The organism is Plantactinospora siamensis, from assembly GCF_042434095.1.
GTDB lineage: Bacteria > Actinomycetota > Actinomycetes > Mycobacteriales > Micromonosporaceae > KBS50.
This window is the reverse complement of the sequence record NZ_JBHLUE010000026.1, coordinates 564313-621983: the sequence shown is the minus strand read 5'-3', so window position 1 is coordinate 621983 and position 57671 is coordinate 564313. Positions and strand designations below refer to the sequence as shown.

45 protein-coding genes (2 of these 45 only partly in view) are annotated in these 57671 nt (G+C 73.8%); 19 read left to right on the top strand and 26 right to left on the bottom strand.

The genetic code is table 11. The annotated features are described in order from the left end of the window. Both ACFFHU_RS28090 and ACFFHU_RS28085 read left to right on the top strand, forming a co-directional pair. A protein-coding gene (locus tag ACFFHU_RS28090) for an NHL repeat-containing protein (RefSeq protein ID WP_377343386.1) crosses the window boundary here: on the top strand, positions 1-553 show its end. Its footprint begins 596 nt before the window's first position; 553 of the gene's 1149 nt are visible here — the last part of the coding sequence; its start codon lies off the left edge, out of view; the stop codon is at positions 551-553. A 356-nt stretch (positions 554-909) separates the two neighbouring features. Beyond that, positions 910-1869, top strand: a complete 960-nt coding sequence (locus ACFFHU_RS28085; protein WP_377343385.1) for a helix-turn-helix transcriptional regulator — start codon at positions 910-912, stop codon at positions 1867-1869. Here the strand turns inward: ACFFHU_RS28085 and ACFFHU_RS28080 are convergent. Beyond that, the gene (locus tag ACFFHU_RS28080; protein WP_377343384.1) at positions 1793-2827 is read right to left on the bottom strand and encodes a fatty acid desaturase; all 1035 of its coding nucleotides are present in this window, start codon (positions 2825-2827) and stop codon (positions 1793-1795) included. The genes ACFFHU_RS28085 and ACFFHU_RS28080 overlap by 77 nt on opposite strands. Positions 2828-3048: 221 nt before the next feature. Between ACFFHU_RS28080 and ACFFHU_RS28075 the strand changes: the two genes are divergently transcribed. After that, complete coding sequence (locus ACFFHU_RS28075) at positions 3049-3384, top strand: hypothetical protein (RefSeq protein WP_377343383.1); 336 nt, start codon at positions 3049-3051, stop codon at positions 3382-3384. A gap of 4 nt (positions 3385-3388) precedes the next feature. On the opposite strand, the gene ACFFHU_RS28070 is transcribed toward ACFFHU_RS28075, so the two are convergent. Together ACFFHU_RS28070 and ACFFHU_RS28065 are read right to left on the bottom strand one after the other, a co-directional pair. Beyond that, positions 3389-4159: a nucleotidyltransferase domain-containing protein gene (locus ACFFHU_RS28070; protein WP_377343382.1), complete on the bottom strand. Its 771-nt coding sequence runs from the start codon at positions 4157-4159 to the stop codon at positions 3389-3391. A 60-nt stretch (positions 4160-4219) separates the two neighbouring features. Then, on the bottom strand, positions 4220-5053 hold the full coding sequence (locus ACFFHU_RS28065; protein ID WP_377343381.1) for a M55 family metallopeptidase: 834 nt from the start codon (positions 5051-5053) through the stop codon (positions 4220-4222). Positions 5054-5215: 162 nt separating this feature from the next. Here ACFFHU_RS28065 and ACFFHU_RS28060 point away from each other — a divergent pair, with 162 nt between their 5' ends. After that, a complete protein-coding gene (locus tag ACFFHU_RS28060; protein WP_377343380.1) occupies positions 5216-5437 on the top strand; it encodes a hypothetical protein in 222 nt (73 codons plus the stop codon). A gap of 38 nt (positions 5438-5475) precedes the next feature. Here the strand turns inward: ACFFHU_RS28060 and ACFFHU_RS28055 are convergent, their stop codons facing one another. Further along, the gene (locus ACFFHU_RS28055; RefSeq protein WP_377343379.1) at positions 5476-6786 is read right to left on the bottom strand and encodes a low temperature requirement protein A; all 1311 of its coding nucleotides are present in this window, start codon (positions 6784-6786) and stop codon (positions 5476-5478) included. Positions 6787-6960: 174 nt separating this feature from the next. After that, a complete protein-coding gene (locus ACFFHU_RS28050) occupies positions 6961-11214 on the bottom strand; it encodes a HEAT repeat domain-containing protein (protein WP_377343378.1) in 4254 nt (1417 codons plus the stop codon). Between the two features lie 187 nt (positions 11215-11401). On the opposite strand from ACFFHU_RS28050, the gene ACFFHU_RS28045 reads away from it, so the two are divergent. After that, positions 11402-12358 carry an SCO2521 family protein gene (locus ACFFHU_RS28045; RefSeq protein ID WP_377343377.1) on the top strand — a complete coding sequence of 319 codons (957 nt, stop codon included), beginning with the start codon at positions 11402-11404 and terminating at the stop codon, positions 12356-12358. A 6-nt stretch (positions 12359-12364) separates the two neighbouring features. On the opposite strand, the gene ACFFHU_RS28040 is transcribed toward ACFFHU_RS28045, so the two are convergent. The 5 genes from ACFFHU_RS28040 to ACFFHU_RS28020 form a co-directional block, all read right to left on the bottom strand. After that, positions 12365-13333 (bottom strand): SCO2522 family protein, encoded by a 969-nt coding sequence (locus ACFFHU_RS28040; protein ID WP_377343376.1) that lies wholly within the window; start codon positions 13331-13333, stop codon positions 12365-12367. Next, positions 13333-14262 carry an SCO2523 family variant P-loop protein gene (locus ACFFHU_RS28035; protein WP_377343375.1) on the bottom strand — a complete coding sequence of 310 codons (930 nt, stop codon included), beginning with the start codon at positions 14260-14262 and terminating at the stop codon, positions 13333-13335. The genes ACFFHU_RS28040 and ACFFHU_RS28035 overlap by 1 nt, the downstream gene beginning before the upstream one ends. Then, positions 14263-16104 (bottom strand): SCO2524 family protein, encoded by a 1842-nt coding sequence (locus ACFFHU_RS28030; RefSeq protein ID WP_377343374.1) that lies wholly within the window; start codon positions 16102-16104, stop codon positions 14263-14265. Between the two features lie 254 nt (positions 16105-16358). Next, entirely contained in the window at positions 16359-17141 is a 783-nt protein-coding gene (locus tag ACFFHU_RS28025) for an SCO2525 family SAM-dependent methyltransferase (RefSeq protein ID WP_377343507.1), read from the bottom strand. A gap of 139 nt (positions 17142-17280) precedes the next feature. Next, on the bottom strand, positions 17281-17790 hold the full coding sequence (locus ACFFHU_RS28020; protein WP_377343373.1) for a hypothetical protein: 510 nt from the start codon (positions 17788-17790) through the stop codon (positions 17281-17283). 260 nt (positions 17791-18050) lie between these two features. Here ACFFHU_RS28020 and ACFFHU_RS28015 point away from each other — a divergent pair, with 260 nt between their 5' ends. Beyond that, the gene (locus ACFFHU_RS28015) at positions 18051-19574 is read left to right on the top strand and encodes an arabinofuranosidase catalytic domain-containing protein (protein ID WP_377343370.1); all 1524 of its coding nucleotides are present in this window, start codon (positions 18051-18053) and stop codon (positions 19572-19574) included. Between the two features lie 88 nt (positions 19575-19662). On the opposite strand, the gene ACFFHU_RS28010 is transcribed toward ACFFHU_RS28015, so the two are convergent. Then, entirely contained in the window at positions 19663-20859 is a 1197-nt protein-coding gene (locus tag ACFFHU_RS28010; RefSeq protein WP_377343368.1) for an ROK family transcriptional regulator, read from the bottom strand. Positions 20860-20999: 140 nt separating this feature from the next. On the opposite strand from ACFFHU_RS28010, the gene ACFFHU_RS28005 reads away from it, so the two are divergent. The 7 genes from ACFFHU_RS28005 (at position 21000) to ACFFHU_RS27975 (ending at position 31752) form a co-directional block, all read left to right on the top strand. Further along, positions 21000-23198, top strand: coding sequence for a pectate lyase-like domain-containing protein (locus ACFFHU_RS28005; protein WP_377343366.1), 2199 nt, complete (start codon positions 21000-21002; stop codon positions 23196-23198). Then, entirely contained in the window at positions 23195-24022 is an 828-nt protein-coding gene (locus ACFFHU_RS28000) for an RNA polymerase sigma factor (RefSeq protein ID WP_377343365.1), read from the top strand. Before ACFFHU_RS28005 ends, ACFFHU_RS28000 begins: the two co-directional genes overlap by 4 nt. Before the next feature lie 65 nt (positions 24023-24087). Next, complete coding sequence (gene kynU / locus ACFFHU_RS27995; protein ID WP_377343363.1) at positions 24088-25347, top strand: kynureninase; 1260 nt, start codon at positions 24088-24090, stop codon at positions 25345-25347. Positions 25348-25485: 138 nt separating this feature from the next. Further along, positions 25486-26241 carry an SGNH/GDSL hydrolase family protein gene (locus ACFFHU_RS27990; protein WP_377343362.1) on the top strand — a complete coding sequence of 252 codons (756 nt, stop codon included), beginning with the start codon at positions 25486-25488 and terminating at the stop codon, positions 26239-26241. A gap of 416 nt (positions 26242-26657) precedes the next feature. After that, a complete protein-coding gene (locus ACFFHU_RS27985; protein WP_377343359.1) occupies positions 26658-27761 on the top strand; it encodes a glycoside hydrolase family 11 protein in 1104 nt (367 codons plus the stop codon). Positions 27762-27982: 221 nt separating this feature from the next. Further along, positions 27983-29356: a glycosyl hydrolase family 18 protein gene (locus tag ACFFHU_RS27980; RefSeq protein ID WP_377343358.1), complete on the top strand. Its 1374-nt coding sequence runs from the start codon at positions 27983-27985 to the stop codon at positions 29354-29356. Positions 29357-29490: 134 nt separating this feature from the next. Further along, positions 29491-31752, top strand: coding sequence for a catalase (locus ACFFHU_RS27975; RefSeq protein ID WP_377343356.1), 2262 nt, complete (start codon positions 29491-29493; stop codon positions 31750-31752). A gap of 174 nt (positions 31753-31926) precedes the next feature. Here ACFFHU_RS27975 and ACFFHU_RS27970 read toward each other — a convergent pair whose 3' ends face one another. The 9 genes from ACFFHU_RS27970 to ACFFHU_RS27930 form a co-directional block, all read right to left on the bottom strand. Beyond that, positions 31927-32619 carry a putative glycoside hydrolase gene (locus ACFFHU_RS27970; protein WP_377343355.1) on the bottom strand — a complete coding sequence of 231 codons (693 nt, stop codon included), beginning with the start codon at positions 32617-32619 and terminating at the stop codon, positions 31927-31929. Beyond that, positions 32616-33584 carry an NAD-dependent epimerase/dehydratase family protein gene (locus ACFFHU_RS27965; RefSeq protein WP_377343354.1) on the bottom strand — a complete coding sequence of 323 codons (969 nt, stop codon included), beginning with the start codon at positions 33582-33584 and terminating at the stop codon, positions 32616-32618. The genes ACFFHU_RS27970 and ACFFHU_RS27965 overlap by 4 nt, the downstream gene beginning before the upstream one ends. Continuing rightward, on the bottom strand, positions 33581-34990 hold the full coding sequence (locus ACFFHU_RS27960; RefSeq protein ID WP_377343351.1) for a nucleotide sugar dehydrogenase: 1410 nt from the start codon (positions 34988-34990) through the stop codon (positions 33581-33583). Before ACFFHU_RS27960 ends, ACFFHU_RS27965 begins: the two co-directional genes overlap by 4 nt. A 135-nt stretch (positions 34991-35125) precedes the next feature. Then, positions 35126-36229 carry a glycoside hydrolase family 191 protein gene (locus tag ACFFHU_RS27955; protein ID WP_377343350.1) on the bottom strand — a complete coding sequence of 368 codons (1104 nt, stop codon included), beginning with the start codon at positions 36227-36229 and terminating at the stop codon, positions 35126-35128. Continuing rightward, entirely contained in the window at positions 36205-37101 is an 897-nt protein-coding gene (locus tag ACFFHU_RS27950) for an NAD-dependent epimerase/dehydratase family protein (RefSeq protein WP_377343348.1), read from the bottom strand. Before ACFFHU_RS27950 ends, ACFFHU_RS27955 begins: the two co-directional genes overlap by 25 nt. Next, positions 37098-38006, bottom strand: coding sequence for a sugar phosphate nucleotidyltransferase (locus ACFFHU_RS27945; protein WP_377343506.1), 909 nt, complete (start codon positions 38004-38006; stop codon positions 37098-37100). The genes ACFFHU_RS27950 and ACFFHU_RS27945 overlap by 4 nt, the downstream gene beginning before the upstream one ends. A 33-nt stretch (positions 38007-38039) precedes the next feature. After that, positions 38040-39626: a hypothetical protein gene (locus tag ACFFHU_RS27940; RefSeq protein ID WP_377343347.1), complete on the bottom strand. Its 1587-nt coding sequence runs from the start codon at positions 39624-39626 to the stop codon at positions 38040-38042. Next, positions 39623-41305, bottom strand: coding sequence for a GT4 family glycosyltransferase PelF (gene pelF / locus ACFFHU_RS27935; RefSeq protein ID WP_377343346.1), 1683 nt, complete (start codon positions 41303-41305; stop codon positions 39623-39625). The genes ACFFHU_RS27940 and pelF overlap by 4 nt, the downstream gene beginning before the upstream one ends. 51 nt (positions 41306-41356) lie before the next feature. Further along, entirely contained in the window at positions 41357-43507 is a 2151-nt protein-coding gene (locus tag ACFFHU_RS27930; RefSeq protein WP_377343344.1) for an Agd3-related carbohydrate-binding protein, read from the bottom strand. 688 nt (positions 43508-44195) lie between these two features. Between ACFFHU_RS27930 and ACFFHU_RS27925 the strand changes: the two genes are divergently transcribed. Further along, entirely contained in the window at positions 44196-44666 is a 471-nt protein-coding gene (locus tag ACFFHU_RS27925; protein WP_377343343.1) for an aminoacyl-tRNA deacylase, read from the top strand. A gap of 231 nt (positions 44667-44897) precedes the next feature. Then, positions 44898-46124, top strand: coding sequence for an MFS transporter (locus ACFFHU_RS27920; RefSeq protein WP_377343342.1), 1227 nt, complete (start codon positions 44898-44900; stop codon positions 46122-46124). A 956-nt stretch (positions 46125-47080) separates the two neighbouring features. Here the strand turns inward: ACFFHU_RS27920 and ACFFHU_RS27915 are convergent. Then, positions 47081-48784: a hypothetical protein gene (locus tag ACFFHU_RS27915; RefSeq protein ID WP_377343341.1), complete on the bottom strand. Its 1704-nt coding sequence runs from the start codon at positions 48782-48784 to the stop codon at positions 47081-47083. 201 nt (positions 48785-48985) lie between these two features. Here ACFFHU_RS27915 and ACFFHU_RS27910 point away from each other — a divergent pair, with 201 nt between their 5' ends. Continuing rightward, on the top strand, positions 48986-49837 hold the full coding sequence (locus ACFFHU_RS27910; protein WP_377343340.1) for an endonuclease/exonuclease/phosphatase family protein: 852 nt from the start codon (positions 48986-48988) through the stop codon (positions 49835-49837). Here ACFFHU_RS27910 and ACFFHU_RS27905 read toward each other — a convergent pair. Genes ACFFHU_RS27905 through ACFFHU_RS27895 form a run of 3 tightly spaced genes read right to left on the bottom strand, consistent with a single transcriptional unit; the run spans position 49800 to position 52971 of the window. Further along, positions 49800-51341 carry a long-chain-fatty-acid--CoA ligase gene (locus ACFFHU_RS27905; RefSeq protein WP_377343339.1) on the bottom strand — a complete coding sequence of 514 codons (1542 nt, stop codon included), beginning with the start codon at positions 51339-51341 and terminating at the stop codon, positions 49800-49802. The genes ACFFHU_RS27910 and ACFFHU_RS27905 overlap by 38 nt on opposite strands. Further along, positions 51338-51802, bottom strand: coding sequence for a MaoC family dehydratase (locus tag ACFFHU_RS27900; protein ID WP_377343338.1), 465 nt, complete (start codon positions 51800-51802; stop codon positions 51338-51340). The genes ACFFHU_RS27905 and ACFFHU_RS27900 overlap by 4 nt, the downstream gene beginning before the upstream one ends. Beyond that, on the bottom strand, positions 51799-52971 hold the full coding sequence (locus ACFFHU_RS27895) for an acyl-CoA dehydrogenase family protein (protein WP_377343337.1): 1173 nt from the start codon (positions 52969-52971) through the stop codon (positions 51799-51801). The genes ACFFHU_RS27900 and ACFFHU_RS27895 overlap by 4 nt, the downstream gene beginning before the upstream one ends. Positions 52972-53158: 187 nt before the next feature. Here ACFFHU_RS27895 and ACFFHU_RS27890 point away from each other — a divergent pair, with 187 nt between their 5' ends. The 3 genes from ACFFHU_RS27890 to ACFFHU_RS27880 all read left to right on the top strand — a co-directional run bounded on the left by ACFFHU_RS27890 (position 53159) and on the right by ACFFHU_RS27880 (position 56376). Beyond that, the gene (locus ACFFHU_RS27890; RefSeq protein ID WP_377343335.1) at positions 53159-53821 is read left to right on the top strand and encodes a TetR/AcrR family transcriptional regulator; all 663 of its coding nucleotides are present in this window, start codon (positions 53159-53161) and stop codon (positions 53819-53821) included. Between the two features lie 69 nt (positions 53822-53890). Continuing rightward, complete coding sequence (locus ACFFHU_RS27885; protein ID WP_377343333.1) at positions 53891-55309, top strand: aldehyde dehydrogenase family protein; 1419 nt, start codon at positions 53891-53893, stop codon at positions 55307-55309. Next, positions 55306-56376, top strand: coding sequence for an alcohol dehydrogenase catalytic domain-containing protein (locus ACFFHU_RS27880; RefSeq protein ID WP_377343332.1), 1071 nt, complete (start codon positions 55306-55308; stop codon positions 56374-56376). Before ACFFHU_RS27885 ends, ACFFHU_RS27880 begins: the two co-directional genes overlap by 4 nt. A 114-nt stretch (positions 56377-56490) precedes the next feature. On the opposite strand, the gene ACFFHU_RS27875 is transcribed toward ACFFHU_RS27880, so the two are convergent. Both ACFFHU_RS27875 and ACFFHU_RS27870 read right to left on the bottom strand, forming a co-directional pair. After that, positions 56491-57360 (bottom strand): DUF350 domain-containing protein, encoded by an 870-nt coding sequence (locus ACFFHU_RS27875; protein WP_377343331.1) that lies wholly within the window; start codon positions 57358-57360, stop codon positions 56491-56493. Positions 57361-57364: 4 nt separating this feature from the next. Next, on the bottom strand, positions 57365-57671 hold the final stretch of the coding sequence (locus tag ACFFHU_RS27870; protein ID WP_377343330.1) for a glutathionylspermidine synthase family protein. Its footprint extends 1016 nt past the window's final position; only the last 307 of its 1323 coding nucleotides appear in the window; its start codon lies beyond the right edge, outside the window; the stop codon is at positions 57365-57367.

Sequence of the window (57671 nt, the reverse complement as noted above, 5' to 3'; positions counted from 1 at the left end):
GCCGCGGGCCGGCGCCACCGCGCCGCTGACCCAACTGGGCCGGGTGGACCTGCCGGCCACCACCACCAGCAACCCGTTCTCCATCTTCGGCCGCGCCCTGATCACCGGCGGGGCCACCGCCCCGGACGGCCGGCGGGTGGTGCTGCGCACGTACTCCGACGCGTTCGAGTTCGACGTTCCGGACGGCGACGTGGTGGCGGCGCTGACCCGCGGCACGCCGCGGATCGTCCCGCTGCCGGACGAGCCGCAGGGCGAGTCGGTCACCTACAGCCGGGACGGGCGGTCGCTGCTGACCGTCTCGGAGACCGCCGACCAGCCGCCGGGGACCCGGCCGGAGATCCTGCGCTATCCGCTGCCGACGCCGGCCGCCGGTCGTACCGGTGCCGCCGCACCGGCCGGTCGGGACGGCGCCGGCGCGCGGACCCCCGCGGCGCGCCCGGGCGCCGCCGGCGCCCACCGGGCCCGGCCGGTGCTGCTGGCCGCGGGCGCGATCGGGCTGGTCGGGATCGGTCTGCTGATCGCGGGCCTGGCCCGGGCCCGTCGGAACCGCTAGCCAGCCGGAACCGCCAGCCAGCCGGCGAGGGCCGGCGCCCGAGCGGGTGAGCATCGGGTACGCCTCGAGGCCCGCGCATGCGGCGCCGGTCAGCTTGAACCACTGGCACTGGGAGTCGCCCGCGTCGGCCGTCCCGAAGATCGCCGCCAGGTCCGACCGGGACGCCTGGTTGGCCGGCACGATCCGGACCGTGTCCGCGGCCGGCCGGGAATCGGCCGGCCCGGGGTCGGTCGCCCCGGAATCGGCCTGCCGGGAACCGGCCCGCCGGGGGTCGGCCGGCGGCGCGGCGTCCTGCGCCATGCCGCAGCGGCTAGGGTGGGTTCCGGACATTCCGCTTCCGCATCGGTGAGGACGTGATGAGGCCCGACGCGAGCCCCACGGCCCGGGCGCTGCTGGCCCTCGAGCTGATCCAGGGCGCGCCGGGGATCAGCGCCGAGCGACTCGGCGACAAGCTCGGCGTCTCGGAACGGGCCGCCCGACGGTACGTCGGCATCCTGCGCGAGGCCGGCATCCCCATCGAGTCCGCGCGGGGGCCGTTCGGCGGCTACCGCGTCGGCCGCGGTCTGCGGCTGCCGCCGCTGGTGTTCAGCGCCACCGAGGCCCTCGGCCTGGTCATGGCCGTGCTGGACGGTCACCATGACGCGAGCGACCCGACCGATCCGGTGGGCAGCGCGCTCGGCAAGCTGATCCGGGCCCTGCCGGCGCCGGTGGCCGCGGAGGCCGAGACGGTCCGCCGCGCCACCGCGCCGGCGCCGGACCGCTCCGCCGCCCGGCCCGACCGGGAGACCACCACGGCCCTCGTCCGGGCCTGCACCGAGCACCGGCCGGTACGCCTCGACTACCGCTCGGAGGCCGGCTCGGAATGGCTGGTCGAGGTCGATCCGTGGGCGGTGGTCGTCCGGCACGGCCGCTGGTACCTGCTGTGCCGGACGCACCGCAACGACGCCCGGCGGGCCTACCGGATCGACCGGGTGCGCGGGGTGGAGCCGCTGGACGGCGCCTTCGAGCCGCCGGCCGAGCTGGACCCGGTCGCCATGCTGGAGGAGCACCTGGCGGTGGGCTGGGAGTACGAGACCGAGCTGGTCATCGAGGCGCCCGCCGAGGCGGTCAGCCGATGCCTCCCCCGGGCCCTCGGCCGGGTCGAGCCGCTGACCGCCGGGACGAGCCGGCTGGTGGGCAGCACCAGCAACCCCCGGTGGTACGCCGCGCAGCTGGCAGCCGTTGCGGCGCCGTACCGGATCATCCGTTGCGCCGAGCTGCGGGCGGCCGTGCGCGACCTCGGCCGGCGGACGCTGGCCGCGGCCGGCGAGGACTGACCCACCGGCGGTCCGTACCGCGAGGGCCGGCGCCGAGCAGGGCATCGGCCGGGAGCGGCCCGCGCAGCTGGCGGGCCGTGGCCCGGAACCAGCCCAGGTGGAAGCGGTCGCCGTCGGCCCGGAACGCCGAGCGCAGGGCGTGCCAGGGCAGGCCGGGATGCCGGTGGTGCACGGCGTGCAGGTTGAAGGCGAGCACGAACCCCTCGAGCGCCCGCGGCAGGCGCAGGTTCAGCGCCTCGAGGGGCGCGTCGAGCCGGGTGCCGTAGTGGTAGGCGTTGTCGGCCACCGAGATCAGCACGGCCCGCGCGGCCAGGGCGGCCGCCAGCAACCACCAACGGCTTCCATAGGCGACGAACGCCGCCGCGTACGCCAGCAGCACGGCGGCGGCGTCCACCCGGAACTCGCGCAACTGCCGCCGCCGTACGCCCTCCAGCAGCAGCCCGGCCACGCTGTCCGGCCGGTCCAACCGGGCCGCGAGCAGCCGCCAGAGCCGGACCGGAACGGCCAGCAGCAGCACGGTCGACACCTCGGCCAGATACAGCCCGCCGAGCAGCCGCAGGTAGTAGCCGGGCGCCGTGCGCAGCCGAGTGGTGGTGGCCGGATCGTAAACCTCGGTGCGTTCCAACGGCGTGCGGCTGTACCGGTGGTGCAGCAGATGTCCTCGCTTCAGCAGCACGAAGGGCGCACCGTAGCCGACCGCCAGCAGCCGGCCGCACCGGTCGTTCCAGCGCCGGCCGGGCAGGAGCGACCCGTGGATCGCCTCATGCAGCAGGGACCAGTACGGGGTGGCCAGCAGCGCCAACGGCAGCAGCGCCCAGGCCCACCGGCCGTCCGCCGGCAGCAGCCACAACGGGAGCAGCAGCAGCTGGACGGCGAGCACGCCTACCGCACCGCCGAGCAGGAGGAGGGAGACAAGGGTCGGGTGGCCGGACCCACCGGTCCGCACGCTGGCGCGCACCCACACATCCTCTCCGGACCGGGTGACGGCCCCGCCGCGCCGGGGCGGCCGCCGGGTGAACTTCCCGGCCCGTCCGGCGGGCGGGTCCCGATCTGTCGGTGAGGCGTCACGGTGCGCATTCCGGCCGTGCGATCTGGGACACTGAGGTCACCCCCGCAGCACGCCCTCGCCGACATTCCGGTCGCGGCCGCCGCGCCGCCTGCTGACGGGAGGTTCCCCGAATGCACGGTTCAGGAGCCGCCACCGGATTGCGCCCACCCGGGACGGCGGGCTACACGATCCGGTTGCAGTGGCGCCGCGAGCACCAGCACATCCACGAGTTCCACGGCTTCTTCCCCGGCGCGGACCGGGCGTGGCGGGCCCGGGACAGGTTGGCGCGGTTCCTGCGGGCGGGCCCCAACCGCCCCTCCGAGGCGCTCGTGGTGGCCATCTCCCGGGCTGAGTTCGACCGGCATCACCAACTGACCGCGTGCCGCCGGACCGACTGCCCGGCGATCGGCGTGGCCCGGGCCGGGGGCCGGCGCGCCGGGACCTTGACGCGGTGGAGCCGCGGCTGACCGCTCAGCCCCGCTCCCCGGCCAGCAGGTCGGCGCTGAGCCGGGTGACGAAGTCGCGAACCTCCGCGGGCCGGCCGGCATCGGTGTCCCGGCCCCGGTCATACCACCAGTCGCGCGCCCAGACGACCAGTCCGGCCCATTCGGGACGCCCGGCGATGGTCTCGGCCGCGGCCTGCCGCTTCGACAACTGCCGGCCATGCCGCAGGCGTTGCAGGGCACGGCAGAGGGTCAGCACCGAGTACGCCTGGGCGCCGGGCGTACTCGTCATGTCGGTGAGCCAGGCCGGCCAGTCGCGGACATGATCGAGCAGCGCCGCCCGGGTGAGTTCCGGATCGACCGCCGGCAGCAACTCGGGAGGCGGCGGGCCGGACAGGGCGCGCCCGAGATCATGGACGGTCGACCAGGTCACCAGCCGGTGGCTGGTGGCCGGAAGCAGGTGCAGCCGTTCGCCGGGGCTGATCCGGGCGATCAGGTGGTCCCGGGCACGGCGGGCGGCCGCGTCCCGGACGGCGTCCAGCGACACGTACTCCACCTCGACCCGGCCGGCCCAGTCCGGGTGCCGCCGGTCCAGGTCGGCGTGCAGAACGCCGAGCTCCGCCAGCAACCCCGGGTCCGGTTCGACGGCCAGCACCGCGAGCACGTCGAGGTCGCTGCGGTCCGCCGCGAAGTCGCCCGTCACCAGCGAGCCGTGCACGTACAGGCCGAGCAGCCGGTCGGGAAGCGCGGCGGTCCAGGCTGTCCGCAGGTCGACCAGCACCTCGTCGGGTGATCTCACCGCGCCATCCTCGTCGGCGCCGACGCCGCCCGCCAACCGGGGAGGACCGGCGCCTCGGGGTCAGCGTCCGCCCGCCTGCCGGGTGATGTAGTTGACCGCCACGAACGAGGTGAAGATCCCGAGCAGGTCCTCACCCTCGATCCGTACGGTCCGCTCGCCGGCCCGCACCGCCCCGCGGGCCCAGGTGGCCACCTCGGCCATGTCGGTGGTGGCCAGGTCCAGCTCCAGCGCGGCCGGCCGGGCGATGCCCGGCAGCGACACCCGCCCGGACGCCACGGCCGCCATCGCCGCCCGGGCGCCGGCGGCGATCCGCCGGCACGACTCGTCGGGGTGCAGGCTCAGCGCGCTTCCCCGGGTGATCGACTCCTTCGTGATCACCGGTACGGCGCCCGGCGCGAACGGCTCGGTCTCCTCCCAGGTCACCCGGTCGCCGGAGACCAGCGCGATCGGCACCCGGTAGTGCTCGGCCACCAGCGCGTTGATGCCGCTCTCCCCCACCTCCCGGCCGTTGACCCGGGCCGCGGTGAACACCTCCGGGTTGTACGTGTGGGACAGCGTCGACGGGCGGCCGGAGATCGAGCCGTGGTAACCAATGAAGAACGCGGCGTCGAACGTGTCGTCCAGCCCCTGCATCATGTAGAGCGGCTTGTGCCGGCCGGACAGGTACTGCGCGGCGCCGGCGATCCGCCGGGGGTCCAGGTTGGCCATCCGCCCGTGCGAGTCGTTGAGGACGATCTCCGTGGCCCCGCCGGCCATGGCGCCCTCGATCGCCGCGTTCACCTCCGCCTGGAGCAGCTCGCAGCCCAGCGCGTACGCCGGGTTGCCCGGCCGGCACTGGTCCCAGTCGACCACTCCGGCCACGCCCTCCATGTCCAGGGATAGCCACACCCTCATGCCGTACCCGCTCCTCCGTGCTCGGCCACCGGTCCCGGCCCGACGGTACGGCCCGCCCCGGCCGCGCGCACCGGCCGGTCGGCACCGGTGGGCGGCCGTCCGGCAGCGGCCGGCGGGTCGCGCACCGCCACAGGACCGCAACGAGCGGTAACATCGAGCACCGTGGTTAGACCCCGCCGCAGCACCCACGAGCAGCGCGTGCGCGTCGCCGAGGCGCTCGCCCGCTGGGAGGTGCCGCCCGTCCTGGTGCAGAAGTGGAACGATCCGCGGCGGCTGGTGCGGGACCCGTGCGACGACCAGACCTGCGGGCTGTGCTGGGGCACGGTGGAGCAGGCCGAGGAGATCCGCCGGACCGGCCTGCCGGCGGAGCGCCGCGAGCACTGAACCGGCCATTCCGGGACCGCGGACGCCGGTCCGGGCAGCTACCGGTATGGCTCGCGCCGCCACTCGGTCTCCCGGGCCTCGTGCGCGGACCGTTCCCGCCGGACGGCCGCGCGCAGCGCCCGCCGGGATTCCCGCAGCACCACCAGCTCGGTGACCACCAGCGCCAGGCAGATCGCCGTGAGGATGAGCAGCGCCACCAGCGCCGGCAGCCGCACGGCCAGCGGCGCCGCCGCGGCCAGCAGGGCGATGGTGGCAGCCCGGCTCCACAGCAGGGTGCCCAGCGCCCGGGCCTGAAATCCGACGAGTCCGGCCAGGTAGATGGCCACGCCGGCATACGCGAGCGGGACCCCCGGGCCGGGCAGCGGAACGGCGAGGGCCACCCGCACGGTGCCGAGGTGCCGGAGCAGGATCTCGCCGCTCAGGGCCACCGTGATCAGGCCGGCGATCATGGGCAGGTGCAGGTAGATGTACGCGTCCCGGGCCAGCGCCACCCGCGCCCTGCCGTGGGTGCCGTGCATCGTGTTCAGCGCGGCCGGTCCGATGAGGTCGAAGTATGCCCACCACAGGATGGCCACGATCGTGATGCCGAGGGTCGAGGTGAGCACCGTGACCCAGGTGATCGACCGGCCGGTCAGCTCGCTGCCCAGCCCGATGGCGATGATCGTCTCACCGAACGCGACGATCAGGATGAGCTCGAACCGCTCGACCCAGTGTCCGGCCGACTGGACCGCCCAGCCCCACAGCCCGACGGCCAGGCCGGCGCCGTACTCGACGAGCACGGCGAGGGTCCACAGGCCGAACCGGGCGGCCGTCCGGTACGGCCCGGCGCACCATTCGGGCAGGTATGCGGCGAGCACCAGCAGCGTGGTGGCCGCGCACGTCGACGCGGTCAGCCGGCGCAGCTGCCGGCGCAGCGGCGGATCGTCCCGGGCGGCGTACCGGTGCAGGGCCAGGTGCGTGCCCCGCACCACGAAATAGCCGCCGGCGAAGACGATCGGCTCGTGCAGCCCGCCGGGCCGGTTCTCGAAGGCCTGCGGGATGGCCAGGGCGATGACGAAGACAGCGGCCATCGCCGCGAACATCACCGGCGGGGTGATGCCCTCGCCGAGCCGGATCCGGTTGGCCACCATGGTGTGTGCGCACCAGGCCCACCACAGCAGCGCCAGGACCAGGACGCCCTGCGCGAGACCGGCGGCGGTGAGCCGGCTGGTCTCGACCCGGGTGATGGTGATGAAGGCGAAGACGAAGACCAGGTCGAAGAACAGCTCCAACCGGTCCGCCCGGGCGCCCGGGGCCACCTCGTGCACGAGGGGATCGCGGCGGGCCCGCGGGGATGCTCGACGCCACACCCAGCATGTGTAGCAGCGGGGGCCGTCCGCCCGCGCCGGATCGCTCGATTACCCGGTACGCCGCCGCGCCGCGGCACTGCACGCCGCCGCGCCGCGGCACTGCGCGCCGCCGCGCCGGGGTCGGCGCCGCGCGACAGCGGCGCCCGTCGGGCCGGCCGTCGGGGCCGGCCGCGCCTACGGGAAGTCCTCGGGGTCGGTGTCGGGCAGCGCGGCCAGCAGCTGGGCGGCCAACCGCCGGACCGGGCCGTCGTCCTCCTGCCGGACGAGCCGCCCCAGCAGGTCCCGCGTCTGGGCGTCGGAGCCGTAGTGCCGGGCCAGCGCGAGCAGCGCGGTGCGGCGGATCTCCCAGTCGTCGTCGCCGGCCAGCCTGGTCAGCAGCTCGATCCCCGCCCGGCCGGGCAGCGTGGCGGCCGCCCGCCGGCGTACCTCCAGGTCAGGGTCGTCCCGGACCAGGCCCACCAGCAGCACCCGTACCTCCGGGTCGGCGCCGAAGTGCTCGCCCAGCGCGGCCGCGATCCGGGCGCGGATCGCCGCGTCCCGGTCGGCCAGCCGCCGCATCAGCCGCAGGGTCACCGCCATGGATGCCGAGCCACGCTCGGTCAGGCAGTGCACCGCCGCGTCGAACACGCTCGGGTCGGTGTCCGACTCGACGCATTCCAGCAGCACGTCCGTGACGAACTCCGGATCGCCGTACGCGCACAGGGTCCGCACGGCGGACAGCCGGATGCCCGGGTAGGTGTCCCGGCGGGCCCGCCGGGCGAGGGTCTCCGCCAGGTCGGTGGCGCCGGTGTCGCCACCGCCCTCGTCGGCGGCCAGCGCCTCGGCTGCCGCGCGCAGCACGTTGGGATCGGGATCCCGGCTCACCTGCTCGGCCAGGCACTCCCGCACCCCATCGTCCAGCGGCACGCCGGTGCGGGTCAGGCTGCGGGTGATCCGGAGCCGGACGATCGGGTCCCGTTCCTGCTCGGCCCGGTCGATCAGCAGGTCCCGGACCGCCCGCCCGAACGGCGCCCGCGCGGTGAGCAGTTCCACCGCGGCGAGCCGGACGCCCGCCGTCGGGTCGTGGCGGGCCCGTTCCAGCAGCAGCTCCGCGCTGCGCTGGTCCGGGTACGCCTCGGCCAGCGCGCGCACCGCGGCGAGCCGCACGGTCGCGTCGTCGTCCGAGCGGGCGGCGCGGGCCGCCACGGCCCAGCTGGCGTCGTCGGACCGATAGCGGTCGACCAGCGCGGTCACCGCGGCGCCGCGCACGGCCGCATCCTCGTCCTGCTCGATCCGGTCCACCAGCCGGTCCCGGCAGCGCCCGTCCGCGTCGGGCGACATGGCCAGCCGTTGCACGACCACCGCGCGCACCCGGGCGGAGGAGTCCGAACCGGACAGCTTCAGCAGCACCTCGACGCCCTCCGGATCGGCCCGGCCGGACAGCAGGTCGGTCACCAGGCAGCGCCGCACCTCGTCCGGGGCGTCGTCGTCGACCAGCCGGGCCATCGCCCGGGACCGCGCCGCGTCCGCGTGGTCGGGCCGGGCCAGCAGGCCGTGCAGCGCGGCCCGGACCACCTGCGCATCGGTGTCGGCGGCCAGCAGCCGACCCAGCGCGGCGGCCACGTCGGGCAGCTCGGCGCAGTCGGCGAGCAGCTGCGCGGCGGAGCGCCGTACGCTGGTGTCGCGGTCCTCACCCGCGCGGGCCAGCAGCAGCGCGCGGACCTGGTCGGACGACGCGGCCCGGCCGCCCAGCGACCGCACGGCGAGGCCGCGGACGGCCGAATCGGCCGAGCCGGCCAGCTCCCGCATCAGCTCGACGAACTCCGGGTCGCCGGCGAAGTGCGCGGCCAGCGCCCGCACGGCGGCCTGGCGCACCAGCGTCGAACCCTCGGCCCGGGCCTGCTCGGCGAGCAGGTCACGGCAGTACCGCCGGCCGCGGCCGGTGACGTCCAGCCGGCCGGCCGTCTCGGCCAGCCCGGCCACCAGGGCGAGCCGGGCCTGCCGCTCGCGGACCTCCGCCAGCTCCCGCAGCAGCAGCTCCGGCAACCGCTCCTGGGCGGTGGACAGCGCCGCGGCCACCTGGGTGGCGAAGGTCGAGCCGGACCGCCAGCTGGTGTGCACGCCGCGGCGGCGGTACCAGTGCAGGAAGGTCGACCGGCCCGGCCACTGCGGGCCGAGCGCCCGGATCGAGGACAGCAGCTCCTGCTCGGTGAGTTCCACCAGGTTCGGATCGTCCGTCGAGATGCCGTGCTCGACCAGCAGCACGACCTGACGCAGCACCGCGTCGCCGGCGCCGTCCAGGTCGGCCGGTCGTGGCGCCTCGGCCACGCACTGCGCGGCCAGCACCAGGTTCCACGGCGGGCCGGCCAGGTTCAGCGGCGGCCAGGGCCGGTTGACCTCGGTGGCCAGCAGGGTGACCAGGTCGTCGGCCGCCCCCGCCGGGAGCGCGCCGGCCACCAGCCGGAGCACCTCCCGCCAGGACGGATCGGCCCAGTGCTCGCGGAACAGCGCGCGCAGCTGGTCCAGTCCCCAGGCGTCCCGGTCGTGCTTGAACCTGTCCACGATCTCCTCGGCGCAGAAGAACTCCAGGAACGTGCGGTGCACGAAGCCGAACAGGCGCCGGCCGTACCGCTCCAGGATGAAGCTGCGCTGGCGCAGCTTGTCCATCATCGAGTGGGCCATGGCGAGCGCCCGGTCGTTCTCGAAACCGTAGAGCCGCACCAGGTGATCCCGGAAGATGCGGGCCAGCTCCTCCGATTCGATGTAGTTGCCGGCCGGTCCGGACTCCCGGCACTGCATCCGGAATGCCAGGTGGCGCAGCAGCGCGCGCCGCTCCGGCGATTCCAGCGGCGGCGCGTCGGCGTGGTTCTCCCGCAGCTGCTTGGTCACGTCCCATTCGGAGATCAGCACCTCGGTGACGTGCGCATACAACCGGCGCCGGTTGCGCGGCAGCGGGTGGTCCCGGCCGACGATCGCCATCAGCATCAGCAACAGCGGGTTGCCGGCGATCTCGCGCATGGCCCGGGAACCGCGCACCACGTCCAGGATCTGTCGGCGCTGGCGGTCCGCCTCGGCGTCCGGGGTGGGCATCACGTGCCGGTACCAGTTGCCGAGGAACCGCTCGATCCGCTCGTCGTCGAGGTCCTCCAGTGTGAAATGGTCGAACCCGGCGTTCGCGAAGGTGTGCCGCAGGTAGCCGGCCGCCCGGGAGGTGACCACCGACCGCACCCCCGGGTACTCGTTGGCGAAGGTCGCGATCTGGGCCGTCACCTCCTCCCGCTGCACCGGGTCGAACACCTCGTCCAGGCCGTCGAACAGGAACAGCGCCTGCCCGCCCTCCCGCAGGTACGCCTCGAGCACGTCCCGGTCGATGCCCGCGAGCCCCTGCTGGCGACGGTGGCCGAGGTAGTCGAGCAGGCCGTCGCACCGGCCGTCGCCGCAGTGCGCGGCGTACGAGCGCAGCTCGATGAGGACCGGCAGGTATCCCTCCAGGGCCGCCAGCCGCGGCTCGGTCAGCACCCCGGCGAGCGCCAGGGCGAGGTACCGAGCGGCCGCCGACTTGCCGGAGCCGGGGTCGCCGAGCAGCACGATCGCCCGCCGGCCGGGATCGCAGACCACGTCGAACAGCGGCGCCGTGGTCTTGGCCGCGTACTCCTCGCGGAGCCGCTCGAGGTCCTCGGCGTCCACCACGCCCGGCAGGCCGCCGCCGTCGCCCTCCGGCGCCTTGCCGGCCTCCGGCGTCGAACCGCCCTCCGGCGCCGAGCCGGCCCAGCGCCACCAGGCCAGCGGCATCTCCGGCCGGGCGTCCTCGTGCACCCGCGGCTCGACGAACACGGTGGACAGGCCGACCGTGAGGAACCCGATGGTGGGTCGCGGCGCCACCGCGTCCAGCGGCACGGACTGATAGCGCAGGCGCAGCTGCCGATAGTACTGGCCGCGGACGGCCTCCGGAAGGTGGGTGTCCGGGTCGCCGAGCACCCGGCCCGGCGAGCGCCCGCTGCGGACGTCGGCCAGCGCCACCGTCACCTTGGCGGCCAGGTCGTCCACGCTGGTGAAGAAGGCGCACAGGTGGCGCTCCTTCAGCTCGTTGCGCAGCTCGACCATCCGCTGCCAGTCCCGGTCGCGGTCGATCATGTCCACCGGCCACGGCACGTCCTCGGCCAGCAGGAAGATCAGGCAGGGCTTCCCGTTCGCGAGCGCCTCGCGGTATTCCAGCTCGGTGATCGAGGACTCCTGATCGGCCGGGCGGTACCCGTACCGCCAGGCGAACAGCCCGACGTACAGATCGCACCGGCGCACGTCGGCCAGGCACCGCTCCAGGGGCGGCCGCGCGTCGGCGCCGTACGCCTCCATGGCCACGTCTTCGATCTCCAGGCGGCGCGCCGCCGCGTGCACGGCCGCCCGGTATTCCAGCAGGTCCTTCTGGGTGGCCGAAATGTAGACCTTCATCGTCGGCAAGCTCCAGGGGTCGCTGGCAACCGCAACCCTCAAGTTAGCAGCCGCCCGCACCCCCACCCCGTCCCACGAACGTCCCGGCACGGCCGGCGCATCTCCGGTTCGCCATCACCGGTTGGCCTATGATGACCGCGGGACGGACGCGGGTCCGCCGGTGACCGGCCGACGTGCGGAGGAAGCCATGCTCACGGTGGGTGAGGTGCACACCAGCCTGCTGCAGCACAGCACCGCCCTGGCGCAGTCCCAGAGCACCGAGGTGCTCGGTCTGGTGGCGGGCGAGGCCGTGCTCACCTCCCGCCGCCCGTCGCTGTACGCCGTGTCCCCCGACATCCGCACCGGCGTGGACTGCTGGCTGCCCAGCGGGCGCAACCGCCAGCTCCGCGGGGTCGGCGCGGTGGTCACCCGGGCGCTCATCACCGGCGGCCGGATCGTGCAGACCTCGTCGGTCGTCCAGGTGGTCGCCGGCGACCGGCGCCGGCCCTGGTCGCACTACCTGGCCAGTCCGGGCGTGTTGGAGACGGTGGGCAAGCTGGACGCCGCGGACCTGGCCGCGGGCTTCCTGCGCGGCAACGCGGCCGACGTGCTCAACCTGGGGGCGATCACCGGTCGGGTGCTGGATGGTGTGCAGATGTCCGACCTGCTGGACCGGCGCCCGCCGCTGCGCGCGGCCCGGACCCGGCTGCGCTGGACCGCCCGGGTCGACGACCGGCCGGAGCCGGCGGGCTCCGCCGTCGTCACCGTCGAGTCGCCCACCCTGCGTACGGTCGAACTCGTGGTCGGCCCGCAGGACGTGCCGGCCCTGGTGGCGGGGCTCTGTGAGGATCTCGCCCTGCACGACTGGCTGCTGACGACGCTGTCCGCGCTGATGGAGCTGGCGGTGGCCCGCGGGGCGCCCGCGTACGAGCGTGTCGAGCGGCTGCGGCCGGTGCTGGAGCACCTGTTGCACCTGTGGCTGCCGGGCGCCCGGGTGGATCCGCGGCTGCGGCCGGTCTGGGACCGGTTGGAGCAGGTCCCCGGGTTCAGCCGGCAGTGGAACTCGGCGGTCAGCTGGATCCGGGATCAGACCGCGGCCGCCAACCTGGCGCTGCTGCGCGACGTGGCCGACCGCGTGCCGCTCGGCGAGCCCTGCCAGCGCTGAGGGTCGTCACCCGCCGATGAACACGTAGCTCAGGCGGTCGACCAGCTCGGCCGGCAGCTCCACGCCCTCGCCCCGGGCCCGCTCGGCCACCTGGCGCGCCACCGCGGGTGGGACGGCCACCTGACCGAGGATGGTCCGTACCGCCTGCTCCACGGGCAGGTAGTGGGTGTCCATCAGGGTGGCCGTGCGGTACGCGCAGAACGGCGCGGCGGCCGGGTTCAGCTGGACGATGGCCGGCAACTCGTCCCAGCCGGCCGGCAGCGGCTCCGCCGGGGACAGCCGGTAGGGCTGGGCGATGGTTTCCCCCCGGTGCCGCAGGACGCCCAGCCGCGCCATCTGCCACACCGCGGCGAGCAGCGCGCAGGACCACGTCCGGCCGTTCGGCGCGTCGGACCACAGTTCCAGATCCACGAAGATGGAGTGCCGCAGGTCGCCGGACTGCAGGGGCGGGGACCAGGGCGCCGGCAGGGTCATGGCCGGCGCGTCGACGTGTCCCGGCGAGCGCTGGCCGTTGGAGAGCCAGCCCGACTCGCCCAATGGTGGCCGGCTGCCGGTGGTGTGCCGCGGCGGCTCGACGACCAGCGTGTCGACCACCAGCTGGGCCAGCTCGACGTCCTCGTGGCGGGCGAAGCTCGACTCGCGCGCCACGTAGTCGAGCACCAGCCCGTACTCCGCCGCGGCCTCCTGGACCCGCGGGATCGTCTCGGCCGGGGTGCCGAAGCGGTGGAAGTAGTCGTCCACCAGGAAGCAGGTGCTGATCCGGGGCCGCCGCCCCGCCGGCAGCCCGCGACGGGCCAGCGCCGGCATCACCGACGCCAATTCGGCGATCCGTTCGAACTTCTGGCGCAGCTCCCGGCAGCCGTCGCCGAAATCCTCCGCGTAGATGTGGCCGAGTTCCACGGACAGGTGCGCGAAGGCGACGCCCTCGGTGCGCGGCACCGCCGCCGCCTCGCGGAAGCTGACATCCACGATCATCACACGGCCTCCCATGCGGTCGGGTCGAAGAGCTTCTCGGTCAGCTCGACGAACGCGTCGACGGTCCGGCCATTCGCAATCTTGATCTGAACGTCGTTGTCCGAGATGAGCTGCTCCCGCCACTGCAACAGCGGGTCCAGCGGCACCGCTCCGAGCAGCGTGGTCCGGCCGGTACCGCGCCGGCGGGCCATCTCCGCCAGCTCCGTGTCGCACTTGCGCAGGAACGCCTGCTGAGCGAGGTCGAGATGACCGACCTCGGCGCCGCGGGGATTGATCACCGCCGTACGCACGAAGCGCAGCGACTCGCGCAGCTGTTCCGGCTCGTGGCCGTACTCCTTGGCCATCGCCAGGATCCCGCCGGCCTCGAAAGCGAGGTCGGCCGCCGCCATCACGTGCTGCGGCGTCCACCGGTGGAAGACCAGCCACCGGGCGGTCACCTTGCGCAGGCTCGGATGCGCGGTGGCCGCCAGCGCGATCTGGCTGGCGTACGACCGGCCGGCGCTCAGGTCCACCAGGGTCAGGTCGAACTCCTCCTCCAGCCGGAGGAACAGCTCGGCGGAGCGACTGCCGATCTCGTTCGTGAACCTGAACTCGCTGCCGCTGCGCTGGCCCGGGAGCAGCAGCAGCGGACCGGAGCCGGTGGGTCGCTGCCGCAGGCTGGCCCGCTCGGATTCGGCCCACACGTCCAACCGCTCCGGCGACGGGATCTCGCCGCGGAGATAGCGGTGCAGGCCGCCGCCGCTGGGGCCGGCGCCCTCCACCCCGTTGGTCGCCTGCGGGATCTGGAAGACCGTGCCGGCCGTGGGCGAGCCGAAGTCGTAGTCCAGATAGCAGGTGGCCCGGCCGGCCAGGGCGCTGCGGTAGGCGAGGTTGGCCGCGGTGACCGATCGCCCGGTGCCACCCTTGTGGGACGTGACGAAGACCAGCATTCAGATCCCCTCGGTGGCCTTCTGCTGCCCGGTCGTGATGTCGTTGAGCAACAGCAGCATGGTGTTCGCCAGCGCTGCCGCGGTGCCTGGGCGTTCGTCCACCAGCGACTGGGCGCGGCGCAGGCTCGCCCGGATGCTGCGCATGCTGCGTCGCATGGCGTCGCCGGCGAACGTGCCCCGCATCAGCTCCCGATCGAAAACATACTCGGCCTCATCGATGAGGTCCTGCGCGTGGGCGGCGAGCCGAGCGGCTCGCGGATAGGGCCGCTCCCAGAGTAACTGACCGCCGGTGACCAGCGCCTGCACCACGCGCGCGGTCAGATACCACGAGGGTTCCTCGGGCTTCGGCGCCAACCCCGGGAAGGCGCCGCCGACGTGGTCCCACAGCCCCCGGTGGCGACCGTCCGGCAACCGGCGGAGCAGAAGGTGGTCCCACACCTCGTCGGCCAGGTCGAGCAGTTGGCTGCGCTGCCGGGCGTCGGTGAGCAGACCGGCCACCGTGATGGCCCGCTGGAGCAGCACCGCCGAGAACTCGTTCACGTTCCACGTCATCAGCGCCGTGCGCTTTTCGTCGTTGAGGGTGACCCGCTTGCCGGGCGAGTGGACGACCAGGGCCGGCTCGCCCGGCGAGGCGCGCCGGGTGATCCGCGCCCGCTGCGCCAGCTCCACCAGGACGTTGGCGATCCGGCCCAGCTCCGCCTGGCCGCCGCGCCCGCCGGCGATGAGGCCCTTCACCGCCAGCGAGGTGGCCTGCAGGGTGTAGTAGTCGGTCCGGTCGCCGTCGGTGGTCCGCCACGGCACGTCCTCGATGGGCCACCGCCGCCGGTTGTCGAAGGTCGCCACCGTGGCCCAGTAGGTGCGGGTCAGCTCCCAGCGCAGTTGCAGCGCCCGGGCCAGCCGTTGCTGTTCCTCGTTGAGCAGGCCGAGCAGCCGGGTCCGTTCGGAGTTCAGGTCCTCGATCGCGTCCATCGCGATCACCGTGAAGTAGAGGTAGGGCGCGTTCTCGGCCAGGCCCGCGGGCTGCCGGCCGATGGGCTCCGAGGTCGGCACCTCGTCGGCCCCCGCGATGACCCCCCAGGACCAGCCGCACTCGAACAGCATGTCGCTGTTGTCCAGGTCCTCGGTCATCCGACCGGAACCGATCACCACGCTGCGCAGGCTGGCGATGGTGTCCCGCAACTGATCGCGCAACGCGGCCACCAGTTCCCGGCGCGGCAACCCGTCCTGGTTCACCATGTCGCACAGCCGGACGCCGTAATCCTCGGCGGAGGTGAAGATGTTCGTGCTGAAGCTGCGCAGCAGGCCGACCATGGCCGCGCTGAGCCGGACGCTCGCCATCTCCTCGATGGCGTCCAACCGGGCCAGCAGGTCGCGCCGCTGGGTCGAGGCGCGGTAGACCTTCACGAAGCCGATCGTCGCCAGGGTCAGCGTGGTCGAGACGGCGAACGAGTCGACGATGTGCTGCGCGCGCTGCTCGTCGGTGAGATCCGGACCGCCGTCCACCGGGCTGAGATAACCGGCGCCGCCGAAGATGGGCGTGCCGGACTCGTCGGTGTACCGGCTGTAGTAGTCGAACATCACCTCGACCAGCCGGCGGGGAATCTCGATCGCCCCGCCGATGGGGTTCAGCGCGTCGATCACCTCGTCGTCGGTCCGGTCCGGGTCGTCCAGCGACATCACCGGGAGCTTGGCGGCCGGGAGCAGCAGGGTGAGCAGTTGTTCCGCGTCGCTGACGGAGTTGCTGCCGCGGCGGCCGCCCCACCGCCATTCGCCGTCCTGCCAGCAACTGCGCACGGTGGCCCGCCAGATCTCGAGGATCTCCTGGCGTGGTTGAATCCGCATTGTCCACCGCCGTCTGTGTAGTCGTCGACACCCGAACCGAGGCCGCTGCACGCCGGAAAGCCCGCGATGGGGCTGGGCCACGATGGTATCCATCGCCTTCAAGCGAGGGCACGGCTCCGTGGCCCAGTGTCGGTGCCGAAACGGTCACCCGTCCAGATCCGGCGCGCACACCCGACCCGTTCGACACCCGCGCCGGGCCGACGGTGCGGGATCGGCGGCCCCTGGCGAGCCATTGCCCGTGCCGCACCTGCCGGCTAGCCGCGGCTGCGCCCGGTGACCAGCAGCATGGTCAGGTGCTCGTCCCGCAGCGGCGGAACCGGGCGCAGTTCCCGGAACGCCAACTCGTACCCGCCGGCCGCGATGCTCGCCGCCACATCGGCCCGTTCCAGCCGGCCGGCCGGAAACCAGCGCTGGCCGACGCGGTAGCCGCCGGAGCCGAGCATGAACGCCGCCCCGAACGGGGAGCCGGGGCGCAGCGCGCCGAGGAACCGGGAGGTGGCCCGCTCGGCCTCCACCGGATCGTCCGAGATCGAGCAGGCCACGAAGAACATGGTGCCCGCGTCCCACATCCGCCGGGGCAGGTCGAAGACGCTGATCTCCAGCGCCCGACCCGCCTGCGCGAGCCGGGCCCGCGGGTCGGTCACCGCCGCGTAGGCCGGAAGCTCCGCGCAGACCCGCCAATACGGATCCCAGATCGGGTCGTAGCCGGTGATCTGGCGTCGCAGCCAGGCGAGGTTGGAGCGCGAGAGGTCGCACAGGTCGATGCTGCGCGCGAACGGCAGGAGCGAGAGCACCGGATACAGGTTCGCTCCCGAGCCGACATCGACGCACCGCGCCTCGTCGAGGCCCGCGGCGGCGAAGAAGTCTCGGATCCCACAAAGGAGTTGCCGGTCGTCCGGGCGCAACGCCGCGTAATTCTTACGCACGTACGACTGCGGATCGAATCCGTCCCATTCGACTTCGGAATTCGCCCGACCGGCCGCGCCGAATGGCACGGGAGTGGATGGCGGATCGCAACCCGTTCCGGTTACCGGCATCGGTGCCACAGGTGCGCCTCCGTCGAGGGAATTGGATGACGTTGCCCGCTGGTGCGGCGCGCTCGACCCGCTGACCACTTTGTATCGGAACCGGCTGCGCCCCGCAAGCGTCCGGACGCCCCGCCTTCGCCGCGGCAGATCAACTCACCCGTACCTCGTCGGCGGTTTTCCCGGTGGCCGCCACGGCCGACCGGTCGGCGACCGGAGCGACCCGGCGGAAGATCCGGATCAGGTCCGGGAAGTGGTGCGGCTGCTCGTTGACGACCCGCTGGAACAGCGGCTGCGCCGCCATGTCCTCGGCCACCTCCGTCCAGCCCGACTGCGCGTCCTCTGGGAAACGGGCGCCGACCCGGACGGCGTAGTCGACCGCGCCCGCCATCAGATCGGCGATGACCAGCGCCCGGGCCAGATCCTCCTCGCCCAGATCCAGCGGCCGCCGGCCGAATATGTACGGCCGGAGTTGGGGCCGCTGAAAGACCAGGGCAAGGGCCGCGTCGTAACGCTCGCTCGAGTGATTCAGGACCTCGTACCTGCTGAACAGGTTGGTGAGGTCGAGTTGCTGCTGCAACTTCCGGGTCTGCACCCCGGCGAAGTACAGGGTGACGACGACCGCGAGCAGACCGAAGATCTGAATGGCATTGGCTAACACTGGCGCTCCCCGGTCGAGCGGACTCCCAACTAAGACCATCTTCGATGGGCGCGATCCGGTCAACTCCCGTCCCACCGGCTCGGGCCGTACGGACGCCGCGTCGGCGGCCCACCGCCCCCGCCATTGATTGACATAAGTCGTTGTGAACGCTAACTTTTTTGAGCGCGAGAGGTTCCGCCGCCTCGGCCAGACCTCGCCGCCCGCCGGTCCGGGCCCGAGCGGCGACGAGCGACGACCGGGGGCCGCACCCGGCCCCCGTCATGTCCCGCACCACCCCCACAGACCGGAGACCCTTCGTGCGATATTCCACCCTGTCCCGGCGGCGGTGGGCGCTGATCGCCGGCGCCGGCGCGCTGACCCTGCTCGGCGCCGGCCTCACCGCGCCACAGTTCGCCTCGGCCGCCGCGGCCGGCTGCTCGGTCAGCTACACCGTCTCGTCCTCCTGGCCCGGCGGCTTCAACGCCAACGTCAGCGTCACCAACCTCGGCGACCCCGTCGGCAGCTGGCGGCTGACCTGGAACTTCACCGCCGGTCAGACCGTCACCCAGGCCTGGAACGCCACCGTCACCCAGTCCGGCAGCGCGGTCACCGCCGCCAACGTCTCGTACAACGGCAGCATCGGCACCGGCGGCAGCCAGCAGTTCGGCTTCAACGGCTCGCAGACCGGCGCCAACCCCGTACCCACCAGCTTCGCCCTCAACGGCGTCACCTGCACCGGCGGCGTGAGCACCCCACCGAGCACCCCGCCGCCGAGCACGACCCCACCGACGACCACGCCGCCCACCACCACCCCGCCGACGACTCCCCCGCCGAGCACCCCGCCGCCGAGCGGCAACCAACCGTGTGACATCTACGCGGCCGGCGGCACCCCGTGCGTCGCGGCGCACAGCACCACCCGAGCGCTCTACGCCGGCTACAACGGCCGGCTCTACCAGGTACGCCGTTCCTCGGACAACACCACCCGGGACATCAACACGCTGAGCGCCGGCGGGCCGGCGAACGCCGCAACCCAGGATTCGTTCTGCGCGGGCGCCAGCTGCGTGATCACCTGGATCTACGACCAGTCCGGGCACGGCAACAACCTCGGCTACCAGGGATCCGGCGGGATCGGCGGTGCGGTCCAACCCGCCTCCGCCACCCGGGAGTCGGTCACGGTCGGCGGCGCCAAGGCGTACTCGCTGTTCATTCCGGGCAACAGCAGCTATTGGCGCGACGGGCACACGACCGGCATCCCCACCGGCAGCGCGCCCGAGGGCATGTACATGGTGACCAGCGGTACGCACGTCAACAGCGGCTGCTGCTTCGACTACGGCAACAGCGAGACCACCCGTCGGGCCGACGGCGCGGGCGCGATGGACGCCATCAACTTCAGCACCAGCTGCTGGTTCGGCGGCTGCTCGGGCAGCGGGCCGTGGGTGCAGGCCGACCTCGAGTACGGCCTCTACCCCGGCGGCAGCAGCTCGTGGAACCCGAACCAGCGGGCGTTCACCAGCAAGTTCGTCACGGCCACCCTGAAGAACAACGGCACGTCGCGGTTCGCCATCAAGGGCAGCAACGCGCAGTCCGGCAGCCTCTACACGCTGTACGACGGTTCGCTGCCGCCGGGCTACAGCCCGATGAAGAAGCAGGGCGCCATCATCCTGGGCAGCGGCGGCGACTGCTGCATCAGCAACTCGAACCAGAGCGTCGGCACCTTCTACGAGGGCGCCATGGTGGCCGGCTACCCGTCCGACGCCACCGAGAACGCGGTGCAGGCCAACGTCACGGCCGCCGGCTACCGCTGACACCGGACGAAGGAACCCGGATCTCCGCGGCGCCGGCCGGCCGCCTGGGCCGGCCGGCGCTGGTCGGGAGGCCCTGCCGGTGGCGCAGTCAGGCGCGGCCACCGGCCGCGAGCAGCCGGGCGATCGGCAGGGTGGCCGCGCCGAGCGCCACCGCGTCGACGCCGAGCCGGCCCAGCTCGATGGACGCCCGTTCGTACGGCTGGCGCAGTGCCTGCCGCCCGGCCGCGGCCCGGATCGCGGGCAACAGGTCGGCCAGCGCCACCGCGGCCCAGCCACCCAGCACGACCCGCTCCGGGTTGAACACGTTGATCAGGTTGGCCACCCCGGCGCCCAGCTGGTCGGCGGTCTCCGTCAGGATCCGGCGGGCCACCGGGGACCGGGCGGCGTCCTCGACCAGCGCGCCCAGTTGGGACTCCTCGTCGGGGCCGGGCACCGGACGGCCGCGCCGGGCCGTCCGGTAGCGGTCGATGATCGCGGCGGCCCCCACGTACGCCTCGAGGCAGCCGCGGGCGCCGCACCGGCAGGACCGGCCGCCGTACACCAGGGTGGTGTGGCCCCACTCGCCGGCGCTGCTCGACGCGCCGCGGTAGGTGACCCCGTCGGTGACCACGGCCGCGCCCACGCCGGTGCCGAGCAGCGCGAACACGGCATCGCGGGCGCCCCGGCCGGCGCCGAACCACATCTCCGCCTGGCCGAGCGTCCGGGCCCCGTTGTCGAGGTGCACCGGCAGGTCCGTTCCCTCGGCGATGAGCCGCTGCAGCGGAATCCGGTCCCAGCCGAGCGCCTGGGCGTGCACCACCGCCTCGGCGCCCTGCTCCACCACGCCGGACACCCCGACCCCGACCCCGAGCACGCGATCCGGCGGCACGCCCGCCCGGGTGGTGACCGCGGCGATGCCGGCCAGCACGGACGCGACCACCGGCGCGGGCTCCGTGCGCGCCGGATCGAGCGGGTACGCGACGGCGGCGAGCTGGGCCATGGCGAAGTCGAACAGCTCGACCCGGACCCGGGTCTCGCCGACGTCCACGCCGATCACCGCCGCGAAGTCCGGCGCCACCCGCAGCCGCATGCTCGGCCGCCCGCCGTCCGGCGCGGCCGCGCCGGCCTCGACCACCAGCCCCTCGTCGATCAGGTCGGCCACCACGTTGCTGACCGCCGGCTGGCTGAGCCCGGTGCTGCGGGCCAGGTCGGGCCGGGTCAGCGGACCGTCCAGGTAGAGCCGGGACAGCAGCAACGACCGGTTCCGCAGCCGCACCCCCCGGTTGGTCGCCCGGACCAGCTCCATCCGTCACCCCGCTCCCCCGGCTCCGACTGTACGGCTCCGGTCTTGACGGCCTCATCGGAAACAAACTTTAATAAATACATTGATTAAGGCGTAATGGAAGTGCCGTCACCGTCATGCTCCACCCACCCCAGGAGAACCCCATGACACCGATCCCCCGCACCCCCACCCCGGGCCGCCGGCCCCGGCGGGCGCTCGTGCTGGTCGCCGCGGCCCTGCTCGGCGCGACCCCACTGGCCGCCGCCCCGGTCGGCCCGGCCGAGCCGGCCGCCGCCGCGACCGGTTGCGACACCGGCGCCAACGTGGCGCTGAACCGGCCGGTGACCGTCTCCTCGACCGAGAACGGCGGGTTGACCGGGGCGAACGCGGTCGACGGCAACACCGGCACCCGCTGGTCCAGCGCGTTCAGCGACCCCCAGTGGATCACCATCGACCTCGGCAGCTCGATGCCCATCTGCCAGGTGACGCTGAACTGGGAGGCGGCGTACGCCCGGGCGTACCAGATCCAGACCTCGACCGACGGGAGCGGCTGGACCACCGTCTGGTCGACCACCGCGGGCGGCGGCGGCACCCAGACCATCGACCTCGCCGGCACCGGCCGGTACGTGCGGATGTACGGCACCCAGCGGGCCACCCCGTACGGCTACTCGCTCTGGGAGTTCGCGGTGCGGACGACCGGCGGCGCCATCCCGGGCGGCGGATCGCTGGGGCCGAACGTCATCACCTTCGACCCGTCGATGTCCAGCGCGGCGATCCAGGGCCAGCTCGACACCGTGTTCCGGTCGCAGGAGGCCAACCAGTTCGGCAGCCAGCGGTACGCGCTGCTGTTCAAGCCCGGCGACTACTCCGGGATCAACGCGCAGATCGGCTTCTACACCTCCATCATGGGCCTCGGCCGGAACCCCGACGACGTCCGGATCCACGGCGACATCACCGTCGACGCCGGCTGGTTCAACGGCAACGCCACCCAGAACTTCTGGCGCTCGGCGTCCAACATGGAGGTCTTCCCGTCCGCCGGGTTCACCCGCTGGGCGGTGGCGCAGGCCGCGCCGTTCCGGCGGATGGACATCCAGGGCAACCTCAACCTCGCCCCGGCCTCGTACGGCTGGGCCAGCGGCGGGTACATCGCCGACAGTCGGGTCACCGGCACCGTCCAGCCCTACTCCCAGCAGCAGTGGTACACCCGGGACAGCACCGTGGGCGGCTACTCCAACGCCGTGTGGAACGTCGTGAACTCCGGGGTGCCCGGCGCCCCGGCCACCAGCTTCCCGAACCCGCCGTACACCACCCTGGCGCAGACCCCGGTGAGCCGGGACGTGCCGTACCTCTACCTGGACTCCGCCGGCGCGTACCAGGTGTTCGTGCCGGCGCTGCGGACGAACGCGGCCGGGCCGTCCTGGCAGAACGGCCCCACCCCCGGCACGTCGATCCCGCTCAGCCGGTTCTACGTGGCGCACCCCGGCGACTCCGCGGCCACCATCAACGCGGCCCTGGCGCAGGGGCTCAACCTGCTGTTCACCCCCGGGGTCTACCCGGTCGAGGGCACCATCACGGTGAACCGGGCCGACACCGTGGTGCTCGGCATCGGCTACCCGACGCTGATCCCGCAGAACGGCGTCGTACCGATGTCCGTGGCCGACGTCGACGGCGTACGGCTGGCCGGGCTGCTCTTCGACGCCGGCCCGGTGAACTCTCCGGTGCTGCTGCAGGTCGGCCCGGCCGGCGCCGCCGCCGGGCACGCGGCCGACCCGACCAGCGTGCAGGACGTGTTCTTCCGGATCGGCGGCGCCGGCGTCGGCAAGGCCACCACGAGCCTGGTGGTCAACCAGCGCGACGCGCTGATCGACCACATCTGGGCCTGGCGGGCCGACCACGGCAGCGGCGTCGGCTGGACGAGCAACACGGCCGACACCGGCCTGATCGTCAACGGCGACAACGTCACCGCCGAGGGGCTGTTCGTCGAGCACTACCAGAAGGCCGAGGTGATCTGGAACGGCAACAACGGCCGGGAGATCTTCTTCCAGAACGAGTTGCCGTACGACCCGCCCAGCGCCGCGGCCTGGAGCAGCGGCGGCCACACCGGCTACCCGGCGTTCTCCGTGGCGGGCTCGGTGACCTCGTTCGAGGGCTGGGGCATGGGCAGCTACTGCAACTTCACCGCCGACCCGTCCATCGCCGCCTACCACGCGTTCGAGGCGCCGGCCCGATCCGGCGTGCGCTTCCACGACCTGCTCACCGTGTCGCTGGGCGGCGTCGGCTCGATCGTGCACGTCATCAACGACACCGGAGCGACCGCGCAGGGCACCGCGACCGTCCCGGTCTACCTGGTCAGCTATCCGTGACCGGTCCGGCGGCCGGCGGCAGCGCGCCGCCGGCCGGCCCGGACGCGTCCGAGCGGGCCCTGGTCCTGGCGGCGCGCAACGGTGACCGGGCGGCGCTCGACACCCTCGGGGCCCGGTCCCTGCCGCTGGTCTACGCCATCGTCGGGCCTGCGCTGCACCGGCACGCCGACGTGGACGACGTGGCGCAGGAGGCGCTGCTGCGGGTCATCGGGCAGCTCGGCGAGTTGCCCGCGCCCGACGGCTTCCGGACCTGGCTGGCGGCCATCACCCTGCGCCAGATCCGGGAGCACGAGAGCCGGCGCCGGCTCGCGGCGGCCCGGACCACCGAGCTGGACCGCGCGCGGGAGGTGGCCGATCCGGGCGCGGACTTCGTGGCCGCGGTCATCCTCCGGCTCGGGCTGACCGATCAGCGCCGCGAGCTGGCGGCGGCCACCCGGTGGCTCGATCCGGACGACCGTACGGTGCTGGCGCTGTGGTGGCTGGCCGAGACCGGGGCGCTGACCCGGTCCGAGCTGGCCGCGGCGCTGGAGATCTCGCCCGCCACCGCCGCCGTGCGGGTGCGCCGGATGAAGGACCAGCTGCGGATCGGCCGGGGCGTGGCCCGGGCGCTGGGCAGCCGGCCCGGCTGCCCGCGGCTGACCGGGGTCGGCCTGCGGTGGGACGGCCGCCCGAGCCCGCTGTGGCGCAAGCGGTTCGGCCGGCACGTACGGGACTGCGCCGGCTGCGCCGGCGCGGGCGCCGACCTGCTCCCGGTCGACCGCCTGGTCGCGGTGCGGCTCACCGGGGCCGGCCCGGGGGGCGGGCCCGGCGCACGGCCCGGTTAGGGTTCGCAGCGAGCGGACACCCGGACGTCGCCCCCGGCGCGGGTGTCGTCCGAAGGGAGCACCACATGCCAGATCGGTTGTCCCGGTCGCGGGCCGAGGAGCTGGACGCGGCCGACCCGCTGGCGGGGCTGCGGGAGCGGTTCGTGATCGCCGACGAGAAGGTCGTCTACCTGGACGGCAACTCGCTGGGCCGGCTGCCGGCGGCCACCCCGCGGTTCCTGTCCCGGCTGATCGAGGACGGTTGGGGCGGTGACCTGGTCAGCTCCTGGCCGGTGTGGATCGACTGGGGGCGGCGGCTGGGCGACCGGCTGGCCGCCTCGGCCCTCGGCGCCCGGCCGGGCGAGGTGGTGGTGTCCGACTCGACGTCGGTCAACCTCTACAAGCTGGCATCCGCGGCTCTGGACGCCACCCCCGGCCGGCACACCGTGTTGATGGACGCCGAGGACTTCCCGACGGACCGCTACGTCCTGCAGGGCCTGGCCCGGCAGCGCGGCCTCACCCTGCGGGCGCTCCCCTCCGACCTGGACCAGGGCCTGGCGCTCGACACCCTGACGGCCGCGCTGGACGAGGACGTCGCGCTGGTCGTGCTGTCGGCCGTGTCGTACCGCTGCGGCGCCCTGCTGGACCTGGCCGCGGTCACCGCGGCGGCCCGCCGGGTGGGCGCGCTGGTGCTGTGGGACCTGTCGCACGCGGCCGGCGCCGTGCCGGTGCGGCTGACCGACTCCGGCGCCGACCTGGCGGTCGGCTGCACCTACAAGTACCTCAACGGCGGCCCGGGCGCCCCGGCCTATCTGTACGTGCGCCGGGAGCTGCAGCAGTCGCTACGGCAGCCGATCTGGGGCTGGTTCGGCCAACGGGACCAGTTCCGGATGCCGGCCGACTACGAGCCCGCGCCCGACCTCGACCGGTTCCTGGTCGGCACCCCGCCGATCCTGTCGCTGGCCGCGCTGGAGCCGGCCGTCGACGTGCTGGCCGAGGCGGGCATCGAGCGGGTCCGGGAGAAGGGGCTGCGGCTGGGCGAGCTGCTGGTGGATCTGGCCGACGCCTGGCTCGCGCCGTACGGCTTCGACCTGGCCTCACCGCGCGAGCCGGAGCGGCGCGGCGGGCACGTGTCGCTGCGGCACCCGGAGGCGCTGCGGATCTGCCGGGCGCTGGCCGAGGCCGGCGTGATCGCCGACTACCGGGTGCCGGACCGGCTCCGGCTCGGCCCGGCGCCGTTGTACACCCGGTTCGTCGACGTGTGGGACGCGATGGACCGGCTGCGGGACATCGTGGACCGTCGGGTCCACGAGCAGATGCCGGCCGAGCCGTCCCGGGTCACCTGACCGGCGCGTCCCGCGGGCGACCGGCCAGGACGGGTGGCGACCCGCCGCGACGCGCCGGTGGCGCCGGGCGACCGGATGCGGCCCGCCGCGGGCCGGGCGTACCCTCGCGGAGTTCGCGGAGGTGACGGATTGGCTCTGATGGCGGCGGCGCGCGGAGTGGCGCTCGGGCTGGCGGTGCTGCTCGGCTGCACCTCGTGGGGGCCGGACGTGCTGCCGGCGCACGGGCGCCCGGCCGCCGTGCCCGGCCGGCCGGCCGGGCCGGTGGTGGTCGCCCTCGGCGACTCGGTGCCGGCCGGAACCGCCTGCGGCTGCCTCCCCTTCCCGGACCTGTACGCCCGGCGGATCTCCGCCGAGGCGCGGTCGGTCAACCTCGCGCATCCCGGCTACACCTCGGCGGACGTCCGCGACCAGGTGCGGGCGCCCGCGGTCGAGGACAGCGTCCGCTCGGCCACAGTGATCATGGTGATGGTCGGCGCGAACGACCTGGCCGGCGTCTTCGACCGGGGCGGCGACCCGGACTACCGGGCGGCCGCGGACGGGGTCGAGGTCAACGTGGCGGCCGCGCTGGACCGGCTGCGGTTCCTGGCCGGCCCGTCGGTGCCCATCCTGGTGCTGGGCTACTGGAACGTGGTCGAGGACGGCGCCGTGGCCCGCGCCGACTACGGCGACCGGACCGCCGAGGCGGATCTGATCACCGGGTACGCCAACGACGCGCTGCGGGTCGCCGCCGACGCCCACGCGGCGCGGTACGTACCCACCCGCTCGGCGTTCCGGGGCCACGACGGCAACGCCGACCCGACCGAGTTGCTCGCCGACGACGGCGACCACCCGAACGCCCGCGGTCATCGGGCGATCGCCGAGGCCGTGTACTCGGCCGAGCCCGGTCCGCGGTGAGCCGCCGCCGGCCGGCCCCGATCGGTTGACCCGTCGGCTCGACCGGGAGGGAGCTCCAGGTATCAGGCCGGGGTCCCGGTCCCGCTGACGGGGAGAATCCATCCGGTACCGCGGTCCTCGAAAGTGTCCGCAACGTTTCCGAAAGTCGTTGACAGTCGCGCTCCGTCGGACCAATACTGGCGCCATCGACATCAACTAGCGTCGATTCCGGGTCCCTGCCGCGACCCGGTGCCCGGCCGCCGAGCAGACGACGACCGGCCGGCCCCGCCGGGCAACGGGGCATGCCGGAGCGGGCGGACCGTGGCGGGCCGGCGCGTCCTGCACGGCGCGACGGCCGACACCCGGGCATCCACACCGGCCGGGTCGAGCCACGCCGCGCGGCGGGCCGGCCCGCCTCACGAGGAAGAAGCACGCGGATGAACGACGCCCCCGCTCAGCCGGTACGCCGCGGACGCGGCCGGATCCGGCTGCTGCTCGGCGGTGCCTGTGCCGTGGCACTGGCCGCGGCCACCATGGCGCTGCCCGGCACCGCCAGCGCCGACACGACCGTCACGACAAACCAGACCGGCACCAACAACGGCTACTTCTTCTCCTTCTGGAAGGACAGCGGCAACGTCACCATGACGATGGGCGCCGGGGGGCAATACAGCACCTCCTGGAACAGCGTCAACAACTTCGTCGCCGGCAAGGGCTGGAAGCCCGGCGCGCGCCGGAACGTCACCTACTCGGGCAGCTTCAACACCTCCGGCAACAGCTACCTGTCGCTGTACGGCTGGACCACCAACCCGCTGGTCGAGTACTACATCGTCGACAACTGGGGCACCTACCGGCCCACCGGCACCTACAAGGGCACGGTGACCAGCGACGGCGGCACGTACGACATCTACGAGACCACCCGGTACAACGCGCCCTCGATCATCGGCACCGCGACCTTCAACCAGTACTGGAGCGTCCGGCAGTCGAAGCGGACCGGCGGCACCATCAGCACCGGAAACCACTTCGACGCCTGGTCCCGGTACGGCATGAACCTCGGCAGCTTCGACTACCAGATCCTGGCCACCGAGGGCTACCAGAGCAGCGGCAGCTCCAACATCACGGTGGACAGCGGCACCCCGCCGCCCACCTCGGCGCCGCCCACGAACCCGCCGCCCACCAGCGCGCCGCCCACCAACCCGCCGCCGAGCAGCCCGCCGCCGAGCAGCCCGCCGCCGGGCGGGGGCGGCTGCCGGGCCACGTACTCGCTGACCAACAGCTGGCAGGGCGGCTTCCAGGCCACGGTGACGGTTACCAACGCCGGCTCGTCCACGCTCAACGGCTGGACCGTCCGGATGACCCTGCCGGGCGGGCAGAACATCAGCAGCCTGTGGAACGGCGTCAACAGCGGCACCAGCGGGGCGGTCACGGTGAAGAACGCCGCCTACAACGGCACGATCGCGCCGGGCGCCTCGACGACGTTCGGGTACACCGGCACCGGGGACGGTTCCCAGCAGCCGAGCAACGTCGGCTGCACCAGTCCCTGATCCTCCCGGGGAAGGTGGCCGGCGGGTCGGTTCGGGTTGTCCCGGACCGGCCCGCCGGTCGTTGGCGGGGCATCGAAAGCTATCGTTGACATCTTTTGTTAACTGTCCTTATTATTTTGCTGCCTCGAGGAGACCCCGCTCGTCCGCCCCACCCGGCCACGGGTCCGACCCGGGCCGGGCGGGACGTACGGCGCCGCGCCCCGCCACCGGGAAGGTCCTCGATGCCCTCACCACGCCCCCGCCGCTCGACGGTTGCGGCCGGCCTGCTCGCCCTGGTCACCGCCGGCGCCACCGTCGCCCTCGCGCCGGCCGCCGCCGAGGCCGCCGTGCTGCCCAACAACTTCAAGAGCGTCGGCTACCTGCCGTCCTGGAGCGGCGATGTCAACGCCGTCCAGTACGGCAAGCTCACCCACATCAACTACGCGTTCGCGCTGCCGAACGCCGACGGCACGCTGCGGGCGGTGGACAATCCCGGCAAACTCTCCTCGCTGGTCTCGCTCGGGCACGCCAACAACGTGAAGGTGTCGATCGCAATCGGCGGCTGGAACGACGGCGACGACTCCGCGTTCGAGGCCCTCGCCGGCAACTCGGGCGCCCGGGGCGCGTTCGTGAACAACGTGATCGGATTCGTCAACCAGTACAACCTCGACGGCGTCGACATCGACTGGGAATATCCCGACCCCGGCACGTCGGCCAACAACTACGCGTCGCTGATGCAGCAGCTGAGCACCGCCCTGCACGCCCGCGGCAAGCTGCTCACCTCGGCCGTGGTCTCCGAGGGCTACTACCTGCAGGGGGTCCCGACCACCGTCTTCGGCTACGTCGACTGGCTGAACATCATGGCGTACGACGGCGGCAGCCCGCACGCCAACTACGACTGGTCGATCGCCAGCGTCAACGGCTGGAAGGCGCGCGGCCTGCCCGCCGCCAAGGCCGTGCTCGGGGTGCCGTTCTACAGCCGGCCGGGCTACTACACCTACGCGGCGCTGGTCGGCATGGACCCGGCCAACGCGAACCGCGACTGCGCCACGGTCGGTGGCTCCCAGGAGTGCTACAACGGCATCCCGACGATCACGCGCAAGACCCAGTGGGCGCTGGCCAACGCCGGCGGGATGATGAACTGGGAACTGTCCCAGGACAGCACCGGCTCCACCTCGCTGGTCAGCGCGATCTACCAGACCGTCACGGGTGGCACGCCGCCGCCGACCGGCCGGACCGGCCCGATCACCGGCATCGCCGGCAAGTGCGTGGACGTCGCCGCGGCCGGCACCGCCAACGGCACCGCCATCCAGCTCTACACCTGCAACGGCACGGCCGCACAGTCCTGGACGGTGGGCGGCGACGGCACGCTGCGCGCCCTGGCCAAGTGCGCCGACGTGACCAGCGGCTCCACCGCCAACGGCGCCAAGGTCCAGCTCTGGGACTGCAACGGCACCGGCGCCCAGGTCTGGCAGGCCCAGTCCAACGGCACGCTGCGCAACCCGCAGTCGAACAAGTGCCTGGACGCCACCGACAACGGCTCGGCCGACGGCACCCGGCTGCAGATCTGGGACTGCTTCGGCGGCGCCAACCAGGTGTGGCGGCTGCCGGCCTGACATCCACCGCCGTCCGCGCCGGGCCGGTCCGGGTGACCCCGGGCCGGCCCGGTCCCGGACCGGCGGGTGTTTTTACGCATTTTGCCGGGGTAGGGGCACAGCGAGCCAGCTATGCCCACGGAAAGGTACCCCCGATGGAATCCAACAAGCCCGCCCAGGCCGCCAAGGCCGTCGTGGAGGCCGCAGCCGAGAAGATCTCGGACGTGGTGACTCCGGACGTTCCCGGCGCGCCCGGCAGCGCCCCGCCACCGCTCGAGGAGCCGACGAAGCCGCACGATCCGCTGCCACCGAAGAAGGAGCAGGGCGCGCCGGAGACCCGTACCCCGACGGGCGCCGAGACCGGCGCGCCGACCACCGCCAACGGGCAGCAGGGCGCGTACCTCACCACCTCGCAGGGGGCGCGGCTGCGCGACACCGACCACTCCCTGAAGGCCGGGCCGCGTGGCCCGATCCTGCTGCAGGACCACCATTTCCGCGAGAAGATCACCCACTTCGACCACGAACGCATTCCGGAGCGCGTGGTGCACGCCCGCGGCGCCGGCGCGCACGGGGTCTTCACCGGGTACGGCACGGCCGAGGACGTCACCCGGGCCGGCTTCCTGGCGAAGGGGAAGGAGACTCCGGTCTTCGTCCGGTTCTCCACCGTCCTCGGTTCCCGCGGCTCGGCCGACACGGTCCGGGACACCCGCGGCTTCGCCACCAAGTTCTATACCGACGAGGGGACGTTCGACCTGGTCGGCAACAACATGCCGGTGTTCTTCATCCAGGACGCCATCAAGTTCCCGGACATCATCCACGCCGCTAAGCCGCACCCGGACCGGGAGATCCCGCAGGCGCAGAGCGCGCACGACACCTTCTGGGACTTCGTCTCGCTGCACACCGAGGCGCAGCACCACACCATCTGGAACATGTCCGACCGGGGCATCCCGCGGTCGTACCGGACCATGGAGGGCTTCGGCGTCCACACCTTCCGGCTGGTGAACGCGGCCGGCGGCACCGTGCTGGTGAAGTTCCACTGGAAGCCGAAGCTCGGGGTGCACTCCCTGACCTGGGAGGAGGCGCAGCTGCTCGGCGGCCTCGACCCGGACTTCCACCGCCGCGACCTCTACGACGCCATCGAGGCCGGCGCCCACCCGGAGTGGGAGCTGGGCATCCAGGTCTTCCCGGACACCCCGGAGGAGACCTTCGCCGGCATCGACCTGCTGGACCCCACGAAGATCGTCCCGGAGGAGCTGGCCCCGGTGCAGCCGATCGGCAAGATGGTGCTCAACCGGACGCCCACGAACTTCTTCGCCGAGACCGAGCAGGTGGCCTTCCACCTCGGCCACCTGGTGCCGGGCATCGACGTCACGAACGACCCGCTGTTCCAGGGCCGGCTCTTCTCGTACGTCGACACCCAGCTCACCCGGCTGGGCGGGCCCAATTTCTCGCAGCTCCCGATCAACCGCCCGCACGCCCCGGTCAACGACATGCTGCGGGACGGCTTCCACCAGGACGCCGTGCACGGGGGCGTGGCGCCGTACCGGCCCAACTCGCTGGACGGCGGCAACCCGTTCCCAGCCGGGGACGCGGAGCACGCGTTCGTCGACGTGCCGGTGACGGTCGCGGAGGCGCCCAAGGTACGCGCCAACCCCGCCTCGTTCGACGACCACTACTCCCAGGTACGGCTGTTCTGGCTGAGCATGTCCCCGGTAGAGAAGGAACACATCATCCGGGCGTACACGTTCGAGCTGGGCAAGTGCTACCACCAGGCGATCAAGGAGCGGCAGCTGCGGGCGTTGGCCAACATCGACCCGGTGCTCTGCGCGGAGGTGGCCACCGGGCTGGGCCTGCCCGCGCCGGAGCCCACGCTGCCGCTCACCGACGTGACGCCCAGCCCCGCGCTGTCTCAGGTGGGCCGGGAGTGGCCGGGCGACGGCCGGACGGTGGGCATCGTGGTCGACGCCGACGGTGACCTCGACGGCCTCGGCACGCTCCGCCGCGCGGTCTTCGCGGCCGGCATGGTGCCGCTGCTGATCGCCGCGCACGGCGGCATGGTCGGCGACCTGCCGGTGCAGCGGACCTTCGCCACCGGCCGGTCCGTCGAGGTGGACGCCCTGCTGCTGGCCGGCGCGCCGGCGCCGGCGCCGGACGCGCTGGTCGCCCGGGACGCCAAGGCGGGCAGCCCGCAGGCCACGCCGGTGGATCCGCGGGTGCTGCTGATGGTGCAGGAGTGCTGGCGGCACGCCAAGGCCATCGGCGCCTGGGGCGCGGGCGCCCGGGTGCTCGAGCAGGCCGGGGTGGCCGGTTCGGCCGGTGTCGTGACGGCCGACTCGGGCGCGGACACCTTCACGGCCGTGCAGCAGCTGATGGCCCTGCACCGGGTCTGGGACCGCTTCCCGGCCTCGGTGTCCTGACCCGATGCGTCGCCGGTGGGCCGGCTCCGCGATCGCGGGGCCGGCCCACCGCGGCTCGGCCACTCCCCCGGGCGACGCCGGGCCCCCGGCCCGGCCCACGCCGGACATCCGGCCGACCCGCGTCCGGCGGCCCGGCTCGGGTCGGGCGGCGGCCCGGCTCGGGTCGGGCGGTCATCAGGTCCGGGACAGGGCCCGGTCGCTGACGAAGGACTGCAGGCCGAACATCCGGGCCCGCCGCTCGGCATAGTCGGCCAGGCCCGGGCTGTCCGCGTAGTCGAGGCTGTACAGGTCCAGCTCCAGCCGCAGCAGCTGCTCGGCGATCTGGGCATGGAACTCCAGCACGTCCGACGGCCACCGCGCGTAGCCCTCGGCGGTCCACCGCACCGAGAACGACTCGAAGACGATCCCGTCGACGATCTCGGCCAGCCGGGGCAGCATCCCGAAGCCGCGATTGGCCAGCAGGTACGCCGGCTCGGCCTCCTCCCGTACCGCCGCCACCAGGGTGAGCAGGTGCGGCACGTCCTCGGGATGGGTCAGCTCCACGTTGAGGGTGTCCAGGAAGAGCCCCGCGAAGCCCCGGTCGAGGGCCGCCTTCGCCGCCCCGATCACGTGCGCCACCCAGAGCGGGTGATCGACGTACACGAAGGCGCCGCCCCAGTCCGGATTGCGGTCCGGGCGCTGCCACGGCGCGGGCGGCCCCTGGTCCTCGGACAGGGACAGGTAGCCCAGCGCCTGCACGTCGTGCTCCGCCAGGTATCGCAGCTCGGCCGGCCGGTAGAAGCCCGGTTGCAGGACCACGCGCTGGTATCCGACGAGCTGGTCCAGCCGCCCGTCGCCGTAGTAGAAGCAGATCGGCCGCCGGCTCATCGCGGCCACCCGTGCTCGAGATACCAGGCGTACGTGGCCCGGACGCCCTCCTCCAGGCTGGTGGTCGGCTCGTAGCCGGTCAGCGCCCGCAGCCGGGACAGGTCCGGGCAGCGGCGGTGGACCGAGCCGGGCGGCGCGGGCGCGGCCTCGATGGTCGGGCTGGCCCCGGCCACCCGCAGGATCAGCTTGGCCAGGTCGGCGATGTTCGTCTCCCCGCGGTCGTTGCCGATGTGCACGATCTGCCCGGCGGCGGCCGGGTTGGCCATCAGCCGGAGCATGGCCTCGACCGCGTCGTCCACGTGGCAGAACGCCCGGTACTGGTCGGCGCCCGGGACCGGGAACGGGTCGACGCCCCGCATGGCGCGCAGGGACATCTCCGGGATCACGTGGTCGGCGCCCATCCGTGGCCCGTACACGTTGTGGAACCGGCCGACCACGGTGGCGAAGCCACGGGCGCGGGCCGTGTGCAGGAACGCGGCCTCCCCGAGCAGCTTGCTGACCGCGTACGCGAAGCGCGGCGCGGTGATGTCGGCGATGGCCGCCGGCACCGTCTCCGGGGTGGGCACCGGCACCAGTCCGGCCGTCACGCCGCCGGCGTACACCTCGCTGGTGGAGGCGAAGAACACCCGCTGGCCCGGCGCCACCCAGTCCAGCAGGTGCAGCGCGGCGAGGGTGTTGACCCGGACCACCCGAGCCGGATCCTGCTCCACGTTGCGCACGCCCACGACGGCGGCCAGCAGGTAGATCTGGTCCCATTCGGTGGGCAGGCCGGCCCAGGTGCCGGGCGCCGTCAGGTCTCCGGAGATCACCCGCACCGCCGGGTGCCCGCGGAGGCGGTCGAGATCCGCGTCGTCGCGGCCGCGCGAGAAGTCGTCCACGATCGTCACCCGGTGCCCGTCGGCGACCAGGCGGCGGGCGAGGTGCAGGCCGATGAAGCCGGCCCCGCCGAGCAGCAGCGCCCTCATGCCAGCACCTCCGCGTCGACCCCGGCGGCGCCGCCCGCCGGTCTGTCCGGCACGGCCGCGCCGCCCGCCGGTCCGTCCGGCACGGCCGCGCCGCCCGCCGTCGCGGCGCGAGCGGCCGGCAGGTAGCCGAGGCCGGCGTACCGGATCCCGGCGGCCGTGACCGCGTCCGCGTCGAGCACCCGCCAGGAGTCGTAGACGAACGCCGGCCGCGGGGTGCCGAGCAGCTCGGAGATCCGGATGGCCCGGTAGTCCGGGTGGTCGTTGATGATCAGGATGGCGTCGGCGTCGGTGAACGCCTTGTCCAGCACGATCGGCTCGCCGCCGTACTGCCGGATCACGTCGTCGGTCACCATCGGGTCGTGGCCCAGCACGGTGACGCCGGCCGCCGAGAAGACCCGCATCATGGTGGCGATCGGGGTGCCGCGCATGTCGTCGGTGGGCGGCCAGCCCTTGTACGCCCAGCCGAGCACCGCGAGGCGGGCCCCGAGGCTGCGGCCGCGCGCCTCGACCAGCATCCGGACCACGGTCTCCGCCACGTGCACCGGCAGGTACTCGTTGAGCTGGCGGGCCTTGCCGACCAGGAAGGGCCGCCGGTCGCCCGCGCTGTCGATCAGGATGTACGGGTCCTTGGAGAGGCAGCCGCCGCCCACGTACCCGGGCCGGGCCAGGTCGGGGCGGGGATAGTCGACGTTCGCGGCCCGGATCACCTCCAGCGGGTCCAGGCCGTGCCGCTCGGCGATCAGCGCCACCTCGTTGCCGAACGCGTAGATCAGGTCGGTGTGGCAGTTGTTGGAGAGCTTCACCAGCTCGGCCGTCTCCAGTCCGCTGACCGGCACGATGGTCCGGGCCAGCTGGCCGAAGAACTCGACGCCCGCGGCCAGGCTGTCGGCGTCCAGGCCGCCGACCACCTGGGGCAGCTCGACGAGCTCGCGCAGGGCCTGCCCCTGGATGGTCCGCTCCGGCGCCATCACCAGCCGCACCCGCTCGCCCCAGGCGGCCCGCAGCTCGGGCAGCACCACCCGGCGGCTGGCGCCGACCGGCACCGTGCTGCGCACCACCACCAGCGTGTCCGGCCGGCAACTGGCCGCCACCGCGCGGGCCGCGGCGGCCAGGTTGGCGAGGTTCGGCCGGTGGGTGACGTTGTCCACCGGCGTCGACACGCTGATCACGGCCACGTCGACGGTGTCCCGCGGCAACTCGGTGTCGATGTGGATGGTCCGGCCGGTGTGCGCGGCGAACACGTCCGCGACGCCCGGCTCGAAGATGTGCGGCCGGCCGGCGGAGAGCGCCGCCACGACCGCCGGCGACACATCCGCCCCGTACACCGTGCAGCCCCGGTCGGCGAGCGCGGCGGTGAGGGTGAGCCCCACGTAGCCCATGCCGACGATCCCGATCTTCCTGCTCATCCTGCTGTCCCTTCCCTTTCGGTCCGGCCCCGCCTCGGGACCGCCTCGTCCGGCCCCGCCCCGGGACCGCCTCGTCCGGCCCCGCCCCGGGACCGTTGGTTCCCGCCGCCGGCCCGCGCCGGCCGGCGGCACGGCTCAGCCGCAGGCCGCCGGGGCGCGGTCGAGCGCCCGGACGGTGACCACGCCGGCGAACCGCTCCGCCCGGTACCGGTCGCACGCGGCCCGCACGTGCTCGGCGCGTACGGCGTAGTCCACGGCCAGCACGAACTTGCCGGCGTCGCGCAGCGCCCGGGCGTCGGCCAGGTTCTCCGCGCACCAGTCCCGGACGCACGGCTCGTCGGTGGCCAGGTAGAACAGCTCCTCCATCCCGATGCCGTCGATGGCGGCGGTGTAGCCGCGCTGCCGGCGCAGTTCCGGGGAGTTCTGCGGGACGATCAGGAACCCGGGCCGGCGGTCCTTGGCGTACCGGCTGATCCGGGTGATCAGCGCGGCCATCTCGGCGGCGAGCCGCGCCCGGTCCCGGCCGCCGGCCTCGGCCAGCGAGATCTCCTCGTACGCCAGCGGCGTGTCCAGGTAGACCCCGTCGAAGCCGGCGCGCAGCGCCTGGTCCACCCGGGGCCGGACGACCCGGTCCCACCAGCGGGCGTCCCAGTAGTGCCCGAAGTACTCGCCGGGCCAGTCCGGCCACTCGTTGGCGAGCAGGTCGGGCGCGTCCCGGCGGAGCACCGGATACTCCGGCCGGAAGTTCTCGATGCTGCCGATCTCGAAGTACGCGAGCACCCGTTTGCCGCTGCGGCGCAGCGCGCCGATCTCGGCCGGGCTGAAGTAGTCGCTCCCCGCGTCCCGGGCCAGGTCCACCACGGCGAGCTGGTACCGGCCCCGGGCCAGCGCGTCGAGCCGACCGCCGGCGTACCCCTGGAGCTGGTACGCCCAGTCGGTGATCGGGCCGCGCGGTGGCGTGCCGGCGGTTTCGGGCGCCGGAGTGGCGGATCCGCCCGGCCGGCGCCCGCTGCCGACGGCGCCGGCCGGCTCGGACCGGGCGCGGCCGGCGCCGGGCGCCCCGACGCCCGCGGATGTCGGCGCGGCCCGCCCGCCGTCCTCCGGAGCGGCCGGGCCGATCACCCACACGACCACCGGCACCAGCGCGGCCGCCCCGGCGAGGGCCGCGACGAGCGCGCCGCGCCGTCGCGCCCGCCCGGCCGTGGCCTGCCGGCTCACGACGCCGTCCCGGCGCGCCACAGGTCCATGATGGAGGTCGGCAGATCGTGGGCCGGTCGCCAGCCCAGCTCGGCGCGGGCCCGGCCGGTGTCGGCCCGGATCCAGTCGACGGCGCTCGAGCGCGACGGTCCGGCGCCGACCTCGCGGATCGCGCCGTGGTAGCCGGCCGTGGCCGCCAGCAGCCCCACCGCCTGCCGGGCGGTGACCGCCCGGCCGCTGCCGGCGTTGAAGACCCGGTGCCGCAGCCGGGGGGCGAGCACCACGGCCTTGACCAGCGCGGCCACGTCCCGCACGTCCACGAAGTCCCGGTACGCCGACAGCGGTCCGAGGGTGATCTCGGCGGCGCCGCCGCCCAGCGCGCCGCGGATCGCCTCCGCCGCCCGGCCGAGCAGGGTTTCCCCGGACAGCCCGGGGCCGATCGGGTTGAAAACCCGCAGCGACACCGCGTCCGCCCGCCCGGACTCGCCGGCCAGCTGGAAGAGCCGGGTTCCGGCCAGGTGGCTGACGCCGTACGGGCTCAGCGGCCGGGCCGGGTCCTCCTCGGCGACCGATTCACCGGCCGGGACCACCCCGTACTCGCCGGCCGAGCCGAGCCGGACCAGCCGGGCCGCCGGCGCGGCCGCCTCCGCCGCGTCCAGCAGCTTCGCGGCGACCAGCGCGTTGGCCGTGCACAGCCGCGTGGTCGAGCCGGTGAGCGCGCCCACGCAGCTGACCACCGCGTCCGGCGCGGCCTCCCGGAGCAGCGCCGCCAGCCCGCTCACCGGACCGTCGACCAGGTCGTGCGCGTCGCGACCGGGGCAGATGACCTCGGCCACCCGGGTGTCGGCCGCCAGCGCCGTCCTGGTGTGCCGGCCGATGAATCCGGACGCCCCGAACAGCAGCACCCGGGTCATACCAGCTCCCCCGGCGGCGCCGGCGCGCTCGCCGGGGACAGCGGGGGCAGCCCCGGGGACACCGGGGCTGCCGCCGGTGTCCGGGACAGCGGGGGCAGCCCCGGGGACACCGGCGCCGTCCCGGACAGCGGCGGCAGGGCCGGCGACACCGGCGCCGCGGCCGACGGCGGCGGCACGGCCGGGGGCGCCGGGCGCGCCGACCGGTCGGTCGGCAGGAGGATCTGCCGGAGCTGGCCGAACGCCCGGTTGGCCTCGTCGTAGTCCTCCGGGCGGCCGATGTCGAGCCAGAACCCGTCGAACGGGTACGTGGCCGGGCTGTCGCCGGCCGCGAGCAGGTCCAGCACCAGCTGGTCGAACCCGAGGGGCTGCCCCGGCGCGTACGGCGCGAGCGTCTTGCGGGACATCCCGTACACGCCCATGCTGACCGGATACCGCAGCGTTGGCTTCTCCCGGAAGCCGACGATCCGGCCCGCCGACACGTCCAGGACCCCGAAGTCGACCCGGTGCACCCGCTCGGAGGTGGCGAGGGTGAGGCCGGCGCCGGAGATGGCATGGGTGCGCAGCAGGTCGGCGTAGTCCAGGTCGGTGAGGATGTCGCCGTTCATCACCAGGAACTCGTCGGGCAGCCGGTCCTTGAGGCCGAACAGCGGACCGACCGTGGATAGCGGCCGTTCCTCCTCGGCGTAGTCGACGCTCAGCCCCCACCGCTCGCCGCCGCCGACGAACGCCCGGATCAGCGGACCGAGATGGTTGATGGCCAGCGTCACGGAGCGGAAGCCGCGCGCCGCGAGCTGGTCGAGCACGATCTCCAGGATCGAGTGGCTGTCACCGATCGGCATCAGGGGCTTGGGCAGCGCGGTCGTGTAGGGCCGCAACCGCACTCCCTTGCCGCCGGCGAGGATCACCGCGTGCAACCGGACCTCCCCAGGGTCTCAGGGCTATCGGTAGTGCCGGATCTGCCCGATAACCGGGAGCAGACCGATGGCGAACAGGGCCTGGAGCAGGAGGACGCTGCCCAGGTAGAGCGAGGTGTCCGTGCCCGCCGAGCCGACCCGGTGCAGCAGCGGCGCCGCGCCGAGCAGCGCGCCGACCCCGATGTGCAGCGCGACCACGAACCCGATGGACAGGCACAGCCAGCCGTACCTCCCCCGGCCGACGAGCAGGAACGCCAGGTAGTACGCGCCGGCCAGCGCCGCGTGCGCGGCCGTCATGGCCGCCGCCGCCGCGGTGAGCTCCCCGGCCCGGTGCAGCAGGGCCAGCAGCGCCGCGCCGAGCACGGCCGGCACCGCCATGCAGGCCGCGGACTCGCGACCGATGGCCCGCCAGATCCCGCTGACGAACCCGCGGGGCCGCAGGGCCCGCCTGGTCAGCGCCACCATGTCGGGCCAGAACCGGCTCGACCGCCACTCGACGAAGCCCATCGAGAGGATCAGCGGTACGACCGCCACGGCGAGGTTCAACCGGTCCAGGTAGGGCGCCTCCGCGTGGAAGAGCAGCGCCGCCGAGCAGAGCCCGTAGCCGGCCACGCCACACAGCGCGGCCGCCTCCGGCCACCACGGATTCTCGGCCACCGGCGCGGCCGCGGGCTCGCCCACCGCCGGCTCGCCGGCCCGCGCGGCCGGCCCGCCGGCCCGCGCGGCCGGCCCGGCGGCCGGTGCGGACGGGTCCCCGGCCGGCGCGGACGGCGCCCCGGCCGGTGCGGACGGCGCCCCGGTCGGCGCGGCGGCCCGCGCGGCCAGCAGGGCGGCGGCGAACGCCGCCAGCACGCAGAGGGCCGCCGTGGCCACCGCCCACCGGCGCTGCGCCGCGCCGTGGAACATCAGGTAGACCACCCCGGTCACCGCGGTCGGGCACATCACCAGGGCGAGCCACGCCTCGCGCCGGTAGAACATCAGCAGCGTGCTGGCCAGCTGGTAGGTCAGCTGGAGCACGACCATCACGGCGAGCGGCAGGCCGCCGAGCGGCGCCAGCGCGGCGCCGAGCGGCACGCCGAGCAGCGGACCGGCCAGCAGGGCCGCCCGCAGCACCCGGTTCGCCGAGCGCGGCCGGCCCAGGCCGACCAGGCGGTGCGCCAGGTGAGCGGCCACCCCGGAGGCGGTCCAGCCGAGCGTGCCGGCCAGCACCAGCCCGAGCACCAGGCCGGGCCGCCCGACGACCGACACCACCGCCGGGAACGCGGCGCTCGGCAGCAGGTACAGCGGGCCGTGCGCGACGGTGCGCAGCCCGTCCGGCCAGCCCCGACCTGCCGCCCCGGCCGGCTGGCCGGCGGCCGGCCCCGGCTGCCCCAACCGCCGGTAGACCTCGGACGCGAGCACGAAGACGTCGGTGTACCCGTACTCGACCTGCGCGCCCCGATCGGTGTGTCCGTCGGCCTCCAGCGCGGCGGCCACCTGGAGCGCGTCGACGGCCCGGGCCAGCCGGGGCCGGATCCGCTCGACCAGCTCGTCGACCGGGTCGGTGGAGATCCTGGGCAGCAGGACCGGATGTGCGGACCCGCCCGCCCGCGCGCCGCTGCTGTCGGTCATGCCGGCTCACCGGTCGGCAGCGCGAGCGTGTCCCCGGCCGGCTCCTCGGGGCTCCGCTGCCGGGGCAGCCGGACCGGCACGGCGGCCACCCCCGGCCGGATCACCGGATCCGGCAGCCGCACCGGCACGGCGGCCACCCCCGGCCGGATCCCGTGATCGGGCACCCGGACCCGGCCCTGGGCCCGGCCCCGCGGCTCGCTGGGCGGCGCGGCCATCTCGGCCGGCGCGGTGAGCCGCTGGTAGATCTCGCGGTACGCGTCCAGCGAGCGGCGCAGGGTGAACCGCTCCAGGACCCGGGCCCGGGCCACCGCGCCGAGCCGCAGCCGCAGCTCCCGGTCGCGCAGCAGCCGTACGCAGGCCGCGGCGACCGCCGGCACGTCCCGCGGCGGCACCACGATCCCGGTGTCGGCGACCGCCTCGGCCACCCCGCCCACGTTGGTGCACACGGTCGGCCGGCCGCAGGCCATCGCCTCGACCACCGTGTACGGGAAGCCCTCGGAGATGCTGGTCAGCGCCACCAGGCTGCCGGCGTGGTACGCCTCGACGGCGCTGCCGACCCGGCCCTCCAGGGTGGCGTGCCCGGTGAGGCCGAGTTCGTCGATCAGGGCCTGGCAGCTGAGGTGGTAGACCCGGTTGGCGGCCGGGGTCCCGCCGAAGATGCGCAGCCGCGCGGCCGGGATCTCGGCGCGGACCAGGGCGAAGGCGCGGATCAGGGTGTGCAGGTCCTTCAGCGGGTCGACCCGGCCCATGAACGAGATGGTCGGCGCCGCCGGCTCGCCGGCCGCCGGCGGGAACTCGTCCGGGTCGACGCCGTTGTACATCGTCCACATCCGGGCCGGGTCGGCGCCGTTGTGCAGCTGCCAGCGCCGGTTGTACCGGGAATGCGGGGCCAGCGCGTCGCTGATCAGGTACGCCGAGCCGGTGAGGGACCGGAAGAAGCTGAGCACCAGCACGCGTACCGGGTGCGGCGACTCGTCGTGCAGGTAGGAGATGTACCGCTCGCGCAGATAGATGCCGTGCTCGGAGAGCACCAGCGGGGTGCCGTAGGTCCAGGCCGAGGCCATGCCGACGAGCATGGCGAGGCCGTTCATCGACGCGTGCACGATGTCGGCCCGGACCGGCGGAGCGCTCAACGGCCGCAGCATGTGCGCGATGAGCCAGCTGGCCTCGAGCGCGTCGCCGACGGTGAGCGCCGGTCCCGCCTCGTCGACCCGCAGCGTCTGCCAGGCGTCCAGCAGCATGCCGAGGGCCCGGTTGGAGAGCAGGCCAGCGCTCAGATCGCCGCCGTCGACGACGTACTGGAACATCCCCCGCAGCGCGAGCAGGAAGGTGCTCCGGTTGACCGCGCCGGCCTGCGAGCGGGTCGACTCCAGCGGCGTCACGAGCGCCCGCAGGAACACCTCGTACGACTCGAGAAAGCCGGCGCCCGGCCGCCCGGCCGGGACCAGCGACCCGCGCCGGGGGCGGCGGCCCGGCGGCCGCCCGCCCCACAGCGGGATCGAGTGCACCCGGTCGAGGTTCGCCGGCCGGTCGAACACCGACCTCTCGGTGCCGTCCACGGTGAGCGCCACCACCTCCCACCGGTGGTCCGGCATCCCCCGGATGAGCTGTTCGCACCAGATGCTCACGCCGCCCATGGCGTACGGGTACGTGCCCTCCGACACCAGCGCGATCCTCACCGGGTTCCCCCGTCCACCGTCACGTCCCCCCTCTGCCGCGGTGCCGGGCCGCTAGGCGCGCGGCGCCGCGTTGACGGTGACGGCCGCGCCGGCCGCGAGCGTCACCGGGGCGGTGACGTCGGTGCCGTACGTGGTCGCGCCCGGGGTGGTCGCGGCCACCCCGCCGAGCTGGACGGTGCCGGCGGCCGGCGAGGTCACCGTGATGGTGCCGGCGCTCCGGTCGTACACGGGGTCCACCCCGGCGGCCAGCTCCGCGAAGTGGGCCGTGCGGGTCCGGGCGTACGCGGCGAGGTCCGGCCAGGCGGTGTTCAGCAGCGGCACCGAGTAGTAGGAGTCGTACTTGCCGAGCACGGCGCTCAGCCAGTCGGTGAGCAGCGTCCGGCCCGAACCGTAGTCGTTCACGTTGGCGATGTGGAAGGTGTGCGCGTACATCGAGCCGGACGCCGCGTGCTGCAGCGCCATCCCGGCCTCGTAGTCCACGATCTGCGCGTACGTGCGGTTGGTGGGCCAGTACGGGAAGCGTCCGCCGGGACCGTAGAAGGAGTTGTAGAAGGCGGTTTCCTCGTCCGGCGTGGTGCAGTGGTAGGCGATGTTGGTCGGCCAGACCGGCACCACCTGGATCTTCTGGTCCAACGAATGCCGGATGCCGGCGTTGAGGTGCGGCGGCACCTCGCTGGCGAACGACATGTTGCCGACCAGCGTGTCGACGCCAAGGTCGTCGGCGGCCTTCAGGAGGTTCGGGTTGGACGCCGCGAGGCCGTGGTCGGTCGGCGGGCTGACGTCGTCGTTCGGGTTGTCGTTGTAGACGCCGAGACCGGAGTATTCCGGGGTCTTCAGCACGCTGGCCGGGGCGTTGAGCCCGATCGCGGCGCCGGCGACCCGGTTGTCGTTGATCTCGTTGTAGGTGGTGGTGTAGCTCGTCGTGTTCAGCTCGGGGTGGTTGAGGGTGTGGTTGATCCACCGGAAGTGGTCCTTGAGGCACTTCGTGGTGGCGGTGAGCGTGCTGGCGTCGCCGTTGGGGCTGCAGGCGCTGCCGGCGAACGGGTCGATGTCCGCGCCGTTGTACGGGATGTTCAGGGTGAGGCCCGACGCGTTGGGGTGGGCGGCCCGCAGCGCGGTCTGCTGGGCGTCGAGGTTGACCACGTCGTGGCCGCTGACCTGCCAGCCGGGGCTGTATTCCACGGTCCCGTCGGTGTGGTAATGGTCGGAGGTGTTGAACCAGTCGTCGATGTCGACGTTCAGGTGGTGCCGCTGCTCGCCGAGGTAGAGCCCCTTGCTGGCCCACCGGAAGAGGCCATAGACCAGCAGGTCGGACTGGAGCAGGTACTGGTTGGAGGTGAATGTGAGCGCGATCCGCTCGCGGCCGTCGGTGGAGGTGGTCCGCACGCCCAGCACGTCGGCGCCGTTGGTCAGCAGGGCGTCGGCGGCGCAGCCGGATCGAATCGACGTCCGGTAGACGTACGACTGGGTCAGCGGGACCTGCGCGGTGCTGGTCAGGTAGTCGAAGACCGACGCGCCCTGGCCGGTGAGCGAGGCGGGCAGCGGGGTGTCACCGACGCCGCCCTCGCCGTTGGAGTTGAGGCAGTAGTCCTCCGGCCAGGTCCCGTAGCTGGTGTAGAGCGCGGCCTGCCGGACGCCGAAGTTGCGTTCGTAGGCCCACAGGATGTTCCACTCCGCGCTGGTCAGCCCGGAGACGTAGCTGCCGCCGGCCGAGTACAGCAGCATGCTGTTCGTCAGCAGGATGGCGTTGTACCTGCCGACGCCGTCCGGGCGGACCAGGGTGCCGGTGCCGAGCGGGTCCGACGCGGTGTAGAGGACGTCGTAGCCGGCGCCGACCCGGTCCAGGGTGGTGGTCAGCGTCGGCACGCCGAAGTCGGCGGTGTCGGTGGCCACGATCAGCGCCCGCAGCGCCACCCGGTCGTTGAGCCCCTGGGTGCCGGCGGCGGCTCGGGACGCCGAGCCGGTCCCGCTCGGCGTGGCGCCGGTCACCCGGACCGTTCCGGCCCGCGGCGGCAGCGCGCCGGGACGGGCCAGCCGCGGGCTCGCCACCTGGCCGAGACCGGGGACCGAGGGCGGCTGGGCCGGCCGCGCCGGCGTGCGGGCGTGGCCGGGAGTCTGGGCGCCGAGAACGACCGCGAGGGCGGTCAGGCCGGTGAGGACGAGTTGGGATGCGCGACGGCGCGACGGTCCAGCGAGGACCATGAGGAGACCTCCGATGAGGAGCGGACCGGGGTGACAGCCCATCCAGGGCCGTAGATGTCTAATCGGAGTCTAGCAATTACACACCGCATTTCTCGGCACCGAGATTTCACCGCAGCATCCGTTGACGATAATGCGCGCTGATGTTAGGCGAGCGCCCCCATCGGACGGCGGAAACATTACGAGTTGGTAGATCGACACTTCGGGCGTCACGGCGACTGACTCGACTGACGTGCGGCTTCCGCCCGCCTTCGTAACCCGACGCTCATCGCTCCGACACGATTGCCACAATCCCAGACCTCACCCGGATCGCCAGCGTCCGCATCGCCGCACCGACCAGTATCTGGGACGACGCGGCCGCACTCGTGCAATTGATTGACGGGAATGTGTACCAGTGGCCAGCGCGAATTGGACGATCGGACGACCGCCCGTCCCATGAGCCCGCGCCGAGCCGAGGCCCGAGGACCGGTTCGACCCGCTCATGCGATTCGAAACTCTAATTACCGTTAAGCAAATAAGGCATTTCCGGGCCCCCTTTCAGATCGATTTCGGCACCGACCGGAAGACCCGGCCGCGCGCCACCGCTGGTCGTGGAAATTTCACCAAACAATGCGGACCGCCGCCGGCCGCCGCCCCGCCCGGTACGGTCTCCCGGCCCGGCGCCGGTGGTCGGCGCGCTAGGTTCGGAGGCATGTCAACTCCGGCGCTCGACGCGCTCGCCGCCGCCGGCATCCCCTACCGGGTCATCGAGCACGGCCCGGTGCGCAGCCTGGGCGAGGCCGCGGCCGCGCGCGGCGTGGCCGTCCCGGACGTGGTGAAAACCCTGGTCGTACGCCGGGGCGAGGACGACCACCTGTTCGTGCTCGTTCCCGGGGACCGGGTCATCTCCTGGCCCAAGCTGCGGGCGCTGCTCGGGGTGAGCCGGCTGTCGATGCCGGACGCGGCGACGGCCCGGGCGGCCACCGGATACGAGCGGGGCACGATCACCCCGTTCGGCTCCACGACCCCGTGGCCGGTCATCGCCGACGAGCGGCTGCGGGGCCGCACGATCACCCTCGGCGCCGGTCGGCACGGCACGGCCGTGGCGGTCGACGCGGACGCGGCCCTGCCGGCGCTGGCGGCCACCCTGGCCGACGTGACCGATCCGGAGCCCTCGGCCTGACCCCCGTCCCGATGGCCGGACCATCGTCCCGACGGGCCGGACCACCGTCCCGACGGCCGGGCCACCGTCCCGACGGCCGGACCGTCGGCCGGACGGCCCGACCACCCGTTCTGGCGGCCCGACCACCGAACCCCGAGAGCGCTCCCAACGGCCGTCGCCGTGGAGGCGTACGGTCGATCTTTCATCGCGCGGCGAGGCCGGGCGGCGGAGCCGATCGAAAGGAGCGAACCGGTGCAGCGGTCCCTGACCCGCACGGCCGTCGACTTTGACCTGCGGCGGGTGCTCAGCGCCCGGACCGGGGTGGCGGTGGTCTTCGGGCTCAACGGGCTGGCCGTGGCCAGCTGGTTCGCCCGGATTCCGACGGCCCGGGACGAGCTGGCGATCAGCGCCGGTCGGCTCGGCCTGGTGCTGCTGGCCATGTCGGCCGGCGCGGTGCTGGCCATGTCCACCGCGGGCGCCGTGGTGCACCGCTTCGGCCCGGCCCGGGTGGTGGTCGGGGCGACGGCCCTGGTGGCGGCCGGGCTCGCCGTGGCGGGCCTGGGCATCGGCGCGTGGACGTCGATCCCGGTGACGGCGGTCGGGCTGGCCGCCCTCGGCTACGGCTCGGGCAGCTGCGACGTGGCCATGAACGTGGAGGCGGCCGCCGTCGAGCGCCGGCTCGCGCGCACGGTCATGCCGCGGTTCCACGCCGCCTGGAGCCTGGGTACGGTGGCCGGCGGCCTGCTCGGCGCGCTCGGTACGCACACGGGGGTGCCGATCGCCGTACACCTGGCGGTCGTCGCCGTGCTGGTGCTCGCCGGCACGGTGGCCGGCGCCCGGCGCTTCCTGCCGACCCCGGCGGACGGGGCGGCCGGCGACCGGGACGCGACCGAGGCGGGCCGGGGCAGCGGCGTGCTGGCCGCCTGGCGCGAGCCGCGGACCCTGCTGGTCGGCCTGTTCGTGCTGGTGATGGCGTTCACCGAGGGCACCGCGAACGACTGGGTCGGGGTGGCCTTCGTCGACGGGCACGGGTTCACCGAGGCGGCCGGCTCGGCCGTCTTCGGGCTGTTTGTCGGTGCCATGACCGTGGGCCGGCTCGCCGGCACCGTGGCGCTGGACCGCTGGGGTCGGGTGCCGGTGCTGGCCGCCACCATCGGGCTGGCCGGGGCCGGGGTGCTGATCGCCGTGCTCGCCGGCCCCGGCCCGGTGGCGCTGATCGGGGTGGCGGCATGGGGCCTGGGCGCGTCGCTCGGCTTCCCGGTCGGGATGAGCGCGGCGGCCGACCAGGAGGACCGGGCGCCGGCCCGGGTCAGCGTGGTGGCGATGATCGGTTACACCGCGTTTCTGGGCGGCCCGCCGCTGGTCGGGCTGCTCGGCGACCGGTTCGGCACGTTGCGGGCGCTGCTGATCGTGCCGGTGCTGCTGCTGGCCGCGCTGGCGCTGGTCCCGGTCACCCGCCGCCCCGCGCCCGGCGGGTGACCGGCCCGGCCGGCCCGGCCGCCGGGCCGCCCACCGCCCGGCCCCGCCGCCCGGCCCCACCGCCCCACCGCCCGGCCCCGCCGCCCCGCCGCCTCGCCGCCCGGCCCCCGCCGCCTCGCCGCCTCGCCGCCCGGCCCCACCGGCCGGCCCGGCCGCCCACCGCCCGGCCGGTGAAGGTCAGCACCAGGTGCGCGTCCACTTCGAAGGACCAGCCCAGCATTCGGACGCCGATGCGGCCCCGCCACGGCGGCCGGGCAGGGACCGCAACCATCTCCCGGTCCGGGAAACGCGCAGCTGAGCGGCGGTGAGCACCGCCGCGGACCGGCTCGCGAAGCCCGATGGCGCGCCCCACCGGGTACTTGCGGCCGGCCCTTTGCTCTGCTGCCTCCCACGCCCCAGGCAACGTCCGATAATCGGACAACGACCGGTGCGTGCGGGGCAGCAGAGCAAAGGGCGGTCGAAAGGTTTGCCGGAACCCGGCGGCCCGGGTGCACACGGCCGCACCTCCCGGTTCCGCAATGCGGAGAGCTGGGCTTTCCTTCCGAGGACGGGGCTGCACGACGGGGCCGGGACGCTGGCTCACCCCCGGGAGAGGGCCGACCCCGCCTTCCAACATCCGAGACGGACCATTTTGCGGCGGGCTTCGGCCGAGCCGACCCAACACCGCACGGGCCGACATGACGCCCGCACGGGCCGCCACGACACACGCCCGAGCCGACGCGCCGCGTGAGCCGACATGACGCCCGCACGGGCCGCCACGACACCGCCCGAGCCGACCCGCCGCGTGAGCCGGCATGGTGCCCGCGCGAGCCGACACGACACCGCGCCAGCCGGCCCGACACCGCGCCAGCCGGCCCGACACCGCGCCAGCCGGCCCGACACCGCGCCAGCCGGCCCGACACCGCGCCAGCCGGCCGGACACCGCGCGAGCCGCACGGCACCGTGCTATGCGGAGGTCAGCCGAGCGCGAGGACGTCGTAGTAGTCGAGCCGGTCCACGGTCACGGTGAGGGTGCCCTGCCGGCACGACCAGACCGGCTTCCGGGTGCCGGTGAAGTCCGGCGAGACCACGGTGACGGCGGCCGGGCAGGCGCCGACGTCCGCGGTCACGGTGAACCGGCGCTGCGGGATGATCCGCTGGTTGTAGTTGTGGTTCACCAGGTGCAGCGTCCGCGCCCCGGTGTCGCGCCGCGCCAGCAGGCTGGCCGAGACGTTGGCCGCCCCGGCGGTGACCCGACCGGTCGCCGCGCCGTTGTCCCGGAACAGCGCCGCGTGGCTCCGGTAGAACTGCGCGTACGTCTGGAGGAAGCCCAGCAGGCCGAGCTGGTCCGCGGTCGGGTCGCCGACCGTGTCCTTGAGGAAGAAGGCCGGGAAGAGGCCGTTGGCGTACGCCTCGGCGCCGAAGATCCGCCAGTAGTCCTGGCGCTCGGACGCCGGCAGGTTGAGGTACGCGCTCATCATGTCGGTGGGCCAGTCGATGAACACCGTGGTCGGGACGTCGCCGGAGATCCGGTCACCCAGATCCTTCAGGTACCGGTAGTTGGCCTGCAGCGACTTGGCGCCGTTGAGGTGGCCGCCGACCACGGGCACGTAGTCGGCGCCCCTGCCGTCGGGGGTCTGCTCGTCGGGGTTCCACGGGTACATGCCGACGCTGTTGAGGTCGACGTACGGGAACAGCCCGTTGGCCGTGATCAGGATGGGACGGTGGTAGGTGTCGTTCGCGTACGCCCGCAGCGTGTCGACGATCTCCTTCCAGTAGCGGCGCAGGTACGTGGCCGTGAACGACGCGTCGTCGGCGTACATCCGGTTGCTGGTGACCCTCCCCCAGACGCCGCTCAGCGGGTTGGCCGAGGTCAGCGGGTTACCGGTCCACCCGTGGTCCCGCAGGTAGGTCCGGTAGTTGAAGTTGTGCGTGAGATCGTCGGCCGGTACGTCGGGCCGGACGACGTTGTCGTCCGTCATCCCGAACCGCGACTTCCAGTCGTCGACCGTGAAGCCGGGGTACGTGGCCAGCAGGTACCGGTTGAAGTCGGCGATCGTGTAGTCGTCGAAGCCCTCGTCACCGTTGTAGCCGTGCAGCTGGCCGCCGCTGAACCCGCCGAGCACCTCGTCCAGGAACAGCCCGTCCACCCCGCCGTCGATCTGGATCCTGGCCCAGTCGATCAGGTATCGGCGGAACCTGGGGTTGAACAGGTTGCCCCGGCGCGCGTTCGGCACGATCTCGTCGTGCGGCAACGGCAGGTTGTCGGCGTCCCGGGTGGACATGTCGGCGAAGTCCGCCTCGCTGGGGAACTGCTCCCGGAAGATCACGCTGGCGGTGCCGCCGCCGATGAGCGCGGCACCCACGCCGTGGTAGCGGGCGAGGTGGCCGAAGTTGTAGTCGGACGCCTCGTCGCCGGCGGTCGACCACTGCTGAAAGGCCCGGATGTTCACGTCCGGCGCGAGCCGGTAGACCTGCGGGTCCTCCTCGGCCGGGCCGACGGCCGACTGGCTGAAGCCGTACACCGTCCAGTCTGCCGGCCGGAGTCCGGCGCCGTCCCAGGCGGCGGGCGCCGCCCCCCGACGGTCGGCGGCGCCGGCGGGTGCGGTTGCCGCGCCGACCGGTAGGACCAGCGCGAGCGCGCCCAGCACCGCAAGGGACAACCGTGACCGCCGCGACATCCCGCTCCTTCGGCCGACCGGCCGCGTCCCGGACGCGGTCGGGAGTCCAATTAATCGAAGGATATCTAAGTCGTGATGATCGGTCCACTGTGGCGATCGATCCGCGTCGTCGTTGGCTGGCCGGGTCCCAGCCGACCCGGCGGTAGGATCATCCGCATCCCGGCGCCGAGCGTCGGCGCCACGTTCTCCCCGGGCGGGTGCATGGCTGACCGTTCCTTCCGGACCTTCCGCCGAGCCCTGGCGGTGGTGTTCCTGGTGGCCGCGATCGCGCTGCTGCCCGGGCCGTCGGTGGCCGCCGGGGACGGCTCGACCACGCTGCGGGCGCTGCAGATGAACCTCTGCAACAGCGGTCGAGCCGGCTGCTACACGGGACGATCGGTCACCGAGGCGGCCGCGACGATCCGTTCGGGGCGGCCCGACCTGGTGACCCTCAACGAGATCTGCCGCGACGACACCGCCACGCTGCGAGCCGTGCTGGCCGACGTGCACGGTGGCGGCACCGTGGTAGCCGCGTTCCAGGCGGCCGGTGACCGCCCCAGCGGGGACGTGACCCGGTGCGCCAACGGGCAGCCGTTCGGCGTGGGGCTGCTGCTCCACCTCCCCGGCCGGCACCCGCGGCACACCGTGCGGAGCGGGATCTACCCGGCGCAGGACGCCATCGACCCGGAGGAGCGGTCGTGGCTCTGCATCACCGTCCCCGGGGTGGTGCGCGCCTGCACCACGCACCTGGTGGCCGGCAGCGGCCCGGTGGCGCTTGCCCAGTGCCGGCACCTGCTCGGCACGGTTCTCCCGGCGATCGACGACGCCACCGGGTACGCACCCACCGTGCTGAGCGGCGACCTCAACCTCCGGCTCGGCGGCGCCCCCGACGTGCGGGACTGCGTACCCTCCGGCTGGTCGCGGGTCGACGACGGCGCCGTGCAGCAGATCGTCGCGGGGCCGGAGATCTCCATCCGGTCCAGCCGGCCGGTGAGCCTGCACGGCACGACGGACCATCCGGCGCTGCTCGCCACCCTCACGACCCACCCAGGGTCCGCCGCAGTTCCCGCTTGAGGACCTTGTGACTGGGCCCGAGCGGCAGCGCGTCGACGTAGCGGACCTGGCGCGGGTACTTGTGCCGGCCCAGGTGCTCGCGGGACCAGTCGATCAGCTCCTGCTCGCTGGGCGTACCGGATCCGGCCGGGTCCGGCACCACCACGGCGCAGATCTCCTCGCCGTGCACCGGATCGGGCACGCCGATCACGGCGACCTGGCCGACCGCCGGGTGCCGGGCCAGCGCCTCCTCCACCTCGCGCGGGTAGACGTTGAAGCCGCCGCGGATGATCATGTCCTTCTTGCGGTCGACGACCGTGATGAAGCCGTCCGCGTCCTTGCGCCCGAGGTCGCCGCTGCGGAACCAGCCGTCCACCAGCGCCTCGGCGGTCGCCTCCGGCCGGCCCAGGTAGCCGGCGAAGACGTTGTGACCGCGGATGACGATCTCGCCGAACTCGCCCGCCGGCAGCAACTCGATCCGGTCGTCGAGTTCGGCGCGGGCGATCTCCACCTCGACCCCCCACACCGGATGGCCGATGGTCCCGGCCCGGGTGCCGAAGTGCGGCTGGTTGGTGGTGGCCGTGGGCGAGGTCTCGGACAGCCCGTACCCCTCGAAGATGGCCGTGTCGAAGGCCGCGTTGAAGCGTTCCAGCACGGCCAGCGGCAGCGACGCGCCGCCGGAGATGCACAGCCGCAGCCGGGGCAGCGCGTCCCGGTCGCGGGCGGCCTCCAGCAGCGCCACGTACATGGTGGGCACCCCGTGGAAGACGTTCACCCGTTCCGCGACCATGAGGTCCAGCGCTGCCTCGCCGGTGAAGCGGGCCAGCAGCACCAGGGTCGCGCCGACCCGGAAGGTGCCGTTCATGGCCACGGTCTGCCCGAAGCTGTGGAACAGCGGGAGGCAGCCGAGGACCACGTCGGAGGATCGGGCGTCGTTGGCGTCGAACACGTTGACGGTCGCGTTCATCACCAGGTTCAGGTGGGTGAGCAGGGCGCCCTTGGGCACCCCGGTGGTGCCGCTGGTGTACAGCACCACGGCCGTGTCCTCGGCCTGCCGGGTCACGTACGACGGGAGCGGCGTCAGCGGTCCGGTGACGTCCTCCAGCCGGCGCGCGTCGGTCCCGGCGACCGCCGGGCCGACGGTCACCAGCGGGATGCCGGCCCGGCGCGCCGCCCGGGCGCCCATCTCCAGCTGCGAGGTGTGGCAGACGAGCAGCCGCGCGCCGCTGTCGGCCAGCACGTACCCGGCCTCGTCGCCGGTCATCAGCAGGTGCACCGGCACCAGCACCGCGCCGGCCGCCGCGGCGCCGTAGTAGACCCGGGGGAAGTCGACCACGTTGGGCGCGAGCAGGGCCACCGGGTCGCCCGGACGCACGCCCAGCTCCCGCAGCCCGGCCGCCACGCCGCGGGCCTGCCGCCACAGTTCGGCGTACGTCACCCGGGTCCCGCCGTCGACCACGGCCACGGTGTCCGGGTGCCGGCGGGCCGACTCGGCCAGGATCATGGCCAGGGACAGGGCGGTCACCGCGCGGCCCCGGGGTAGAGCCGGCTGACCGACTCGGCCACGCAGACCGGTTTGCCGCCGGCGTCGCTCTGCACGGTCACCGTGGTGACTACCTGCACGCCCCCCTCGACGGCCGTCACCTCGGCGATCAGGGCGGTGGCCCGGACCGCCCGGCCGACCGGCAGCGGCGCCGGGAAGCGGACCCGGTTGAGGCCGTAGTTGATCCCCATGGCCACCCCGTCCACCCGGAAGAGCCGCCCGACCAGCACCGGCAGCAGCGACAGGGTCAGGTAGCCGTGCGCGATGGTGCCGCCGAACGGACCGGCGGCGGCCCGTACCGGATCCACGTGGATCCACTGGTGGTCGTCGGTGGCGTCGGCGAAGAGGTCGACGCGGCGCTGGTCGATCCGTTCCCACGGCCCGGGGCCGAGGGTCTCCCCCACGGCCGCGGCCAGCGCCTCGATGCCGGCGAACTCTCTCATGCCAGGTGCCCTCCGATCCGGGTGTATCCGCGCAGCAGGTCGCGGGAGATGATGAGGCGCTGCATCTCGTCGGTGCCCTCGAAGATCCGGTACAGCCGGACCTGGCGATACCAGCGTTCGAGGGGAAGCTCCCGGGTGTAGCCCATGCCGCCGTGGATCTGCAGCGCCCGGTCGACCACCCGGTTGACCATGCCGGCGCCGTAGAGCTTGCCCATCGAGGAGGCGTGCCGGGCGTCCATGCCCTGGTCGACGGCCCAGGCCGAGCGGAGCACCAGCCAGCGCGCGGCCTCCAGCTCGGTCTCCGAGTCGGCGATCATCCACTGGATCGCCTGGTTGGCCCCGATCTTCGCGCCGAAGGTCTCCCGGGTGTTGGCCTGGTCGATGGCCATCTGCAGCACCCGTTCGGCGATGCCGAGGGCGTGCGACGGGATCGTGTACCGGCCCTTGCCGATCCACTCCATGCCCAGCGTGAAACCCTGGCCGACCTCGCCGAGGATGTTCCGGTGCGGCACCCGTACGCCGTCGAAGATCAGCGCGGCCGGCCCGCCCTCGCCCATGGTCTGGATGAACTCCGACCGCCAGCCCATGGCCCGGTCCACCAGGAAGGCCGTCGCGCCGCCGTTGCGGGCGCCCTTCTCCGGGTCGGTCACCGCCACCACGATGGCGAAGTCGGCGTCGTTGCCGCCGGTGATGAAGGTCTTCTCGCCGTCGAGCACCCAGTCGTCGCCGTCGCGCCGGGCCCGCAGCCGGATGTTCGCCGCGTCCGACCCGGCGCCCGGCTCGGTAATCGCGAAGCAGGAGAGCCGCTCGCCCTCGATGGTGGGGATGAGGAACTCCCGCTGCTGCTCCTCGGTGGCGTGGAAGAGGATGTTGTCCGCCTCGCCGCCGAACCGGAACGGCACGAACGTGCGGCCCAGCTCGGTCCAGATCAGCGACTGCATGACGGCCGGCAGGTCCATCCCGCCGTACTTCTCCGGGGTGGCCAGGCCCCAGAAGCCGAAGGCCCGGGCCTTGCCCTGCAACTCGCGCAGCTCGGAGCGGTCCAGGCTCGGGCGGTGGGCGCGTTCGCGGCGCAGCACCTCGGCCTCCAGCGGCATCACCTCGCGGGTGATGAAGGCGCGCGCGGTGTCCCGGACGGCTCGTTCCTCGTCGGACAGTGCGAAATCCATGGTCCCTCCGGATCCTCTCGCCCGCTCTCGACCGCGTCGGCCCGCCGGGCGTCGGGGCGTCGGCCCCGCCGGGCGTCGGCCCGCCGGGGCGTTGGCCTTGGACCTAAACTAGCGGTGCAAGTTTTCATTCGTCCAGACCCCGTTGTGGCAGAGTTCCCGGTGGGTCGCCGAGCGAGGGAGGACAGCCATGCCCCGGCCGCGGCAGGCGCTGCTCAGCCGGCAGCGGATCATCGACGCCGCCGCCGCCATGATCGACTCGGACGGGCTGGCGGGATTCTCCACCCGCCGGCTGGCCGCCGAACTCGGGGTGCGCGGACCGTCGCTGTACAACCACTTCGCCACCAAGGACGAGATCCTGGACGCCGTCGCCGACAGCATCACCGCCCGGGTGGACGTGTCGTACTTCGGCACGGTGGACTGGCGGGAGTCGCTGCTGCGCTGGGGGCACTCGTACCGGGCCGCGCTGGCCGCCCACCCGAACATCGTGCCGTACCTGGCCCGCGGTCCCGGCCGCCGGCCGGCGGCGCTGGCCATGGCCGACGCCGTGTACGGCGGCCTGGTCGACGCCGGCTGGCCACCGGCCCGGGCCACCCACATCGGGGCGCTGGTGCGCTACTTCGTCGCCGGCTCGGCGCTGGGATCGTTCGCCCGCGGCTTCGTCGAGGACCCCGGCCTGTACGCCGAGCAGTATCCGCACCTCACCCAGGCGCACCGGCTGGCCGAGCACCAGCAGCGGGTCGACGAGGGCGCCTTCGCGCTCGGCCTCGACCTGCTCGTCGACGGCCTGGCCCGCACCTACGAGCGAACCATCGGGCCGCTGCCCCCGCTCAGCACAGCCGCTCCGCGATGACCGGCGCGAGCCGACGTACTAGGGTGGAAAACTTCCACCGCTAGTTTGCGGCGACGTACGGGAGGGCCCATGGACCGCACGCGAACGGACATCTATCTCGACGGCCGGTGGGTCGCGGCGTCCGGCGGCGAGACGCTGCCGGTGCGGAACCCGGCGACCGAGGAGGTCTTCGCGAGCGTTCCGGCCGGCACGCCGGCCGACGTGGACCGGGCCGTGGCGGCCGCCCGGGCCGCGTTCCCCGGCTGGGCCAGCGCCGCGCCGGCCGACCGGGCCGCCCACCTCGACCGGCTGCACGCGGCCCTGACCGCCCGCGCCGACGAGATCGCCCGGACCGTGGCCACCGAACTGGGTACGCCGTTGAAGGTGGCCACCCGGATCCAGGCCGGCCTGCCGCTCACCGTGCTGCGCGGCTATGTCGAGCTGGCGGCGCGCCCGCCGGCCGAGGAGACCGTGGGCAACTCGCTGGTGGTCCGCGAACCGGTCGGCGTGGTCGGGGCCATCACCCCGTGGAACTACCCGCTACACCAGGTCGTCGCCAAGGTCGGCGCGGCGCTGGCGGCCGGCTGCACCGTGGTGCTCAAGCCGAGCGAGCTGACGCCGCTGACCGCGTACCTGCTGTTCGACGCGGTGCACGAGGCCGGCCTGCCGGCGGGCGTGATCAACCTGGTGCCCGGCGCCGGCCCGGTGGTGGGCGAGGCGCTGGCCGCGCACCCGGACGTCGACATGGTGTCCTTCACCGGGTCCACCGCCACCGGGCGGCGGATCGCGCACCTCGCGGCCGACCGCGTCGCCCGGGTGGCGCTGGAGCTGGGCGGCAAGTCGGCCAACGTGATCCTCGACGACGCCGATCTGGCCACCGCCGTGAAGGTCGGGGTGGGCAACGCGTTCCTCAACTCCGGGCAGACCTGCACGGCCTGGACCCGGATGCTCGTGCACCGGGACCGCTACGCCGAGGCCGTGGAACTGGCCGCGGCGGCCGCCGGGACGTACCGGCTGGGTGATCCGTTCGACCCGGCCACCCGGCTGGGTCCGCTGGTCTCGGCCGCGCAACGGGAGCGGGTGCGCGGCCACGTCGAGAAGGGGCTGGCCGACGGGGGCCGGCTGGTGGCCGGCGGCCCGGACGCGCCGTTGCCGGGCCGGGGCTTCTTCGTGGCGCCCACGGTGATCGCCGACGTCGATCCGGACAGCGCGCTGGCCCAGGAGGAGGTCTTCGGGCCGGTGCTCGCGCTGCTTCCGGTCTCCGACGACGAGCACGCCGTCGCGGTGGCGAACAATTCGCGGTACGGGCTGGCCGGCGCGGTCTGGTCCGGCGACGAGGAGCGGGCCCTGCGGGTGGCGCGGGGCATCCGCACCGGCGCGGTGGACATCAACGGCGGAGCGTTCAACCCGCTCGCGCCGTTCGGCGGCTACAAGCAGTCCGGGCTCGGCCGGGAGCTGGGCAGCCACGGGCTGGACGAGTTTCGCCAGGTCAAGGCCATCCAGCGATGAGGGCGCTGGTAGCCAGGGAGGTCGGCGGGACACCCCGGGTCGAGGACGTCGAGCTGCCGGACCCCGGCCCCGGGGAGGTCCGGGTGGCGATCCGGGCGGCCGGGGTCTGCCACTCCGACCTGTCGATGATGAACGGCACGCTGGCGCCGCCGTACCCGCTGGTTCTCGGGCACGAGGCGGCGGGCGTCGTGGTGGAGGCCGGCGCCGGCGTCGGGCTGCCGGTGGGCACGCACGTGGTGCTGAACTGGGCGCCGCCGTGCCGCGACTGCTGGTTCTGCCGGCACGGCGAGCCGTGGCTGTGTGAGCGTGCCGGGGCGCCGGCCGCGGCCCGGGGGCGCACGTCGGCGGGCGAGCAGCTGCACGTCACGCTCGGCCTCGGCGCGCTGGCCGAGCAGGTCGTGGTGCCGGCGCGGGCGGTCATCCCGGTCCCGGACGAACTGCCGTTCGCCGACGCGGCCCTGCTGGGCTGCGCGGTGCTCACCGGAGTGGGGGCGGTACGCCGGACCGCCGCGGTGGCCGCGGGCGAGTCGGTGCTGGTGATCGGCCTCGGCGGGGTGGGTCTGGCGGTGGTGTCCGCGGCCCGCGCGGCCGGCGCCGACCCGGTGCTCGCGGTGGACTCCTCGGCCGCCAAGGCCGGGCTGGCCGTCGCCGCGGGCGCTACCGAGTTCCTGCCGGCCGACGACGCCCTCAGCCGGGCCGTCCGGGCCCGCACCGGGGGCCGCGGGGTCGACCACGCGGTGGAGTGCGTCGGGCGCGGCGAGACGATCCGCACCGCCTGGCGGGCGACCCGGCGGGGCGGCCGGGTCACCGTGGTGGGCATGGGCGCCCGGGACGACGTCGTCGGTCTGAGCGCGCTGGAGATCTTCCACTCGGCCCGCACGCTGCGCTCCTCGGTCTACGGTTCGTCCGACCCGGAGCGGCACCTGCCCGACCTGGCCCGGTCCGTGTTGGACGGCGGCCTCGACCTCGCTCCGCTGATCACCGATCGGACCGACCTGGACGGCGCCGCGGAGGCGTTCGCCCGGATGGCCCGCGGCGAGGGCGCCCGTACCGTGGTCACACCCTGACCCTCGGCCCGGCCCGGCCCGCCCCGGCCGCGACCGGGCCCGGGCCCGGGCCGTGCGACCGGGCCGCCGCCTCGCGGCACGCGGGGCGACCAGACGCCCCCGACGGACGCCGGGTCAGACGGGCAGCGCGGCCACCGCGGCGGCCACCGTGACCAGCAGCGCGGCCGTGGCCGTGGCCGCGAGCCGCTGGTCGGTGCGGACCACCTCGGCCAGCGTGGCGCTGGTGATGATGAATCGGTCCATCAGCCAGCTGACCAGGTAGAAGCCGGCGGTGGCCAGCACGGCCGTCATGGCGAAGGCGGCCAGGCCGCTCCCCCACCCGGTGAAGTCGCCGGCGATGGCCTTGTGCAGCACCAGGCCCAGCGCCACGGTGAAGCCCGCCGCGATGATCGCCGCGGCCAGGTTGCCCCGGGCCACGTGCCGGCTCAACCGGTCGAACTGCGGCAGCACCCCGTTGAGCCGGTACGCCGCGTACAGCACCACGAGGCCGAGGAGGGTGAACACCACGGTGGCGGCGATGCCCACCGCCACCGAGGGTGAGCTGCCGCTCAGGCCGGCCCCGATGACCGCGCCGCTGGCCACGAAGAACCCGGCCCGGACCAGGCTGGTGGACTGCTCGACCGGGTCCGCCGGGTCGGTCATGTCGCCGTGCCCGACCAGCCGGTTCAGCACCGGCCACAGCAGCCCGAGCAGCGCGGCCGCCCACAGGCCGCCGCCGGCCACCCAGGCCAGCTCGGGCCACGGCCGGCCGGTCGAGCCGAGCAGCGGCCACATGGCCACGCCCTGGCCGATCAGCAGGCCGCACCGCTGGATGAGGTACGACCGGTTGTGCCGGACGAACAACTGCTCGTGGTCGTCGAACCGGGTCACCCGGTTCACCGCCGACCAGAGCGCCGCCACCAGCACACCGAAGATGACGATCTTGCCGGCCGCCACGCCGTAGTCGGTCCAGGTCGCGTCCGGCAGGTTGTCGCTGATCGACATCGTTCTACCCCAGGCCCTTGATCACGTGCGGGACGAAGAAGCTCATGTTGTCGGTGATCGGGCCCTTGCTCTCCCGGAAGCAGAGCCCGGCCGCCTCGTTGTCGATCATCCACACCCCGGTCAGGGCGTGGAAGGGGCCGCCGATGCCCTCGAACACGGGCAGTTCGGCAAACTCCTGCAGCACGTACCCCTCGGCGCCGTACCCGCCGCCGTTGTGCACGACCACCTCGCCGTCGCGGAGCACGGCGACGTTGCCGCCCTCGCGGCCGAACAGCGGCTTGCGTACGCAGTTGTCGCGGAAGCCGGCCGGC

Excerpts from the sequence above, each read along its gene's own strand:
- ACFFHU_RS27980 (WP_377343358.1), top strand. The coding sequence starts at position 27,983 with ATGCCCTCACCACGCCCCCGCCGCTCGACGGTTGCGGCCGGCCTGCTC.
- ACFFHU_RS27925 (WP_377343343.1), top strand. The coding sequence starts at position 44,196 with ATGTCAACTCCGGCGCTCGACGCGCTCGCCGCCGCCGGCATCCCCTAC.
- ACFFHU_RS28040 (WP_377343376.1), bottom strand. The coding sequence starts at position 13,333 with ATGATCGTGGATGTCAGCTTCCGCGAGGCGGCGGCGGTGCCGCGCACC.
- ACFFHU_RS28015 (WP_377343370.1), top strand. The coding sequence starts at position 18,051 with ATGTCCCGCACCACCCCCACAGACCGGAGACCCTTCGTGCGATATTCC.
- ACFFHU_RS28065 (WP_377343381.1), bottom strand. The coding sequence starts at position 5,053 with ATGAGGGTGTGGCTATCCCTGGACATGGAGGGCGTGGCCGGAGTGGTC.
- ACFFHU_RS28010 (WP_377343368.1), bottom strand. The coding sequence starts at position 20,859 with ATGGAGCTGGTCCGGGCGACCAACCGGGGGGTGCGGCTGCGGAACCGG.
- ACFFHU_RS27960 (WP_377343351.1), bottom strand. The coding sequence starts at position 34,990 with ATGAGCAGGAAGATCGGGATCGTCGGCATGGGCTACGTGGGGCTCACC.
- ACFFHU_RS27885 (WP_377343333.1), top strand. The coding sequence starts at position 53,891 with ATGGACCGCACGCGAACGGACATCTATCTCGACGGCCGGTGGGTCGCG.
- ACFFHU_RS27930 (WP_377343344.1), bottom strand. The coding sequence starts at position 43,507 with ATGGTCCTCGCTGGACCGTCGCGCCGTCGCGCATCCCAACTCGTCCTC.
- ACFFHU_RS28085 (WP_377343385.1), top strand. The coding sequence starts at position 910 with ATGAGGCCCGACGCGAGCCCCACGGCCCGGGCGCTGCTGGCCCTCGAG.
- ACFFHU_RS27950 (WP_377343348.1), bottom strand. The coding sequence starts at position 37,101 with ATGACCCGGGTGCTGCTGTTCGGGGCGTCCGGATTCATCGGCCGGCAC.
- ACFFHU_RS27915 (WP_377343341.1), bottom strand. The coding sequence starts at position 48,784 with ATGTCGCGGCGGTCACGGTTGTCCCTTGCGGTGCTGGGCGCGCTCGCG.
- ACFFHU_RS27895 (WP_377343337.1), bottom strand. The coding sequence starts at position 52,971 with ATGGATTTCGCACTGTCCGACGAGGAACGAGCCGTCCGGGACACCGCG.
- ACFFHU_RS27965 (WP_377343354.1), bottom strand. The coding sequence starts at position 33,584 with ATGAGGGCGCTGCTGCTCGGCGGGGCCGGCTTCATCGGCCTGCACCTC.
- ACFFHU_RS27890 (WP_377343335.1), top strand. The coding sequence starts at position 53,159 with ATGCCCCGGCCGCGGCAGGCGCTGCTCAGCCGGCAGCGGATCATCGAC.
- ACFFHU_RS28025 (WP_377343507.1), bottom strand. The coding sequence starts at position 17,141 with ATGCCGGTAACCGGAACGGGTTGCGATCCGCCATCCACTCCCGTGCCA.
- ACFFHU_RS28050 (WP_377343378.1), bottom strand. The coding sequence starts at position 11,214 with ATGAAGGTCTACATTTCGGCCACCCAGAAGGACCTGCTGGAATACCGG.
- kynU (WP_377343363.1), top strand. The coding sequence starts at position 24,088 with ATGCCAGATCGGTTGTCCCGGTCGCGGGCCGAGGAGCTGGACGCGGCC.
- ACFFHU_RS27975 (WP_377343356.1), top strand. The coding sequence starts at position 29,491 with ATGGAATCCAACAAGCCCGCCCAGGCCGCCAAGGCCGTCGTGGAGGCC.
- ACFFHU_RS27970 (WP_377343355.1), bottom strand. The coding sequence starts at position 32,619 with ATGAGCCGGCGGCCGATCTGCTTCTACTACGGCGACGGGCGGCTGGAC.
- ACFFHU_RS27900 (WP_377343338.1), bottom strand. The coding sequence starts at position 51,802 with ATGAGAGAGTTCGCCGGCATCGAGGCGCTGGCCGCGGCCGTGGGGGAG.
- ACFFHU_RS27990 (WP_377343362.1), top strand. The coding sequence starts at position 25,486 with ATGGCGGCGGCGCGCGGAGTGGCGCTCGGGCTGGCGGTGCTGCTCGGC.
- ACFFHU_RS28035 (WP_377343375.1), bottom strand. The coding sequence starts at position 14,262 with ATGCTGGTCTTCGTCACGTCCCACAAGGGTGGCACCGGGCGATCGGTC.
- ACFFHU_RS28030 (WP_377343374.1), bottom strand. The coding sequence starts at position 16,104 with ATGCGGATTCAACCACGCCAGGAGATCCTCGAGATCTGGCGGGCCACC.
- ACFFHU_RS28045 (WP_377343377.1), top strand. The coding sequence starts at position 11,402 with ATGCTCACGGTGGGTGAGGTGCACACCAGCCTGCTGCAGCACAGCACC.
- ACFFHU_RS27940 (WP_377343347.1), bottom strand. The coding sequence starts at position 39,626 with ATGACCGACAGCAGCGGCGCGCGGGCGGGCGGGTCCGCACATCCGGTC.
- ACFFHU_RS27880 (WP_377343332.1), top strand. The coding sequence starts at position 55,306 with ATGAGGGCGCTGGTAGCCAGGGAGGTCGGCGGGACACCCCGGGTCGAG.
- ACFFHU_RS28005 (WP_377343366.1), top strand. The coding sequence starts at position 21,000 with ATGACACCGATCCCCCGCACCCCCACCCCGGGCCGCCGGCCCCGGCGG.
- ACFFHU_RS27875 (WP_377343331.1), bottom strand. The coding sequence starts at position 57,360 with ATGTCGATCAGCGACAACCTGCCGGACGCGACCTGGACCGACTACGGC.
- ACFFHU_RS27985 (WP_377343359.1), top strand. The coding sequence starts at position 26,658 with ATGAACGACGCCCCCGCTCAGCCGGTACGCCGCGGACGCGGCCGGATC.
- ACFFHU_RS27910 (WP_377343340.1), top strand. The coding sequence starts at position 48,986 with ATGGCTGACCGTTCCTTCCGGACCTTCCGCCGAGCCCTGGCGGTGGTG.
- ACFFHU_RS28075 (WP_377343383.1), top strand. The coding sequence starts at position 3,049 with ATGCACGGTTCAGGAGCCGCCACCGGATTGCGCCCACCCGGGACGGCG.